This is a genomic window from Paraburkholderia sp. BR13444 (assembly GCF_040948755.1).
Lineage (GTDB): Bacteria > Pseudomonadota > Gammaproteobacteria > Burkholderiales > Burkholderiaceae > Paraburkholderia > Paraburkholderia youngii.
Genome location: NZ_JBFPKM010000002.1, coordinates 343,993 through 401,181, shown reverse-complemented (window position 1 = coordinate 401,181; position 57,189 = coordinate 343,993). Strand labels below are relative to the sequence as shown.

Annotated in this window: 52 protein-coding genes and 4 tRNA genes (2 of these 56 cut by a window edge); 41 read left to right on the top strand and 15 right to left on the bottom strand. The window is 63.7% G+C overall.

Going from position 1 to position 57,189, the window contains the following annotated elements:
- Together AB3X95_RS06160 and AB3X95_RS06155 are read right to left on the bottom strand one after the other, a co-directional pair.
- On the bottom strand, positions 1–349 hold the 5' portion of the coding sequence (locus AB3X95_RS06160; protein WP_368621100.1) for an SAM-dependent methyltransferase. The gene continues 371 nt to the left of window position 1, outside the view; 349 of the gene's 720 nt are visible here — the first part of the coding sequence; it begins with the start codon at positions 347–349; the stop codon falls past the left edge of the window.
- Entirely contained in the window at positions 349–963 is a 615-nt protein-coding gene (locus tag AB3X95_RS06155) for a Maf-like protein (protein WP_368620897.1), read from the bottom strand. Before AB3X95_RS06155 ends, AB3X95_RS06160 begins: the two co-directional genes overlap by 1 nt.
- A 309-nt stretch (positions 964–1,272) precedes the next feature.
- Here AB3X95_RS06155 and AB3X95_RS06150 point away from each other — a divergent pair, with 309 nt between their 5' ends.
- The 22 genes from AB3X95_RS06150 (at position 1,273) to nagZ (ending at position 21,667) form a co-directional block, all read left to right on the top strand.
- A complete protein-coding gene (locus AB3X95_RS06150; protein WP_176124175.1) occupies positions 1,273–1,929 on the top strand; it encodes a DUF177 domain-containing protein in 657 nt (218 codons plus the stop codon).
- A 102-nt stretch (positions 1,930–2,031) separates the two neighbouring features.
- A complete protein-coding gene (gene rpmF / locus AB3X95_RS06145) occupies positions 2,032–2,211 on the top strand; it encodes a 50S ribosomal protein L32 (RefSeq protein WP_006401275.1) in 180 nt (59 codons plus the stop codon).
- A 123-nt stretch (positions 2,212–2,334) separates the two neighbouring features.
- The gene (plsX, locus tag AB3X95_RS06140; protein ID WP_013090058.1) at positions 2,335–3,441 is read left to right on the top strand and encodes a phosphate acyltransferase PlsX; all 1,107 of its coding nucleotides are present in this window, start codon (positions 2,335–2,337) and stop codon (positions 3,439–3,441) included.
- The gene (locus tag AB3X95_RS06135; RefSeq protein WP_176124174.1) at positions 3,441–4,430 is read left to right on the top strand and encodes a beta-ketoacyl-ACP synthase III; all 990 of its coding nucleotides are present in this window, start codon (positions 3,441–3,443) and stop codon (positions 4,428–4,430) included. Before plsX ends, AB3X95_RS06135 begins: the two co-directional genes overlap by 1 nt.
- 121 nt (positions 4,431–4,551) lie before the next feature.
- Positions 4,552–5,487, top strand: coding sequence for an ACP S-malonyltransferase (fabD, locus tag AB3X95_RS06130; RefSeq protein ID WP_176124173.1), 936 nt, complete (start codon positions 4,552–4,554; stop codon positions 5,485–5,487).
- A gap of 112 nt (positions 5,488–5,599) precedes the next feature.
- Entirely contained in the window at positions 5,600–6,349 is a 750-nt protein-coding gene (gene fabG, locus AB3X95_RS06125) for a 3-oxoacyl-ACP reductase FabG (RefSeq protein WP_176105456.1), read from the top strand.
- A 151-nt stretch (positions 6,350–6,500) separates the two neighbouring features.
- Positions 6,501–6,740, top strand: coding sequence for an acyl carrier protein (acpP, locus tag AB3X95_RS06120; RefSeq protein WP_004197638.1), 240 nt, complete (start codon positions 6,501–6,503; stop codon positions 6,738–6,740).
- 255 nt (positions 6,741–6,995) lie between these two features.
- Positions 6,996–8,234, top strand: a complete 1,239-nt coding sequence (fabF, locus tag AB3X95_RS06115) for a beta-ketoacyl-ACP synthase II (protein WP_176105457.1) — start codon at positions 6,996–6,998, stop codon at positions 8,232–8,234.
- Positions 8,235–8,342: 108 nt separating this feature from the next.
- A complete protein-coding gene (locus AB3X95_RS06110; protein ID WP_368620896.1) occupies positions 8,343–8,759 on the top strand; it encodes a hypothetical protein in 417 nt (138 codons plus the stop codon).
- Between the two features lie 101 nt (positions 8,760–8,860).
- Complete coding sequence (rpoE, locus tag AB3X95_RS06105) at positions 8,861–9,460, top strand: RNA polymerase sigma factor RpoE (protein ID WP_006051939.1); 600 nt, start codon at positions 8,861–8,863, stop codon at positions 9,458–9,460.
- A gap of 93 nt (positions 9,461–9,553) precedes the next feature.
- Positions 9,554–10,168, top strand: a complete 615-nt coding sequence (locus AB3X95_RS06100) for a sigma-E factor negative regulatory protein (protein ID WP_184226551.1) — start codon at positions 9,554–9,556, stop codon at positions 10,166–10,168.
- A 4-nt stretch (positions 10,169–10,172) separates the two neighbouring features.
- Complete coding sequence (locus AB3X95_RS06095) at positions 10,173–11,213, top strand: MucB/RseB C-terminal domain-containing protein (RefSeq protein WP_368620895.1); 1,041 nt, start codon at positions 10,173–10,175, stop codon at positions 11,211–11,213.
- Positions 11,214–11,250: 37 nt separating this feature from the next.
- Positions 11,251–12,771 (top strand): DegQ family serine endoprotease, encoded by a 1,521-nt coding sequence (locus AB3X95_RS06090; RefSeq protein ID WP_368620894.1) that lies wholly within the window; start codon positions 11,251–11,253, stop codon positions 12,769–12,771.
- Entirely contained in the window at positions 12,768–13,040 is a 273-nt protein-coding gene (locus AB3X95_RS06085; RefSeq protein WP_368620893.1) for a glutaredoxin family protein, read from the top strand. Before AB3X95_RS06090 ends, AB3X95_RS06085 begins: the two co-directional genes overlap by 4 nt.
- A gap of 230 nt (positions 13,041–13,270) precedes the next feature.
- Entirely contained in the window at positions 13,271–15,064 is a 1,794-nt protein-coding gene (gene lepA, locus AB3X95_RS06080) for a translation elongation factor 4 (protein WP_013090048.1), read from the top strand.
- Positions 15,065–15,082: 18 nt separating this feature from the next.
- On the top strand, positions 15,083–15,976 hold the full coding sequence (lepB, locus tag AB3X95_RS06075) for a signal peptidase I (protein WP_013090047.1): 894 nt from the start codon (positions 15,083–15,085) through the stop codon (positions 15,974–15,976).
- A gap of 194 nt (positions 15,977–16,170) precedes the next feature.
- On the top strand, positions 16,171–17,454 hold the full coding sequence (rnc, locus tag AB3X95_RS06070; RefSeq protein WP_176366095.1) for a ribonuclease III: 1,284 nt from the start codon (positions 16,171–16,173) through the stop codon (positions 17,452–17,454).
- A 54-nt stretch (positions 17,455–17,508) separates the two neighbouring features.
- Positions 17,509–18,408 carry a GTPase Era gene (era, locus tag AB3X95_RS06065; protein ID WP_050783920.1) on the top strand — a complete coding sequence of 300 codons (900 nt, stop codon included), beginning with the start codon at positions 17,509–17,511 and terminating at the stop codon, positions 18,406–18,408.
- Positions 18,395–19,318 (top strand): DNA repair protein RecO, encoded by a 924-nt coding sequence (gene recO, locus AB3X95_RS06060; protein WP_176366094.1) that lies wholly within the window; start codon positions 18,395–18,397, stop codon positions 19,316–19,318. Before era ends, recO begins: the two co-directional genes overlap by 14 nt.
- Positions 19,315–20,079, top strand: coding sequence for a pyridoxine 5'-phosphate synthase (gene pdxJ, locus AB3X95_RS06055; RefSeq protein WP_368620892.1), 765 nt, complete (start codon positions 19,315–19,317; stop codon positions 20,077–20,079). The genes recO and pdxJ overlap by 4 nt, the downstream gene beginning before the upstream one ends.
- 24 nt (positions 20,080–20,103) lie before the next feature.
- Positions 20,104–20,571 carry a holo-ACP synthase gene (acpS, locus tag AB3X95_RS06050; RefSeq protein WP_368620891.1) on the top strand — a complete coding sequence of 156 codons (468 nt, stop codon included), beginning with the start codon at positions 20,104–20,106 and terminating at the stop codon, positions 20,569–20,571.
- Between the two features lie 67 nt (positions 20,572–20,638).
- Entirely contained in the window at positions 20,639–21,667 is a 1,029-nt protein-coding gene (gene nagZ / locus AB3X95_RS06045; protein ID WP_176366093.1) for a beta-N-acetylhexosaminidase, read from the top strand.
- A gap of 81 nt (positions 21,668–21,748) precedes the next feature.
- Here the strand turns inward: nagZ and AB3X95_RS06040 are convergent, their stop codons facing one another.
- From AB3X95_RS06040 to earP, 4 genes are all read right to left on the bottom strand, one after another.
- Positions 21,749–23,131 carry a sigma-54 dependent transcriptional regulator gene (locus AB3X95_RS06040; RefSeq protein ID WP_176110284.1) on the bottom strand — a complete coding sequence of 461 codons (1,383 nt, stop codon included), beginning with the start codon at positions 23,129–23,131 and terminating at the stop codon, positions 21,749–21,751.
- Positions 23,132–23,320: 189 nt separating this feature from the next.
- The gene (locus AB3X95_RS06035) at positions 23,321–23,527 is read right to left on the bottom strand and encodes a CsbD family protein (protein WP_176105468.1); all 207 of its coding nucleotides are present in this window, start codon (positions 23,525–23,527) and stop codon (positions 23,321–23,323) included.
- A 273-nt stretch (positions 23,528–23,800) separates the two neighbouring features.
- Positions 23,801–24,358: an elongation factor P gene (gene efp / locus AB3X95_RS06030; RefSeq protein WP_176105469.1), complete on the bottom strand. Its 558-nt coding sequence runs from the start codon at positions 24,356–24,358 to the stop codon at positions 23,801–23,803.
- 392 nt (positions 24,359–24,750) lie between these two features.
- Positions 24,751–25,944 (bottom strand): elongation factor P maturation arginine rhamnosyltransferase EarP, encoded by a 1,194-nt coding sequence (earP, locus tag AB3X95_RS06025; RefSeq protein WP_368620890.1) that lies wholly within the window; start codon positions 25,942–25,944, stop codon positions 24,751–24,753.
- A gap of 255 nt (positions 25,945–26,199) precedes the next feature.
- Here earP and uvrC point away from each other — a divergent pair, with 255 nt between their 5' ends.
- The 8 genes from uvrC to AB3X95_RS05985 all read left to right on the top strand — a co-directional run bounded on the left by uvrC (position 26,200) and on the right by AB3X95_RS05985 (position 32,721).
- Complete coding sequence (gene uvrC / locus AB3X95_RS06020; protein ID WP_368620889.1) at positions 26,200–28,431, top strand: excinuclease ABC subunit UvrC; 2,232 nt, start codon at positions 26,200–26,202, stop codon at positions 28,429–28,431.
- Between the two features lie 212 nt (positions 28,432–28,643).
- The gene (gene pgsA, locus AB3X95_RS06015; RefSeq protein WP_176105472.1) at positions 28,644–29,237 is read left to right on the top strand and encodes a CDP-diacylglycerol--glycerol-3-phosphate 3-phosphatidyltransferase; all 594 of its coding nucleotides are present in this window, start codon (positions 28,644–28,646) and stop codon (positions 29,235–29,237) included.
- Between the two features lie 199 nt (positions 29,238–29,436).
- Positions 29,437–29,512: transfer RNA gene (locus AB3X95_RS06010), tRNA-Gly, on the top strand.
- 63 nt (positions 29,513–29,575) lie between these two features.
- A tRNA-Gly gene (locus AB3X95_RS06005) sits at positions 29,576–29,651 on the top strand.
- Between the two features lie 129 nt (positions 29,652–29,780).
- Positions 29,781–29,854: transfer RNA gene (locus tag AB3X95_RS06000), tRNA-Cys, on the top strand.
- Positions 29,855–30,231: 377 nt separating this feature from the next.
- Positions 30,232–30,981: a TraB/GumN family protein gene (locus AB3X95_RS05995; protein WP_176124159.1), complete on the top strand. Its 750-nt coding sequence runs from the start codon at positions 30,232–30,234 to the stop codon at positions 30,979–30,981.
- Positions 30,982–31,122: 141 nt separating this feature from the next.
- Positions 31,123–32,103 (top strand): sensor domain-containing diguanylate cyclase, encoded by a 981-nt coding sequence (locus AB3X95_RS05990; RefSeq protein ID WP_176366089.1) that lies wholly within the window; start codon positions 31,123–31,125, stop codon positions 32,101–32,103.
- Positions 32,104–32,220: 117 nt separating this feature from the next.
- Positions 32,221–32,721: a GNAT family N-acetyltransferase gene (locus tag AB3X95_RS05985; RefSeq protein ID WP_176124157.1), complete on the top strand. Its 501-nt coding sequence runs from the start codon at positions 32,221–32,223 to the stop codon at positions 32,719–32,721.
- An 11-nt stretch (positions 32,722–32,732) separates the two neighbouring features.
- Here AB3X95_RS05985 and AB3X95_RS05980 read toward each other — a convergent pair whose 3' ends face one another.
- The 3 genes from AB3X95_RS05980 to AB3X95_RS05970 are packed head-to-tail and all read right to left on the bottom strand — an operon-like array spanning position 32,733 to position 34,773.
- On the bottom strand, positions 32,733–33,617 hold the full coding sequence (locus AB3X95_RS05980) for a cytochrome c oxidase assembly protein (RefSeq protein WP_176366088.1): 885 nt from the start codon (positions 33,615–33,617) through the stop codon (positions 32,733–32,735).
- A gap of 39 nt (positions 33,618–33,656) precedes the next feature.
- Complete coding sequence (locus AB3X95_RS05975; protein WP_368620888.1) at positions 33,657–34,118, bottom strand: copper chaperone PCu(A)C; 462 nt, start codon at positions 34,116–34,118, stop codon at positions 33,657–33,659.
- A 28-nt stretch (positions 34,119–34,146) separates the two neighbouring features.
- The gene (locus AB3X95_RS05970) at positions 34,147–34,773 is read right to left on the bottom strand and encodes an SCO family protein (RefSeq protein ID WP_368620887.1); all 627 of its coding nucleotides are present in this window, start codon (positions 34,771–34,773) and stop codon (positions 34,147–34,149) included.
- A 473-nt stretch (positions 34,774–35,246) separates the two neighbouring features.
- Between AB3X95_RS05970 and otsB the strand changes: the two genes are divergently transcribed.
- Together otsB and otsA are read left to right on the top strand one after the other, a co-directional pair.
- Complete coding sequence (otsB, locus tag AB3X95_RS05965) at positions 35,247–35,996, top strand: trehalose-phosphatase (RefSeq protein WP_176124153.1); 750 nt, start codon at positions 35,247–35,249, stop codon at positions 35,994–35,996.
- A gap of 52 nt (positions 35,997–36,048) precedes the next feature.
- On the top strand, positions 36,049–37,527 hold the full coding sequence (gene otsA, locus AB3X95_RS05960) for an alpha,alpha-trehalose-phosphate synthase (UDP-forming) (RefSeq protein ID WP_368620886.1): 1,479 nt from the start codon (positions 36,049–36,051) through the stop codon (positions 37,525–37,527).
- 85 nt (positions 37,528–37,612) lie between these two features.
- On the opposite strand, the gene AB3X95_RS05955 is transcribed toward otsA, so the two are convergent.
- Entirely contained in the window at positions 37,613–39,448 is a 1,836-nt protein-coding gene (locus tag AB3X95_RS05955) for an ABC transporter ATP-binding protein (RefSeq protein ID WP_176105481.1), read from the bottom strand.
- 695 nt (positions 39,449–40,143) lie between these two features.
- Here AB3X95_RS05955 and AB3X95_RS05950 point away from each other — a divergent pair.
- The 3 genes from AB3X95_RS05950 (at position 40,144) to AB3X95_RS05940 (ending at position 42,932) form a co-directional block, all read left to right on the top strand.
- Positions 40,144–41,208, top strand: coding sequence for a glycosyltransferase family 4 protein (locus AB3X95_RS05950; protein WP_176105482.1), 1,065 nt, complete (start codon positions 40,144–40,146; stop codon positions 41,206–41,208).
- Between the two features lie 254 nt (positions 41,209–41,462).
- On the top strand, positions 41,463–42,317 hold the full coding sequence (locus AB3X95_RS05945; protein WP_176366084.1) for a hypothetical protein: 855 nt from the start codon (positions 41,463–41,465) through the stop codon (positions 42,315–42,317).
- 150 nt (positions 42,318–42,467) lie between these two features.
- Positions 42,468–42,932, top strand: a complete 465-nt coding sequence (locus AB3X95_RS05940; RefSeq protein ID WP_176366083.1) for a DUF2214 family protein — start codon at positions 42,468–42,470, stop codon at positions 42,930–42,932.
- A gap of 77 nt (positions 42,933–43,009) precedes the next feature.
- Here AB3X95_RS05940 and AB3X95_RS05935 read toward each other — a convergent pair whose 3' ends face one another.
- From AB3X95_RS05935 to AB3X95_RS05915, 5 genes are all read right to left on the bottom strand, one after another.
- Positions 43,010–44,884: an ABC transporter ATP-binding protein gene (locus AB3X95_RS05935; RefSeq protein WP_368620885.1), complete on the bottom strand. Its 1,875-nt coding sequence runs from the start codon at positions 44,882–44,884 to the stop codon at positions 43,010–43,012.
- Between the two features lie 520 nt (positions 44,885–45,404).
- Positions 45,405–45,479: transfer RNA gene (locus AB3X95_RS05930), tRNA-Val, on the bottom strand.
- 48 nt (positions 45,480–45,527) lie between these two features.
- Positions 45,528–46,262, bottom strand: coding sequence for a DNA polymerase III subunit epsilon (dnaQ, locus tag AB3X95_RS05925; protein WP_176124147.1), 735 nt, complete (start codon positions 46,260–46,262; stop codon positions 45,528–45,530).
- Positions 46,263–46,343: 81 nt separating this feature from the next.
- Positions 46,344–46,790, bottom strand: a complete 447-nt coding sequence (gene rnhA / locus AB3X95_RS05920; protein ID WP_176105530.1) for a ribonuclease HI — start codon at positions 46,788–46,790, stop codon at positions 46,344–46,346.
- Complete coding sequence (locus AB3X95_RS05915; protein ID WP_176124146.1) at positions 46,787–47,668, bottom strand: class I SAM-dependent methyltransferase; 882 nt, start codon at positions 47,666–47,668, stop codon at positions 46,787–46,789. Before AB3X95_RS05915 ends, rnhA begins: the two co-directional genes overlap by 4 nt.
- An 18-nt stretch (positions 47,669–47,686) precedes the next feature.
- Between AB3X95_RS05915 and gloB the strand changes: the two genes are divergently transcribed.
- From gloB to greA, 6 genes are all read left to right on the top strand, one after another.
- Positions 47,687–48,478 carry a hydroxyacylglutathione hydrolase gene (gene gloB, locus AB3X95_RS05910; RefSeq protein WP_176105532.1) on the top strand — a complete coding sequence of 264 codons (792 nt, stop codon included), beginning with the start codon at positions 47,687–47,689 and terminating at the stop codon, positions 48,476–48,478.
- A 157-nt stretch (positions 48,479–48,635) separates the two neighbouring features.
- Positions 48,636–50,321 (top strand): transglycosylase SLT domain-containing protein, encoded by a 1,686-nt coding sequence (locus tag AB3X95_RS05905; protein ID WP_176124145.1) that lies wholly within the window; start codon positions 48,636–48,638, stop codon positions 50,319–50,321.
- 264 nt (positions 50,322–50,585) lie between these two features.
- Complete coding sequence (locus AB3X95_RS05900; protein WP_176124144.1) at positions 50,586–51,827, top strand: nitrate/nitrite transporter; 1,242 nt, start codon at positions 50,586–50,588, stop codon at positions 51,825–51,827.
- A gap of 327 nt (positions 51,828–52,154) precedes the next feature.
- Positions 52,155–53,309 (top strand): glutamine-hydrolyzing carbamoyl-phosphate synthase small subunit, encoded by a 1,155-nt coding sequence (gene carA / locus AB3X95_RS05895; protein WP_368620884.1) that lies wholly within the window; start codon positions 52,155–52,157, stop codon positions 53,307–53,309.
- A gap of 169 nt (positions 53,310–53,478) precedes the next feature.
- Positions 53,479–56,745, top strand: coding sequence for a carbamoyl-phosphate synthase large subunit (gene carB / locus AB3X95_RS05890; protein ID WP_368620883.1), 3,267 nt, complete (start codon positions 53,479–53,481; stop codon positions 56,743–56,745).
- A gap of 152 nt (positions 56,746–56,897) precedes the next feature.
- A protein-coding gene (greA, locus tag AB3X95_RS05885; RefSeq protein ID WP_176105537.1) for a transcription elongation factor GreA crosses the window boundary here: on the top strand, positions 56,898–57,189 show its 5' portion. It continues 185 nt past the right edge of the window; the window shows 292 of its 477 coding nt (coding positions 1–292); its start codon is at positions 56,898–56,900; its stop codon lies beyond the right edge, outside the window.

Here is a 57,189-nt window from a genome sequence, read left to right as displayed (position 1 = left end):
TCACGCCGCGCTCGTGCGCGCGTCGCACGAGTATTGCGCCTGGGTCCGCGACTGCCGGGCAGCCAGCCTCGGAGACGAGGCCTGCGTCGGTGCCCGAGAGCAGAGGCGCGAGCAGCTTGTCGATTTCCCCGCCCGGCGTATTGACGTTCAGTTCGTGAATCTCGATCTCCTGAATGGGCCGTTTGGTGCCGACTTTTTTCAGGAACGCGCGCGTGGTTTTCGCGTTTTCGCCAATGTAATAGTGCAGCGACGCCGCACGGGCGCGCACGGGCGCGGGCAGCACCAGCTCGAGTGCGCTTGCGTCGCCTTCGCCGAGTGTGTTCGGAATCAGATAGAGCGTACCGGTCATCATGCCCCCAGAAGCGGATAGTCGGCCGCGAGCAGCATGTGCGACAACGCGATGAGCGGCAGGCCGACGAGCGCGGTCGGGTCGTCGGAATGGATCGCCTCCAGCAGCGCGATGCCGAGTCCTTCGGATTTGGCGCTGCCGGCCACGTCGTACGGCGTTTCGGCGCGCAGATAGGCGTCGAGCGCCGCGTCCGGCAGGTTGCGAAAGCGCACGCGGGTGATCACATCGACGGTCTGCGCGCTGTCCGTCGCGCTGTCGAACAGACACAGTGCGCTATGGAACAGTACCTCGCGACCACGCATCGCCTGCAACTGCGCGAGCGCCCTGTCGTGCGTGCCGGGTTTGCCGATCTGCAGGCCGTCATAGGTGGCGACCTGGTCGGAGCCGATCACGAGCGCGCGTTCGGCTGCGGCGAGGCCTTTGGCGACCGCGCGCGCTTTGGCTTCGGCAAGGCGCAGCGCAGTGGTATCGGGTGTTTCACCGGTGAGTGGGGTTTCGTCGATCGCGGGCACGACGATGTCGAACGGCACGCGCAGGCGTTCGAGCAACTCGCGGCGATACTGCGAACTCGACGCCAGAATCAGGCGTGGCGGGCGTTTGGAGGAATCAGACATGGTTTGCGGGCAACGGAAGAGGCAGGTCGTACGGGGTCGCGCGAGGCTCGTGTGCGTACGGGCTTAAGTGTTTGACTCGAAAAGACAAAACGGATATGATTTTGGGCTTTTCACGGTATGCTTGCGCCTGAAGGGTCTCGGCGCGTTCAGCGGCTTTCGGCAGCCGGAAGGTCGAAGAAAGCTCAGCAGGTTGAACGCAATGGCCACTGGCCCCCACAGGCTGCCTCGCACACCGGATTATCTTCGCGGCGGATCTGATCGTCCTTCGCGAATCACCCCGGCAACTTGCTTGCCGATGCAGGAGCGCACATGACTCAACATCCTGGCAAACCTGCAGGTCCGTCCGACCCGCATGAACTCGATCTGTTCGAATTTGCGCGAAGTGGGCGTCAGGCTGCGGGCGTCGTGCGCGTCTCGCAACTGCCGCGCATGTTAAACGAAGTACCGGCGGAAGCGCCAGATCGCGACACCGCGTTCACATGGCAGGCCGAAGGGACGACGCAGCCGGAATTGCAGGACGACGGCACCGAAGGTCCCCAGCCGTATCTGCGGCTGGCGATTCATGGTGCCGCGTGGCTCGAATGCCAGCGGTGCTTGACGCCGTATTCGCAGGCGTTCAACGTCGATGCAACTTACCGGATCGTCAGTACGGAGGCGGAAGCCGAAGAGTTTCCGCTCGACGAGGATGAAGTCGAGGTGATCGTGGGCTCGCGCCAGTTCGATCTCATCGACTTGATCGAAGAAGAGTTGCTGCTTTCCTTGCCGCTCGTGCCGAAACACGAGGTCTGTCCTGAAGTGCACGAGAGCCTTGTCTCGGGTGCGGACGGCAGCGAAGGGGAGGGTGACGAAGCCGCGCAGCACGAAGCTGGCGATGTCGGCGAGCCGGATCAATCCGGCGAGCGGCGCAATCCGTTCGCGGCGCTCGAGAGTCTGAAACGCGACGAACCGGGCGGCAAGAAGCACTGAATAGTTGCAGGGGGCGCGATGCTGGCGCATTGGCCATTCGGCCAGTGGTTAAGTCCGTATCGGGCTGTGTTAGAATTCGGAAAATTTTTTGGAGTTTTAGTCATGGCAGTTCAACAAAACAAGAAGTCGCCGTCGAAGCGCGGCATGCACCGTTCGCACGATTTCCTGACGGCAGCGCCGCTGGCCGTCGAGCCGAGCACGGGCGAAGTGCATCTGCGTCACCACATTAGCCCGAACGGCTACTATCGCGGCAAGAAAGTCGTCAAGACGAAGAACGACTAATCGTCGACTGCGATGCGCCCTGTGGCGTTTCGCGTAGCGATCGGCTCGCTTGACATTTTCCCGGTTCGGCAAAAAGGCGGCATTCAACTGCCGCTTTTTTGTGTCTGAAATTCGTCGCACTCCATGACAGTAAAGCTCACGATAGATTGCATGGGAGGCGACCACGGCCCGTCCGTGACCGTTCCCGCTGCCGTCAACTTCGTTCGTTCGCATCCCGATGCGCAGTTGCTGCTCGTCGGCATTGAAAGTGCGATTCGTGCGCAGCTGAAGAAGCTCAAGGCTCAGGATCTGCCGGCGCTGACCGTCGTGCCTGCTACCGAGGTCGTCGCGATGGACGATCCGGTCGAGGTCGCGCTGCGCAAGAAAAAAGATTCGTCGATGCGCGTGGCGCTGAACCGCGTCAAGGAAGGCGAGGCGCAAGCCTGCATTTCCGCCGGTAACACCGGCGCACTGATGGCGGTCTCGCGTTATGTGCTGAAAACGCTGTCGGGTATCGAACGCCCGGCCATCGCGTTCGCCCTGCCCAATCCCACCGGCTATACGATGATGCTCGACCTGGGCGCCAACGTCGACTGCGAGCCGCAGCACCTGCTGCAGTTCGCCGAGATGGGACACGCGCTCGTGTCCGCGCTCGAAGGCAAAGAGCGGCCCACCATCGGCCTGCTCAACATCGGCGAAGAAGTCATCAAGGGCAACGACATCATCAAGCGCGCCGGCGAACTGCTGCGTGCGAGTACACTGAACTTTCATGGCAATGTCGAAGGCGACGACATCTACAAGGGCACCGTCGACGTAATCGTCTGCGATGGCTTTGTCGGCAATGTCGCGCTGAAGACGTCGGAAGGTCTCGCGCAGATGCTGTCCAACATCATCAAGGAAGAGTTTGGCCGTTCGTGGCTGACCAAGGTGATGGCGGTGCTTGCGCTGCCGGTATTGATGCGCTTCAAGAAACGCGTCGACCATCGGCAATACAATGGCGCCGCGCTGCTCGGCTTGCGCGGTCTCGTGATCAAAAGCCACGGTTCCGCCGATGCCTACGCGTTTGAGTGGGCTATCAAACGCGGGTATGATGCCGTCAAAAACGGCGTGCTGGAGCGCCTTGCGCGAGCGATGGAAGAGAACGCAGGTTCTCTCGAACAGGCGGCGCGCGACGCAAGCGGTGCGGGTCACGCAAGCCCGATCGCAGGCCAGCCGGCCGAGCCCTACGCTGCGCAATCCTCGAAGGCATAATGGCTCAATCCACAATCTACTCCCGCGTGCTGGGCACCGGCAGCTACCTGCCGTCCAACCGCGTCACCAATCAGGATCTCGCTGAGCGTCTCGCCAAGCAAGGTGTCGAAACGAGCGACGAATGGATCGTCGCGCGCACGGGCATCCATGCCCGCCACTTCGCCGATCCCGACGTCACTACCAGCGACCTCGCGTTGATCGCCTCGCAGCGCGCGATCGAAGCGGCGGACATCGATCCCCAGTCCATCGATCTGATCGTCGTCGCCACTTCCACGCCGGACTTTGTGTTCCCGAGCACCGCCTGCCTGCTGCAGAACAAGCTCGGCATCAAGAATCAGGGCGCCGCGTTCGACGTGCAGGCGGTCTGCTCAGGCTTCGCTTACGCGGTCGCGACAGTGGACAGTCTGATTCGCACCGGTCAGCATCGCACGGCCCTCGTGGTCGGCGCGGAAACCTTCTCGCGCATCCTCGATTTCAACGACCGCACCACCTGCGTGCTGTTCGGCGACGGCGCCGGCGCGGTGATCCTGCAGGCCTCCGACGAACCGGGCGTGCTCTCGAGCGCGCTGCACGCGGACGGCAGCCATTCGAACATTCTGTGCACGCCGGGCAACGTGAACGGCGGCGTGGTCGCTGGCAGCGCGTTCCTGCACATGGACGGTCAGGCGGTGTTCAAGCTTGCCGTCAACGTGCTGGAGAAGGTCGCAATCGAAGCATTGGAAAAAGCCGATCTGAAGCCCGAGCAGATCGACTGGCTGATTCCGCATCAGGCCAATATCCGCATCATGCAAAGCACCTGCCGCAAGCTCGGCCTGCCGCAGGAGCGCATGGTCGTCACGGTGGGCGAGCACGGCAATACGTCGGCGGCGTCCATTCCGCTTGCACTCGACGTCGCGGTGCGCGACGGCCGCATCAAGCGCGGCCAGAACGTGCTGATCGAGGGCGTCGGCGGCGGCTTCACGTGGGGCGCGTCGGTCATTCGCTACTGAGCGCGACGACGCATCGTAGGGCGTAGCTGGCGGCGCCTGCGCGGCCGGAGTAATACCGTGCGCCATCGGGCAGCCGCGGCCGGCAGCCACATCATCCGATTAAACAGATTTTGGGGACGATATGAAATTCGCGTTCGTTTTTCCTGGGCAGGGCTCGCAGGCGGTCGGCATGCTCAATGCATTCGCCGGTCACTCAGTCGTGCGTGAGACGGTTCAGGAAGCCTCCGACGCACTCAACCAGGACCTCGGCAAGCTGATCGCCGAAGGCCCCGCCGAAGATCTCAATCTCACCACCAACACCCAGCCGGTCATGCTGACCGCGGCCTACGCTACCTATCGCGCGTGGCAGCAGGCGGGCGGCCCGGCGCCGGCGATCGTCGCCGGCCATAGCCTCGGCGAATACACGGCGCTCGTCGCGGCCGGCGCGCTAGCTTTCCGCGACGCGGTGCCGCTCGTGCGTTTCCGCGCGCAGGCGATGCAAACCGCGGTGCCGGTGGGCGAAGGCGGCATGGCCGCGATTCTCGGCCTCGACGACGACACGGTGCGCGCGGTCTGCGCGGAAGCGTCGGTCGCGGGCGTCGTCGAAGCGGTCAATTTCAATGCGCCGGCGCAAGTCGTGATCGCGGGCCACAAGGCCGCGGTCGAGAAAGCCTGCGAATTCGCGAAGGCGAAAGGTGCGAAGCGCGCGCTGCCGCTGCCGGTGTCGGCGCCGTTCCACTCGTCGCTGCTCAAGCCGGCGTCGGATCAATTGCGCGAATACCTCGCGAGCATCGACGTGCAGGTGCCGTCGATTCCCGTCATCAACAACGTCGACGTCGCCGTGGTCAACGAGCCGGCCAAAATCAAGGACGCGCTGGTGCGCCAGGCGGCTGGTGCGGTGCGCTGGGTCGAATGCGTGCAGGCAATGGCCGCGCAGGGCGTCACGCACGTGATCGAATGCGGCCCGGGCAAGGTCCTTGCGGGTTTGACCAAGCGCATCGACGGCAATCTCGCCGGCGCATCGGTGTTCGATCCGGCATCGCTCGAAGAAACGCTGAAGCTCGTGACGGCAGGCTGAGCGCTTTCGCGAGCGGGTATCGGCAGAGCCGTGCCGCGCTGGCGCGGCATCCCTCGACAGACGAATCAACAAGAATCAATGGGCCCTATTTGAAGGGCATCCGGACTGACAGATGGAAAAGACTCTCGACAAGCAGATCGCAATCGTAACGGGCGCATCGCGCGGCATCGGCCGTGCGATCGCGATGGAACTCGCGCGTCAGGGCGCGACGGTCATCGGCACCGCGACCAGCGAAAGCGGCGCGACGGCGATCACCGAGGCGTTCAAGGCGGCCGGGGTGAGCGGCCGCGGCGCGGTGCTCGACGTCAACGACGCGGCCGCGGCCGAAGCGCTGATCGACGGCACGGTCAAGGAATTCGGCGCGCTGAACGTGCTGGTGAACAACGCCGGCATCACGCAGGATCAACTGGCGATGCGCATGAAGGACGACGACTGGGACGCGGTGGTCGACACCAACCTGAAGTCGGTGTTCCGTCTGTCGCGTGCGGTGCTGCGCCCGATGATGAAAGCGAAGGGCGGCCGGATCATCAATATCACGTCGGTGGTCGGCTCGGCCGGCAACCCTGGCCAGATCAACTACGCGGCCGCGAAGGCGGGCGTCGCGGGCATGACGCGCGCGCTCGCGCGCGAGATCGGCAGCCGTGGCATCACGGTCAACTGCGTGGCACCTGGCTTCATCGATACCGACATGACCAAGGCGCTGCCCGAAGAGCAGCAGACCGTGCTGAAAACGCAGATTCCGCTCGGCCGTCTCGGCAGCCCGGAAGACATCGCGCACGCGGTCGCTTTCCTCGCGTCGCCGCAAGCGGGCTACATCACCGGCACGACGCTGCACGTGAACGGCGGCATGTACATGCAGTAACCAAATTCGGTTACTATCCGCGCCTTGATGCGTTCGCAGAAGCACGAGGCGCATGCGTTGACAGGAACCCGAAGCGCCGCTTTTTTGCCGGGTCAAACCTGATAAAATGCGCGCACCTGTATTTTTGAACTTCTTTTCCCTTGGAGGGGTAATGGACAATATCGAACAGCGCGTCAAGAAGATCGTCGCGGAACAACTGGGCGTTGCGGAAGCGGAAATCAAGAACGAAGCGTCGTTCGTGAACGATCTGGGCGCCGACTCGCTGGACACCGTTGAACTCGTGATGGCCCTCGAAGACGAATTCGGCATGGAAATTCCGGATGAAGAAGCCGAGAAGATCACCACCGTTCAGCAAGCGATCGACTACGCTCGCGCGAACGTCAAGGCCTAAGGTCATTCGCGCCTGCGTTTCTGCACGGGTCGCGCATGACGCCCTGCCGTGCCGCTTGCCGGCGCCAGCAGGGTCGGCGCCATGGGGTGTGTCCATTGACACGCCATACGCCACGCCGCTTGCCACGCAGGAGCCAGCGATGTTGACAGCGCAACTTTCCGCGCGATTGCCGACTTAAACAGCCACAGGGCACACAGGGCGATTCCTGTGGGCGCTGTGGCTTTTGCTTTTGTCATCTATGAAAAAGGGGTTACCGTGAGCCGCCGTCGTGTTGTTGTTACAGGCCTGGGGCTGATTTCGCCTGTTGGCAATAATGTTGCCGATGGCTGGGCCAATCTGGTCGCCGGCAAGTCTGGGATTGCCAATATCACGAAGTTCGATGCGTCGAACTTCTCGACTCGTTTCGCCGGCGAGGTGAAGGGCTTCAATATCGAGGACTACATCCCCGGTAAGGAAGCGCGCCACATGGATACGTTCATCCACTACGGCGTGGCCGCGGGCATCCAGGCGATGCAGGACAGCGGGCTCGAAGTCACCGACGAGAATTCGGAGCGCATTGGCGTGGTGGTCGGTTCGGGCATCGGCGGTCTGCCGATGATCGAAATCACCCAAACCGAATTGCTCAATCGCGGCCCGCGCCGCATTTCGCCGTTCTTCGTGCCGGCTTCGATCATCAACATGATCTCCGGCCACCTGTCGATCAAGTTCGGCATCAAGGGTCCGAATCTGTCGATCGTCACCGCGTGCACGACCGGTCTGCACTGCATCGGCGAGGCTTCGCGCCTGATCGAATACGGCGACGCCGACGTGATGATTGCCGGCGGCGCGGAATCGACCGTGTCCCCGCTCGGTATCGGCGGCTTTGCGGCGGCGCGCGCGCTGTCGCAACGCAATGACGACCCGGCAACCGCTAGCCGTCCGTGGGACAAGGACCGCGACGGCTTCGTGCTCGGCGAAGGCGCGGGCGTGATGGTGCTCGAAGAATACGAGCACGCGAAGGCGCGTGGCGCGAAGATCTACGCGGAAATCGGCGGCTACGGCATGAGCGGCGATGCGTACCACATGACAGCGCCGCTCGAAGACGGCGACGGCGCACGCCGCTGCATGCTCGCAGCGCTGAAGAACGCGGGCATCAACGGCGATCAGGTGAACTACCTGAACGCGCACGGCACGTCCACGCCGCTCGGCGATCTGGCGGAAACGACCGGCATCAAGCGGGCGTTCGGCGACCACTCGAAGGACATGGTCGTCAATTCGACCAAGTCGATGACGGGTCACCTGCTGGGCGGCGCCGGCGGTCTGGAGTCGGTGTTCACGGTGCTCGCCGTGCATCACCAGGTCTCGCCTCCGACCATCAACATCTTCAACCAGGACCCGGCCTGCGATCTCGATTACTGCGCAAATACCGCGCGGGACATGAAGATCGACGTCGCGCTGAAGAACTCGTTTGGGTTCGGCGGCACGAACGGCACGCTGGTGTTCAAGCGCGCCTGATCACGGGTGACGCGTCAGTTCGCGACGCCGGCTTCGCCGGCGCTTTCCCCCGCACCGGCAACGTTGAGCAGGACAACGCAGCGGATTGCGTTGCGTCGCTCTGTCGCAATGCGTGCCGCGGCGGGGGCGTTCGTGCTGATTGCGACGTTAGCCGTTTATACCTGCCTCGCGCCGCGCTTGAGCGCGTGGCAGGCCGCTGCGTTGACGCTCGCGGTCGCAGCCTTCCTTGCACTGTGCGCGGCTAGGCATGACGCGGCGCAGCCCGTTGCGCTGCATATCGCGATGGGCGAGATTTCCGCCTGGAACCGCGCCGGTGAATTGCTCGCGCGAGGTCGCGTCGTCGGTTGCGCGCAGTGGAGCAGCCGTTTGTTGGTGCTCGCGCTCGCGCCCGAGAGAGGTCGAAGGCGTGGCCTCATGCGTGCGTCGCTGGGCCGTACGCGCTCCCTGCTGCTCGCCGCCGACGCGCTGCCGCCCAATGTTTTCCGCGAACTTTCCGTGCTGGGCCGGCGTGCGGCCGGCGCCTGACTGTAACGACTGTAACCGCTGTTACCGTAGTAACGTGCCCTCACGAGGGGGGCGCTACAATGGTCCCCCGCCATGCGCCCTATAGTTAACGGATTTATCAGGTGAGCGAAAAAGAAATTGATCAGGTGCTGGTCGAACGCGTCCAGAAGGGCGACAAGGCCGCGTTCGAGCTTCTGGTCTCCAAATACCACCGCAAGATTCTCCGGCTGATCTCGCGTCTCGTGCGGGATCCCGCCGAAGTCGAAGACGTCGCACAGGACGCATTTATCAAGGCGTATCGCGCGTTGCCGCAGTTTCGCGGCGAGTCGGCGTTTTATACGTGGTTGTACCGGATTGCGGTAAATACCGCGAAGAACTACCTTGCCACCCAAGGCCGGCGTGCGCCGACCTCGACCGAAGCGGATGCTGAAGAAGCTGAAACTTTCTCCGACGCTGACCAACTAAGGGATATCAACACGCCTGAGTCGATGTTGATGAGCAAGCAGATCGCCGAGACGGTCAATGCTGCGATGGCGGTTTTACCGGAAGAATTGCGCACCGCCATTACTCTTCGAGAAATTGAGGGTTTGAGCTACGAGGAAATCGCTGAGATGATGGGTTGCCCAATTGGCACAGTCAGATCACGAATTTTCCGCGCTCGCGAAGCCATTGCGGCAAAATTGCGACCATTGCTTGACACACCCGAAGGCAAGCGCTGGTAGAGGCTTTTGAACGTCCAGCAGGCTTGGCGGGGCAGCGGCGCAATATCTGGATTAGTGGTGTCACTACGGGGTATTTGGAAGATGGGGAGCATCATGGGGTCGGTCTCGATGCAATCGCAAGCGGGCTCGCGCGGCGAGCGTCTGTCCGCTTTCGTCGACGGTGAATTGTTTGGCGAAGAGCATCTGAATCTGGACAAGTTTCTTGCGGAACTGGACGGCGATGATCGCGCCGCCTGGTCGAGCTACCACCTGATCGGCGACGCGCTACGTTCCGACGATCTGGCAGTCAGCCCCGCACGGAGCAGCGCCTTTCTCAGCGGTTTTGCCGCGCGCCTCGAAAGCGAGCCGCATGTGCTGGCGCCAGCCGCCGCGTCCGCGTCGGTCACGCGCCGCCTGCTCGGGCTGCGCCGGCGAGTCGTGCCGGCTTTTGCCGTCGCTGCCGCGGCCGCTACCTTGACCTGGATCGTCGTGCCGCAGCTGCAGGGCGTGCCGGGTGGTCCGGGTGCCCAGCTTGCTTCGCTCCAATCGCACGCCGACCCGGTGCAGCGTGTCGCCATGGCCTCGGTGCCCGCGCAAGACTCCAACATCATTCGCGACGCGAGCCTCGATCAATACCTCGAAGCTCATCAGCAATTCGCGCAGCAACCGGCGATGGCTGGCTCGATGCCGGTGATTCGCGCTGCCTCAGTCTCCACGCAGGGCCAATAGTTTGATGCAGATTCCGCGGTTCAATAAAACGACTATCTGGGGGCGGTTGCCAGCATTTCTGTTCTGTGCAGCCGTGTTGTTGTCCGCTACACCGCGGGTCTTCGCTCAAGACGATCCGGTCGTCGCCCGTCGCACGGCCGCGGAACTGCTCGACCGCATCCATCAGGCCGCCCAGCAGCAGAACTACGAGGGCGCCTTCGTCTATCAGCGCGGCAATTTCGTGCAGACGTCGCGCATCGCGCATTACTCCACGCATACGGACGGCGAGTTCGAGCAGCTCGAAAGCCTCGACGGCAAGCCGCGCAAAATGCTGCGCCACAACGACGACATGTACACGTTCCTGCCGGAACGGCGTATCGTGGTCTTCGAAAAACGGCAGAACAAGGATTCATTCCCCGCGCTGCTGTCGGTGAACGGCGAGCAGGTACTGTCCGTCTACGAGCCGAAGATGCTGGCCGATGACCGCGTCGCGGGCGTCGACAGTCTCGTGATGGAACTCGATCCGAAAGACGCGTACCGGTTCGCGTACAAGCTGTGGGCCGACAAAAAGACCGGTCTGCTGCTGCGCGCGCAGACGCTCGACCCGAGCGGCCAGGTGCTCGAGCAACTGTCGTTTTCGCAGGTCCGCATCGGCGTGCCGGTCGACAAGGCGGGCATCGTCAACGGCATCCGCAATCTCACGGGCTGGACGGTCGTGCGTCCGCCAGTCGAGCCGGTCGACATGGCCGCGCAGGGTTGGCTAATCAATCCGTCGGTGCGGGGGTTCCATATCATCCGTCAGTTGCGCCGTCCGATGGCATCGCGCGAGGCGGGGCAGCCGCCGATCCCGGTCGACCAGGCCGTGTTTTCCGACGGCCTCGCGGCGATTTCGGTTTTCGTCGAGCCGGTCGAGAACAACACGCGCAAAGAGGGCACGGGCGATAGCGGCGCGACGCACGTCCTGGTCAAGCGTCAGGGTGACTTCTGGATTACCCTGCTTGGTGAGGTGCCCCAAACCACATTGCAGCAATTCGCGTCTGCCATAGAATACAAAGCTCCGAAGTAACCCTTCCGAATCCTGAAATCCCTCGGCTTGCTACGATATGACGACTTTCTCGGTGCGCAAATTCCTCGCGGCCGTAGTGGTGGCGGCGTGTTTGCCGCTTGTGCCGCATATGGCATCAGCGGCTCCCGCTGCCAATCTGCCCGACTTCACTGACCTCGTCGACAAGGTCGGCCCGGCGGTCGTCAACATTCGCACGACAACGCGCGTGTCGAACGGTAGTTCCCGCGGCGGCCTGCCGCCGGGTATGGACGACGGCGATATGTCGGAGTTCTTCCGGCGCTTCTTCGGGATTCCGTTGCCGCAGTCACCGCAATCACCGCGCGGTGGTGATAACGGCGGTGGCGGTGGAGGGGGGGGCGGCAGCGGCGGCAGCCCGGATTCACAGGACAACACCGACCCCGAACAGAACAGCGGGGTGGGCTCGGGCTTCATCCTGTCGGCGGACGGCTACGTGATGACCAACGCTCACGTCGTCGACGACGCGGACACGATCTACGTGACGCTGACCGACAAGCGCGAATTCAAGGCGAAGCTGATCGGGGTCGACGACCGTACCGACGTCGCGGTCGTGAAGATCAACGCGTCGAACCTGCCGACCATCACGATCGGCGATTCGAACAAGGTGCGCGTCGGCGAATGGGTCGTCGCGATCGGGTCGCCGTTCGGTCTCGAAAACACGGTGACGGCCGGTATCGTCAGCGCGAAGGGACGCGACACCGGCGACTACCTGCCGTTCATCCAGACCGACGTAGCCGTCAATCCGGGCAACTCGGGCGGTCCGCTAATCAACATGCAAGGCGAAGTGATCGGCATCAATTCGCAGATTTACAGCCGCACCGGCGGTTTCATGGGCATTTCGTTCGCGATTCCGATCGACGAAGCGATGCGGGTGGCCGATCAGCTGAAGAGTTCGGGCAAGGTGGTGCGCGGCCGCATCGCGGTGGCGATCGGTGAAGTGACGAAAGACGTCGCCGATTCGCTCGGCTTGCCGAAGGCGCAGGGCGCGCTCGTCAGCAGCGTCGAGCCGGGCGGCCCGGCCGACAAGGCCGGCGTGCAGCCGGGCGACATCATCCTGAAGTTCAACGGTCATTCGGTCGACACCGCCACGGACCTGCCGCGCATGGTCGGCGATACGAAGCCGGGCACGAAGACGTCGATCTCGATCTGGCGCAAGGGTCAGACGCGTGAACTGCCGATCACGATCGCAGAAATGCAGGCGGACAAGGTCGCGAAAGCAGATCAGAAGAAGCCGCAGGCGCCGAAGCAGCGCGCGACCAACGCGCTTGGCATCGCGGTCAGCGACATTCCCGCCGATCAGCAGAAAGCGCTGAAGATCCAGAACGGCGTGCAGATCGACGCGGTCGACGGTCCAGCAGCCCGTGTCGGGCTCCAAAAGGGCGACATCATCCTGCGGGTTGGCGACATGGATGTGACGAGCGCGAAACAGTTCGACGAACTGACCTCACACCTCGATTCGCAGAAGATGGTCGCGTTGCTGGTGCGTCGCGGCGACAACACGCAGTTTGTGCCGGTCCGTCCGCGCAGCGCGCAGAAATGACGATGACGGCATCGCTCACGCTCTATGGGCGCGCGTGGTGCCATCTGTGCGAGGACATGCGCGCCGCGCTCGAGCCGTTGCTGGCCGAGTTCGGAGCGCAACTGGCGGTGATCGACGTCGACCGCGATCCGTTGCTCGAAGCGCGTTACAACGAGTTGGTGCCGGTGCTGGTATGCGATGGCGTCGAGTTGTGCCACTACCATCTCGACGAAGTACGCGTGCGGGCGGCATTGGCCGCGCATGCGTCGCGTGTGGCGGCGGCACCCTGATATGCATCCGCGCGGCATAGTGATTCGCGCGATCCATGCGCATGTTTTTGTCGTGACTCGCTGCGATGCGCACGGTAAATTCCTCGCCTCCTCTACGTAGTCTTGAGGCCCGCGCTATGCAAGATGCGCCGGCCGAGGGGCTTTTCGGCTAAAATAGACAGGTTTTTCACCTACTTACAAGGCGTGCTCCGCTATTGTCCGGGCGCGCCTTTTCGCTTGATCGGCACTGAATGGATCATATTCGTAACTTCTCGATCATTGCGCACATCGACCATGGCAAGTCGACGCTCGCCGATCGCATCATCCAGATTTGTGGTGGTCTGTCCGACCGCGAGATGGAAGCTCAGGTGCTCGACTCGATGGATCTCGAGCGCGAGCGCGGCATTACCATCAAGGCGCAAACCGCCGCGTTGTCGTATCGCGCGCGCGACGGCCGAGTCTATAACCTGAACATGATCGACACCCCCGGGCACGTCGACTTCTCGTACGAAGTCAGCCGCTCGCTGTCCGCGTGCGAAGGTGCGCTGCTCGTCGTCGACGCGAGCCAGGGCGTGGAGGCGCAAACCGTCGCCAACTGCTACACGGCCATCGAACTTGGCGTCGAAGTGGTGCCGGTGTTGAACAAGATCGATCTGCCGGCGGCGAACCCCGAAAACGCGATCGCCGAGATCGAGGACGTGATCGGCATCGACGCGACCGACGCCACACATTGCAGCGCGAAGACCGGCCTCGGCGTCGAAGACGTGCTCGAAGCGCTGATCGCGAAAGTACCGCCGCCGAAGGGCGATCCGGAAGCGCCGCTGCAGGCGCTCATCATCGACTCGTGGTTCGACAACTACGTCGGTGTCGTGATGCTCGTGCGCATCGTCAACGGCACGCTGCGTCCGAAGGACAAGATCCGCCTGATGGCAACCGGTGCGCAGTATCCGGTGGAACATATCGGCGTGTTCACGCCGAAGTCGAAGAATCTCGAATCGCTGTCGGCGGGGCAGGTGGGCTTCATCATCGCCGGCATCAAGGAACTCGCGGCGGCGAAGGTCGGCGACACGGTTACGCTGGTGAACCAGCCAGCGGCCGAGCCGCTGCCGGGCTTCAAGGAGGTGAAGCCGCAGGTGTTCGCGGGTCTCTATCCGGTCGAAGCGAACCAGTACGACGCGCTGCGCGACTCGCTCGAAAAGCTGAAGCTGAACGATGCGTCGCTGCAGTACGAGCCGGAAGTGTCGCAAGCGCTTGGTTTCGGGTTCCGCTGCGGCTTCCTCGGTCTGTTGCACATGGAAATCGTGCAGGAACGTCTCGAGCGCGAGTTCGACATGGACCTGATCACGACGGCGCCGACCGTGGTCTACGAAGTCCTGCAGCGCGACGGCACGACCCTGATGGTCGAGAATCCGGCCAAGATGCCAGAGCCATCGAAGATCGAGGAAGTGCGCGAGCCGATCGTCACCGTGAACCTGTACATGCCGCAAGACTACGTCGGCGCGGTGATCACGTTGTGTACGCAGAAGCGCGGCAACCAGATCAACATGCAGTATCACGGTCGTCAGGTCCAACTGACGTACGAAATCCCGATGGGCGAAGTCGTGCTCGATTTCTTCGATCGTCTGAAGTCGATTTCGCGCGGTTACGCGTCGATGGATTACGAGTTCAAGGAATACCGCGCGTCGGACGTCGTGAAGGTCGACATGCTGATCAACGGCGACAAGGTCGATGCGCTGTCGGTGATCGTGCATCGCTCGCAAAGCCAGTATCGCGGCCGCGAAGTGGCAGCGAAAATGCGCGAGCTGATTCCGCGTCAGATGTACGACGTAGCGGTTCAAGCCACGATCGGTTCGAACATTATCGCGCGCGAAAACATTAAAGCGTTGCGTAAGAACGTGCTGGCAAAATGCTACGGCGGTGATATCACGCGTAAGAAGAAGCTGCTTGAAAAGCAGAAGGCAGGCAAGAAGCGAATGAAGCAGGTGGGCTCGGTTGAAATCCCGCAAGAGGCTTTCCTCGCTATTCTGCGTGTCGAAGACAAATAAGTTGAATAACGGAACCCTATGAATTTCGCGCTGATTCTTTTTGTGCTCGTCGTTTTGACGGGTGTCGCATGGGTCGCGGACAAACTGGTTTTCCTGCCGAAACGGCGCCGCGAGGCAGAAGCAGCAGTCGCCGAATTCGATCGTCAGCAGGCGCGCATCGGCGAGCGTTTCGCCGATGAAAACGCCGCGCAAACCCGCGCGCGTTTGCGTGACGACAAGCTGCGTCAGCCGTGGTGGCTCGAATATACGGCGAGCTTTTTTCCGGTGATTCTGGTGGTGTTCGTCGTGCGCTCGTTCGTGGTCGAGCCGTTCAAGATCCCATCCGGCTCCATGGTGCCGACGCTGCTGGTGGGCGACTTCATCCTCGTCAATAAATTCGAATACGGTCTTCGTTTGCCGATCACCAATACGAGGATCACGCAGGGCCGTCCGGTCCAGCGCGGCGACGTGGTGGTGTTCCGTTATCCGAAAGACGAATCGGTCGACTACATCAAGCGTGTGATTGGCCTGCCGGGCGATGTGGTCGAGTATCAGGACAAGAAGTTGACCGTCAACGGCAAGCCGGTGCCAGAAACGCCGCTGCCCGATTATCTCGACGAAGAGCGGCTCGGCTATGCGAAGCAGTTCCAGGAAGATATCGACGGCCGCAAGAACGCGATCCTAAATAATCCGGCGGTGCCGCCGTTCATCGTTGGTGCGGAAGACTTCCCCTATCGCGACAACTGCCAATACAACGCACGTGGCGTGATCTGCAAAGTGCCGCCGGGCAACTTCTTCATGATGGGCGATAACCGAGACAACAGCGCGGATAGCCGGTACTGGGGTTTTGCGCCTGAACGCAATATCGTCGGCCGCGCATTTTTCATCTGGATGAACTTCAGCGATCTGCGACGCATCGGCTCCTTCCAGTGAGTCGAGTGCATTGATCGCTTCGTGATCACTTCTCATGAGCGATCACACGCCGCGCGAATAACCGGCACCGGTTATCTCGGTCGCGGCGTGTTGTCATGCTACTTTAAGAACTCGCGGTAACGTCGCTTCACCACGCTTTTTCCTCTGGCGCCCCGCCTTTCCGCCGGGTCAGGCGCCCGCGTTATACTCTGCCCATGCCTCTATCTCCGTTGGAAAGCCGTTTGCGCTATGAATTTCGCAATGCGGAATTGCTGCGCCAGGCTTTAACACACCGCAGTCACAGCTCCACGCACAACGAACGGCTCGAATTTCTCGGCGACTCCGTTCTGAATTGCGCGGTGGCTGCGCTTTTGTTCCAACGTTTCGGCAAACTCGACGAAGGCGATCTGTCGCGCGTGCGTGCCAATCTGGTCAAGCAGCAGTCCCTTTACGAGATTGCTCAGGCACTCAATATCTCCGAGGGCCTGCGCCTCGGCGAGGGTGAATTGCGCAGCGGCGGCTTCCGCCGGCCGTCCATCCTCGCGGATACGCTGGAGGCGGTGCTCGGTGCGATATTTCTCGACGGCGGCTTCGACGCTGCGCAGACGGTCATCAAACGCCTCTACGTGCCAATCCTCGACCATATCGACCCGCGTACGCTCGGCAAGGACGCTAAGACGCTGCTGCAGGAGTATCTGCAGGGCCACAAGATTGCGTTGCCTACCTATACGGTCGTCGCCACCCATGGTGCGGCGCACAATCAACAATTCGAAGTCGAATGCACGGTGCCAAAGCTCGACGTCAAGGTGTCCGGCTCGGGCGCGAGCCGTCGCGCGGCGGAGCAGGCGGCCGCAAAGAAAGCGCTCGACGAAGTAATGGCCGCGGCGCCTGCCGTAGTTGCGAAGCCGAAGCGTTCGAAAAGCGCGCGCGCCGCGAAAAACGCCGAGCAGGAAATCGTGCCGGGCGTGACCGGCGTGCAGGCCGCACTGGATTTACGCACACCGGATCGCAAGAGCGCGCGCGGCGAAGGGCGCGCGCCTGCTGCGGTTGAAGCCCACGCCGACAAGTCTGCCGTGGAAAAATCAGCGGTTGAAAGGCCTGCAGCCGAGCGTGCAGCGCCGGGCGCCGCCGGTGCGCCGTTGGCCGTCATCCGTGCCGCGCATGTGGAGTACAGCGGACATGACAAGCCGGAGCGCGCCGAGAAATCCGAAAAGGCGGAGAGAGCCGACAAGGTTTCGGTGCACTCAGGCGAGAAACCTGTCGACAAGCCGGCCGAAAAACACTCAGCGGACAAAACCCCCGACCTCAAAGCCGACGCGCCGTCACACGCGCGCAGCGCAGAGCGTCAGCGTAACCGCGAAGCCGTGCCGGGCACTCCCTCATCGAGCGTTTCCGCCGCGCCCGCGTCGGTTGTCTCGGCGGTCCCGGCGGCACCTGCCGAACACGAACCCGGCGTCGCCGGCGCGGTGCAAACGCGCGTCGCCGATGCGGGCCATTGATTGCCATCGGCGTGCGCGTCGCGCGCGCCGACCTGAACCTGCCGTAGTCCGAATATGAACGCTCCCACTCCCACTGGTTTTCGCTGCGGCATGGTCGCGATCGTCGGCCGCCCGAACGTCGGTAAGTCCACGCTGATGAACGCGCTGGTCGGCCAGAAAGTCAGCATCACGTCGCGCAAGGCGCAGACCACGCGCCATCGCATCACCGGCATCAACACGCTCGAAGACGCCCAGTACATCTTCGTCGACACGCCCGGTTTCCAGACCAAGCACAGCGGCGCGCTGAACCGCTCGCTGAATCGCGCCGTCACGTCGACGCTGACCTCAGTCGATGCGATCCTGTTCGTCATCGAAGCAGGCCGCTTCGGCCCCGACGACCAGAAGGTACTCGACCTCATCCCGGCGAAGGTGCCGACGTTGCTGATCGCGAACAAGCTCGATCGCGTGTCGGATAAAGACTCGCTGTTCCCGTTCATGCAGCAGATGAGCACGCTGCGCGAGTTCAACGAGATCGTGCCGCTGTCGGCGAAAAATACCGACGACATCAAGCGTCTGATGGCGACCATCAAGCCGTTCCTGCCGGAAGGCGAGCCGATCTACGGCGAGGACGACCTGACCGATCGCAGCGAGCGCTTCCTTGCGGCCGAAATCCTGCGCGAGAAAGTCTTCCGCTGGACCGGCGACGAACTGCCGTACACCAGCACCGTGCTGATCGACAAGTTCGAAACCGAAGGGCGACTGCGCCGTATCTTCGCGACGATTCTCGTCGATCGCGACACGCACAAGGCGATGATCATCGGCCAGAAGGGCGCGAAGCTGAAGCAGATCAGCACCGAGGCGCGCCTCGACATGGCGAAGCTGTTCGACGGGCCGGTGTATCTCGAGACCTTCGTCAAGGTGAAGAGCGGCTGGGCCGACAACGAAGCCGGGCTTCGTGCGTATGGGTACGAATGACGCGTGGATGACGCTCAATTCAGACGAGGCTCCGGACCAACCGGAGCACGAGCCGTCGCGGCCCGCGCGTAGCGCGAGGAAGTCGTCGGCTCAGGCAAAAGGCGCGAATAGCGCGAATAGCGCGAATAGCGCGCCCGCCGACGATGGCGAGCCGCGCAAAGCGCCAACGCGTCGCGCGCCGCGCACCTCCACATCCGAATACCGGATCACCGAGCAGCCCGCGTTCGTGCTGCATAGCTACCCGTATCGCGAGACCAGCCTGATCATCGACGTGCTGTCGCGCGATCACGGTCGTCTCGCGCTCGTCGCGAAGGGCGCAAAGCGCCCGCACTCCGCGTTGCGCGGCGTGCTGCAAACGTTCCAGCCTTTGTCGCTCGCATGGTCGGGCAAATCCGAAATGCGCACGCTGACCGGCGCCGAGTGGGTCGGCGGCATGCTGCCGCTGACCGGGGACGCGCTGCTGTGCGGTTTCTATGTCAACGAACTGCTGGTGCGCTTCTGTGCGCGCGAAGACCCGCATCCGCAGTTGTTCCATCACTACGTCGTCACGCTGACGCGTCTTGCGCACGATGAGCCACCCGTGCAGGTGCTGCGCTCGTTCGAACGCGTGCTGCTGCGCGAGACCGGCTACGCGATGGCGCTCGACCGCACGGTCGCGCGCAAGGCCGTGCTCGCCGACGGCCGCTACGTGTTCGATCCCGAGCGCGGCGTGCGCGAGGCATCGGACGAATGGCCCGCGCAGTGGCCGGTGGTATCGGGACAAACCTTGCTCGATATGGAAAAGGACGATTACCATCGAGCGCAGACCGTCGCGCAAAGCAAAACGCTGATGCGCTTCCTGCTCAACACCTATCTCGGCGGCGCGCCGCTTGCCACCCGCCAGATCCTGATCGACCTGCAGAACTTATGAGCTTCTTCCTGACTTCGCCGACCGTGATCGACCTCGGCGTGAATATCGACCACATTGCCACGCTGCGCAACGCGCGTGGCACGTCCTATCCCGATCCGATCCGCGCCGCGCTGATGGCCGAAGAAGCCGGCGCCGATGCGATCACGCTGCACTTGCGCGAAGATCGCCGGCATATCGTCGACGCCGACGTGCACAAGCTGCGTCCGCTGCTGAGAACGCGTATGAATCTCGAATGCGCGGTCACGGCCGAAATGCTCGACATCGCGTGCGAAGTGCAGCCGCACGACGTGTGCCTCGTGCCGGAAAAGCGCGCGGAGCTGACGACCGAAGGCGGTCTCGACGTCGCCGGCCAGTTCGAGGCGGTGCGCGCCGCATGCACGCAACTTGCGGATGCCAACTCGCGCGTGTCGCTGTTCATCGATCCCGACGAAACGCAGATTCGCGCCGCGCACGAAGCCGGCGCACCGGTGATCGAGCTGCACACCGGCCGCTACGCCGAAGCGCATGATCCCGCCGAACAGCAGCGCGAATACGAGCGCATCGTGCGGGCGGTCGAATTCGGCACGACGCTCGGCCTCAAGGTGAACGCGGGCCACGGCCTGCACTACACGAACGTGCAGCAGATTGCGGCTATCGACGGCATCGTCGAACTCAACATCGGCCATGCGATCGTCGCGCACGCGATCTTCGCGGGCTGGGACAACGCGGTGCGCGAGATGAAGGCGATCATGGTCGCCGCGCGTCTCGGCGCGCGCGCGTAACCCAATCTCGCGACGGACGCACGCATGGCAATCTACGGAATCGGCACCGACATCGTTCAGGTCAGCCGTGTCGCAGCGGTGATGACTCGCACCAATGGCCGTTTCGCCGAGAAGGTGCTCGGTCCCGACGAACTTCGCGTCTATCACGCGCGTCAGGCCCGTTCGGCGGCGCGCGGTCTCGCGTTTCTCGCGACACGTTTTTCGGCGAAAGAGGCGTTCTCGAAGGCAATCGGCCTCGGCATGCATTGGCCGATGAGCTGGCGCGCGTTGCAGACGCTGAACCGGCCGAGCGGCGAGCCGATGGTGCTCGCCTCCGGCGAGCTGGCCGATTGGCTCGACGCGCGCGGCATCACGGCGCGCGTGACGATCAGCGACGAGCGTGATTACGCGGTGTCGTTCGTGATCGCCGAGACGCAGCGGCCGGACGAGACGGAAAGTTCGTTTGCCGCGCCGGCGTCGCGGGCTTCGTCCGCGCACTCCGCCACCGAATAAAAACGTTGAACGCGGCCGCTGACGGTCGCGTTTGTCTTTGCGTCAGACTCTTTTCCAGCGGAATTCGATGAAAACCACACCCGGACCGGTGATGCTCGACGTGGTCGGCAAAACGCTGAACCGCGATGACAAAAGGCGTCTCGCTCACCCGATGACCGGCGGCGTGATCCTGTTCGCGCGCCACTATGAGAGCCGCGCGCAACTGGTCGCGCTGACCGATGCGATCCGCGCGATTCGCCCGGATCTGCTGATCGCGGTCGATCACGAAGGCGGCCGCGTGCAGCGCTTTCGTACCGACGGCTTCACGGTGCTGCCGTCGATGGGCAAGCTCGGCGCGTTGTGGGACGAGGACGTGCTGCACGCGACGAAGGTGACGACCGCGGTCGGCTACATCCTCGCCGCGGAATTGCGCGCATGCGGTATCGACATGAGCTTCACGCCGGTGCTCGACCTCGACTATGGGCACTCGCAGGTGATCGGCGATCGCGCGTTCCATCGCGATCCGCGCGTGGTCGCGCTGCTCGCGAAGAGCCTCAATCACGGTCTCGCGCTCGCCGGCATGAGCAACTGCGGCAAGCATTTTCCAGGGCACGGATTCGCGCAGGCAGATTCGCACGTTGCGATGCCCGTCGACGAACGCCCGCTCGACGAGATCCTCGGCAACGACGTCGCGCCGTACGACTGGCTCGGTCTGTCGCTTGGCGCGGTGCTGCCCGCGCACGTCGTCTATCCGGCGGTCGATGCGAAACCGGCCGGCTTCTCGCGCATCTGGTTGCAGGACATCCTGCGCGGCAAGCTCGGCTTCGAAGGCGCGATCTTCAGCGACGATCTATCAATGGAAGCCGCGCGCCAGGGCGGCACGCTGACCGAAGGCGCGCAAGCCGCGCTGGAGGCCGGCTGCGACATGGTGCTGATCTGCAACCAGCCGGACGAAGCGGAGAAGGTGCTCGACGCACTGCGCGTCACGCCGTCGAAGGAATCGCTGCGGCGGCTGAAGCGCATGCGGCCGCGCGGCAAGGCGCTCACGTGGAGCAAGCTGATGGCCGAGCCACGGTACGCCGAAGCGCAGAAGCTGGTTCGCAGTACCTTTGCATAAATGGCAATGGCGCCTTGAAGCAATTCAAGGCGCCATTTTTTTATCAGCTCCGACTCGCTCGAACCGCCGTCGAGCAATCGCTCAGTTCAAGCGCATGCGCTGCAGCTTGTTGTAGAGCGTCTTCGGGCTGATTCCCAGCAACGACGCGGCGCGATGCCGCGTGCCGCCGACCGCATCGAGCGTCGCTCGAATCAGCATTTCTTCGACATCCGCGAGCGGCGTGCCGACCGTCACCTGAACGCGGCTGCCGTTCAGCTCGCGGCCGTTGGCCGTGCCAGCTTCGTCGGCGCGCAACGATTCGATCACGTCGCCGGATGCCTGATAGGCGCGCCGCACGCGTTCCTGCAGCTCGCGCACGTTGCCCGGCCAGTCGTACGCGAGGCATTCGCGCAGGAAGTTCGGCCCGGCCTGCTTCGCGACCTCGGGCGTGCCGCGCGCGGTCGCTTCCACATTCAGTTCGTCGACGACTGCCTGCGCGATCAGCACCGGATCTTCGCCGCGCTCGCGCAGCGGCGGCAGGTTGACCGCGGCGGCTTCGAGACGCAGCGCGAGGTCCTGATGCAGCGAGCCGTCCGCGACCGCCGCGCGCGGCGGTTTGCGCGTCGACGCGATCAGTCGGAAGTCGGTCACGATCTGGTTGCTACCGCCCACGCGCATAAAGGTCTGCGAATCGAGCGCGCGCAACAGCGCTTCCTGCTGCGCGCGCGGCAGCTCGGTGATTTCGTTGATGAACAGCGTGCCGCCGCTCGCCTGTTCGAAGAGGCCTGGCTCGCGCTGCTCGGCGCCGCCGAATGCGCCGCGTTCGTGGCCGAACAGCATGCTGTCGAGCGAGCGATTGAGGCCGCCGGCGGCCGCGCCGCGGCAATCGAAGGTGACGAATGGGCCTTTGCGACGGCGGCTCATGTCGTGCAGCGTGTGCGCGGCGATCTCCTTGCCGGTGCCGGCTTCGCCGGAGATCAGCACCGCCGCTTCGGTCGGCGCAAGCCGCTCGATCGTGTCGTACACGTGCTGAATCGTGCTGCTGCGGCCGAGCATCGAACCGAAGCGTCCCAGTTGACGCAGCGATGCACGCAGCGCCTGGACTTCCTCGGTCAGTTCATAAGGCCGCGGAATGCGCGCGAGCAGGCTGCGCAGACGCGGGATGTTGACCGGCTTCAGCAGATAGTCCCAGATACCGTGCCGCAAGCCCTCGATCGCACTCTCGACGGTCGCATTGCCGGTCATCACGATCACCGGAAGCGCGCCGCCTGGCGGATGCGCGGGCAGATGCTGCAACAGATCGAGTCCGCTGCCATCCGGCAGATTCAGGTCGACGAGCACGACGTCCGGAATGAAGCGCGTCAATGCGCCGCGCGCCTCGGCGAGCGTGGTCGCGGTGTCGACTGAAAAGCCGTCGGCGGCGAGGATTGCCGACAGCCCGGACAGGCTATTGGGATCGTCTTCAACAATCAGGGCGTGTGGCATGGCGAGCGCAATTTTATGAATGGGTTGAATGCCCGGCGCGCCGCCAACACTGATGGCGCGCACCGCGGGCTCCTGGGGGCTCGATGACAGGGCTAAACGAACGGTCCTTGTACGGTGAAAAAACGACAGCCGCCGGCAATGCGTCTTGAGCGGCGCGGGCCGGCGCCTGTAGTTCCTTCACTGCTCCTGTCAGAAATCCCGGTTGCTATCGAAAAACCGGCGCACTTCGAGTTCCGCCTGTTCGCGGGTTTTGCCATAGCGTTCCTGAATCAGACCGGCGAGCTTGTCGGCCCGGCCTTCGGCCTTGGTCAGTTCGTCGTCGGTCAGTTCGCCCCATGCGGCCTTCGCCTTGCCGACCATCTGTTTCCATTTACCTTCAGCAATGTCGTTGTTCATGGTGGCTCTCCCAAGGTGGAAATTGAGCGGTACTCGCGTAACTCTCTCCACCTAGCAGGGATCGTGCCAAAAAGCTTGGATGAAATGGATCAAGGGCCTGCCGCGCGCGCGACGCGAATTCAGGATGTCGCGATGGCAATTTTGAGAAATTTGCCGGTAAAGTTTTCCTAAACCATACACGGCGCGACAGAAAAGAAAAAGCGCCCAAAAATTGAGCGCTCTGGGTGCAGGCCGGCAGGGCGCCGGCGCTGGCGGGGTGACGCAGGCCGCCGTTTAGGCGCGGCTGCGGTACTCGTGCGTACGGGTGTCGATTTCGATCTTGTCGCCGATGTTGCAGAAGAGCGGCACTTGCAGTTCGAAGCCGGTGTTCAGCTTGGCGTTCTTCAGGACCTTGCCCGACGACGTGTCGCCCTTGACTGCCGGTTCCGTGTAGATGATTTCGCGAACCAGCGTGGTCGGCAGTTCGACCGAGATGGCCTTCTCGTTGTAGAACACGACTTCGCAAGCCATGCCGTCTTCGAGGTAGTTCATCGCGTCGCCCATCATTTCGGCTTCGACTTCGTACTGGTTGTAGTCGGCGTCCATGAACACGTACATCGGGTCAGCGAAGTACGAGTACGTCACTTCCTTGCGCTCGAGCACGACGACGTCGAACTTGTCGTCCGCCTTGTACACGGTTTCCATTCCTGCGCCGGTCAGCAGGTTCTTGAACTTCATTTTGACGACGGCGGAGTTACGGCCCGATTTGTTGTATTCGGCCTTTTGCACGACCATTGCGTCTGCGCCGATCATCACGACGTTGCCGGTGCGGAGTTCCTGTGCGGTCTTCATAAAACTGTCCTGTACGAGATAAATAGCTTAACTGTTGCTCAACGGCATAGGTGCCAAGCGGCTTCGGCGTTTCGCCACCGCCTGCCGCGCGCCGCTCGAAGCGACCGCAGCCCGGATGCGTGAAACGGGACCGGCTCACGGCGAAAATCGCGGCGTGATGCCCCGGCGTTTCCACCTGTCCGTTACCTGAGTTTTTACCCTGTTCGGGCGTGTACACGAGTGGCGCCGATCTGCAACACGCCCAAACATACGTCCCTTTTTTGACATTCGCGTGCCCGACCAGGAGATCGGGACACGTGCTGTGTTTTTCGAGGGGACCGGTCAGACGGGCTGACCATGGGGTTATTGCTCGAATCGGGCCGCGCTTGCGTCGTCGGCCGTTGGATAACCGCTTATTTTAACTGAGTTTTTGCGAACGAGGTCAGATTTCCGGCGAGATCGCCGACTTGCGCGAGTTCGACCGCCCAGGCGGCGGCGCGCCGCTTAAGCGCCGGATAGTGGCGCTGGAATTCCGCCCAGTCCGGCTGACCCGCGCCGTTCCACGCGTGCCAGAAACGCCCGAGCGCGGCGCGGGCGTCCCTGGACAGCGTGCGCGTGTAGTGCGCGAGCGCGGCGTCGAGCTTTGGCAGATGGGCGTCGTCGGCCTGCGGATAGATGTGCCAGACGAACGGCCTGGCGGCCCACTGCGCGCGCACGAACGAGTCCTCGCCGCGCACGAAATTGATGTCGCTCGCCCATAGGAGTGCGTCGTAGCCCGGCTGTTCGGTGAAGGCGAGTGCGTGCGCGCTGAGGTTGCCGCGCGTCGCATGGGTGCCCGCCGCAAACGACGGTAGGCCGAAAAAACGCGCGAGCGCGCCGGAAATGCGACCTTCGGGCACCAGCAGCACGATCGGGCTTGCGCTGTCGTGCCATTGTTCGAGCAGACTGTCGACGGCCGGGTTTTCGTATGCGAACAACGACACGACGGTCGCGTCGGCGGGCGGCGGCGCGTGGCCCGTGACGTTGCGCCACCAGTCGGTGCGCGCGGCCGGCGAGCCTTCGAACGCGGCGCGCGCCGCGTCGAGATCGCGCTCCTTCAAGACGCCACCGGTGCCGGGGCCGAGGCCGGGAAAAAAGAAGATCTTGCTGAGCGCGTAGCGCGGATGCGGCGACGGCCGCAAATGAAAATCGGCGATCCAGTCCTCCGCGCTCAAATATTCGAGGTTGAACCACAGCGGCGCGCGCGCACGCTCGGCCATCGCCGTGATATAGACGGGAGGCAGTTCGCAGCCGAACGCCTCGATCACGACGTCGGCGACTTCGAGCGTGTCGCCCGCATGGGACGGCTCGTGCCAATGCTCGATGACAATGCCGTCGAGCGTTTGCCGCGCACGCTCGAGCACGAGCGACGGGCACAGCCTCTTGAACGCATGCAGATCGTCGACGAACACGCGCACCTGCCAGCCATGCTCGTGCGCGAGTTGGCGCGCGAGGCGCCAGCACACGCCGATGTCGCCGAAGTTGTCGATGACCGCGCAGAAGATATCGCAGGCGATCGGGTTGGCAGGGGCGGCGGGTGATCCGGAAGCGGGTGCGACGGAGGACATGGCGGCTCGGCTGGCTCGGTGACTCCGGCGACGCGGAGCGGGTTCGAACGAACGCGGAATGTTCTAAACTGGCGATTCTAAAGCCTCGCTCGCGATCGCGCGCGCCGTTGGTCCGCCACGCGGACCGCATGGCGCGACGCGCGACACGACCCCCGGTGCATGGTGCCGGGCACCCGCCGGCGCAATCGGCGCAATCGGCGCAATCGGTGCAAGCGGCGAGGCAGCGCGAGACAGTCCCACCCCAATCGATCCCGCATGACCGAACCCGAAGCAACCGACGCCCCCGACACCTTCGAGCCGAAAAAAGTGCTCGGCCAACTGCCGCATCTGCCCGGCGTGTACCGCTATTACGACATGAGCGGCGTGGTTCTCTATGTTGGCAAGGCGCGCGATCTGAAGAAGCGCGTATCGAGCTATTTCACCAAGACGCAGCTGTCGCCGCGTATCGCGATGATGGTCACGCGCATCGCGCGCATCGAGACAACTGTCACGCGTTCCGAGGCCGAGGCGCTGCTGCTCGAAAACAACCTGATCAAGGCTCTCACGCCGCGGTACAACATCCTGTTTCGCGACGACAAGTCGTATCCGTATCTGAAGCTGACCGGCCACAAGTTTCCGCGCATGGCCTATTACCGCGGCTCGGTCGATCGAAAGAACCAGTACTTCGGTCCGTTCCCGAGCGCGTGGGCGGTGCGCGAGAGCATCCAGATCCTGCAGCGCGTGTTCCAGTTGCGCACCTGCGAGGACTCGGTGTTCAACAACCGGACGCGGCCGTGTCTGCTGCATCAGATCGGCCGCTGCACGGCGCCGTGCGTGGCGAATATCAGCGAAGAGGACTACGCGCGCGACGTCGCCAACGCGTCGCGCTTTCTGCTCGGCCGCCAGGGCGAGGTGATGAAAGAGCTCGAGCAGAAGATGCACGCGTTCGCGAGCGAGCTGAAGTTCGAACAGGCCGCGGCGGTGCGCAACCAGATGAGCTCGCTGTCGACGGTGCTGCATCAACAGGCGATCGAAGTCGGCAGCGATAGCGACGTCGACATTCTCGCGGTGGTCGCGCTGGGCGGCCGCGTGTGCGTGAATCTCGCGATGGTGCGCGGCGGGCGGCATCTCGGCGACAAGGCGTACTTTCCCGCGCACGTGGAGAGCGCGTTGACGGCGGAAGAAGGCGGGCTGGAAGAAGACGGCGATCAGGACGATGCATCGGCGGGTGGGCAAGCAGTCGCGCCGTCGGCCGCAGCGGCGAGCGCCACGGCCGATGCGCTCGCGATCGCGCAGGACATGCCATCGGAAGACGAAGACACCGATGGTAGTGACGAAGAAGCGCTCGACGAGGCTACCGAAGCGACCGCGGACGCCATCAGCGACGAAGGCACGGACGAAGGCGCCGACGGGAACCCACAATCCGGCCCGGCGGCGAAGGGGCGCAAAGGCCGCGCGCCCGGCGGCGTCGAATCCGAAGTGCTCGAAGCGTTCATCGCGCAGCATTACCTCGGCAATCGCGTGCCGCCGGTGCTGGTGGTTAGCCACGCGCCGGCGCGCGAGCTCGTCGACGTGCTGATCGAGCAGGCGGGTCACAAGGTGAGCGTGCTGCGTCAACCGCAAGGTCAGCGACGCGCGTGGCTCGCGATGGCCGAGCAGAACGCGCGGCTCGCGCTCGCGCGGCTGCTCTCCGAGCAGGGCTCGCAGCAGGCGCGCACGCGCGCGCTGACCGACACGCTCGGCATGGAGTGCGACGACCTCGCGCATCTGCGCATCGAATGCTTCGACATCAGTCACACGATGGGCGAGGCGACGCAGGCGTCGTGCGTCGTCTATCACCACCACAAGATGCAGTCGTCCGAGTATCGCCGCTACAACATCACCGGTATCACGCCCGGCGACGATTACGCGGCGATGCGCCAGGTGCTCACGCGCCGCTACGAGAAGATGGTCGCGCAAGCCGCCGCGAACGCGAGCGACGAAGCCGCCGAATCGCAAAGCGACGCGGCCGCCGATCCGTCGCTCGCCGCCGATGCCGCCGAGCCGGCCGCGGCCGGCGGCGTGCTGCCGACCATCGTGCTGATCGACGGCGGCAAGGGGCAGGTGGAAATCGCGCGGCAGGTGTTCACCGAGTTGGGGCTCGATACCGGCATGCTGGTGGGCGTCGCGAAGGGCGAGGGGCGCAAGGTCGGTCTCGAGACGCTGATTTTCGCCGACGGCCGTGCGCCGCTCGAACTCGGCAAGGAAAGCGCCGCGCTGATGCTGGTCGCGCAGATCCGCGACGAAGCGCACCGCTTCGCGATCACCGGCATGCGCGCCAAACGCGGCAAGACGCGCCAGACCTCGCGGCTCGAAGAACTCGAAGGCGTGGGGGCCAAGCGGCGTCAGCGCCTGCTCGCGCGGTTTGGCGGCTTGCGCGGTGTGGTGGCGGCGAGCGTCGACGATCTCGCGAGCGTTGAAGGTATTTCGCAGGCGCTCGCCGAGCAGATCTACCGGCAACTGCATTGAATCGACGAGCCGCGCCGCGCTGTTATCGGCACGACGGCTCGCTGGAACTGACGCATCGCGCTGCGCAAGCGCCGGCTGGCGCCGGGTCCGCACCCTTGCCGGCCCCGGGCCGCTTGCCGCTTCCGCGCGGCCATGCCCGGGCCGCTTGCTTGTGGCAGGCCTTGTGACACGGCACAATTGCAACTCACTTGTCAGACGCTGCGCCTGCCCCCATGCCGTTTAATTTCCCGATATTCCTGACCTGGCTGCGGATCGTGCTGATTCCGCTCGTCGTCGGTGTGTACTATTTACCTGACATGATGATGAGCCCCGCGCACCGCAATCTCGCGGCCGCGACGATCTTCATTCTGGCGGCGCTCACCGACTGGTTCGACGGCTTTCTGGCCCGCAAATGGAATCAGACCTCGGCATTCGGCGCGTTTCTCGATCCGGTCGCCGACAAGCTGATGGTCACTGCGGCTCTGCTCGTGCTCGTGCAACTCGCGCGGATCGATTCGGCGATCGCGCTCGTGATCGTCGGACGCGAAATTGCGATCTCGGCGCTGCGCGAATGGATGGCGCAGATCGGCGCTTCGAAGAGCGTTGCTGTGAACTCGCTCGGCAAGTTCAAGACCGCGTGCCAGATGGTCGCGATTCCGATGCTGCTGTTCTATGGTCCACTGCCGCTCGGCGGCGGCGTGACGGTCGACACACGGGTGTGGGGCCTGTGGCTGATCTATCTGGCCGCGTTCCTGACGATCTGGTCGATGCTGTACTACATGAAGCTCGCGTGGCCGCAGATTCGCGAGCGCGGTGGTGTCGCGTGATGGCGTGAACAAAAGGAGCGCGCGGACGCAAAAGTGTGTTCGAACCCTTCGCTACTACGAGCGAAATATTTCTTTAAAACAGATGGGCCAAAAGGGGTTGACACGTTTCAGTCGTTTCTCCATAATCTCGTTTCTCCGATGCACGCAACGAGAAACACCGGAGACGCGGTAAGGCAGTAGCAAGTAAATGCAGTACAACGCGGGAATAGCTCAGTTGGTAGAGCGCAACCTTGCCAAGGTTGAGGTCGCGAGTTCGAGCCTCGTTTCCCGCTCCAGTTTTCGAAGCATCGCGTTGTTTGGCGAAGTAAAAAACGCAGCGCGGTGTGAAGCAGTTCAATGCGGGAGTAGCTCAGTTGGTAGAGCGCAACCTTGCCAAGGTTGAGGTCGCGAGTTCGAGCCTCGTCTCCCGCTCCATACATCAGGGGAAGCAACGCTTCCCTTTTTGTTTGGAAGGCCGGTCGTTCTGAAATTTCCAGAGCTTCGGTTCTTCTGGTGACCACCAGATAAATCTGCGAACCCGTGTCTAGGTTCCAGTCCGCTTGCGGCGCGATAGCAAAGCGGTTATGCAGCGGCCTGCAAAGCCGTTTAGGCCGGTTCGACTCCGGCTCGCGCCTCCAGTCTTTGATGTAAAACAAAAGCCCCGACTTGTCGGGGCTTTTGCTTTTCTATTCCTCTTTCGCCAGCATTTGCCGACCGTCGTCAGCGATGTGAGCGGACCGGTCGATTCCATCGCGCGCTGTAGACGTCGCTTCGAATCAATCAGAAACGGAGAGTGGATTTGATCGACGGCAGGGCAGCGTTGTTCTGGACGTAACACGACCGCATTTTTCGGTGTATCGCTATTACCGCGTTTGACTCCGACTCACACATGAGCAGCGCATTCCGATTGGCGGCGTGTCCGGCTCGCGGAGAAGGACAAAACACGTCGGCGCGCCGCATCCGGAACGGACGATAGAATCACAGCATCGTCATCGCCCGCTCTCATTGAAGCCGCATGTATTTCCAACTCACCGGCACGCAGGTCCGCTTGCTCGGCTCGATGCATCTGTTTCCCGTGACGAGCCGTCGAACGCCGCCATGGATCGCCGAGGCCTATGACTGGGCTGACGCGCTCGTATTCGAGTCCGATCCAGCGACGATCCTGCCGTTTCTCAAAGCCGACGCACACCCCGCTGCCGCACAACTGCGGCCCTTGATGCGCGATGAAGCCTGGACGCAACTGCAGGCGCTATGGCCAACCGATGATCTGCTCGCGCCGCTTGAAACACTGCGCCCGTGGGCCGCGCTGATCGTCGCGCCGACGCTGCTGCAGCAGGTCGTCGAGGGTGTCGAGCCGCGCATGTTGCGCTCGGCGCTCGCGCAGGCGAAGCCGTATCGCTATCTCGAGTACGCACAGGACGTCGCTGTCACGCTCGAATCGATTCCGCTCGAAGCGATTGCCGCCGCGCTTGAGATGCTGATGGCCGATCGCGGCGAGCCGCAGCGCACGCTCGAGCGGATGCACGCGGCGTGGCTGGACGGCGATCTGCAAGCGATACAGCAAATCGCCGTCGAATCACCGATGTTCAATCTGCCCGGCATCCGTCAGGCGATCCTCGACGTTCGCAATCGCGCATGGGCCGCGCGGCTGAACGAATTGCTGGACGTGCGCGAGCGCACGCTGGTGGTCGTCGGCGCGCTGCATCTGTGTGGTCCCGACAATCTGCTCGACTGTCTCGCGCGACCCGTGCAAGCAGTGTTCTGAACGCTTGCGCGGATTTCGCGACTGCACACCGCCGTGTCGACCGCCCGGACGGCCGGCCGTTTCGTCAATTCCACGCGCCGGAATGCCGCTATACACTAATCCTTACCCCTTAGAACATCCGACACCCGCAGACCTCACTCCATGCTCGTTCCTCCGATCCCCAGCAATGAAAGCGCCCGTCTCGACGGATTGCACGCACTGCATATTCTCGACACGGCGCCGGAAGAGCGCTTTGATCGCCTGACCCGCCTCGCGCGGCGGCTATTCGGTGTACCGATCGCCGTCGTCAGTCTCGTCGATGCGAACCGGCAGTGGTTCAAATCGTGCATCGGCCTGGAGGTGAGCGAGACCTCGCGCGACGTGTCGTTTTGCGCGCACGCCATTCTCGGCGACGATATTTTCATGGTGCCCGACACGCTCGCCGATCCGCGCTTCAACGACAATCCGTTTGTCACCGACGAACCGCACATCCGCTTCTACGCAGGCTGCCCGCTGCAGGTTGCGAACGGCGGCAAGGTCGGCACGCTGTGCCTGCTCGACACGAAGCCGCGCATGCTCGATGACGAAGATCGCGCGTTGCTGCGCGACCTCGCGCGCATGGCCGAACAGGAACTCGCCGCGATCCAGCTGGCCACGCTCGACGACCTCACGCTGCTGTCGAACCGACGCGGTTTCGAAGTGCTCGCACAACACGCGCTGAACGTTTGTCGGCGCATGGATAAGCCGGCGTCGCTGCTGTTCTTCGATCTGAACGACTTCAAGCAGATCAACGACACGCTCGGACACGCCGAGGGCGACCGCGCGCTGCAAGCGTTCGCCGAGGTGCTACGCGCTGCGCTGCGCGAAAGCGACGTGATCGGGCGGCTCGGCGGCGACGAGTTCGTCGCGCTGCTGACCGGCGCCAGCAACGCGGAGACGCATGAAGTGACGCAGCGTCTCGAGCACCTGCTCGACCGGCGCAATGCCGAGTTGCTGCGCGGCTATCAGATCCACTTCAGCGTCGGCCAGGTCACGTACGAGCCGACGCGCCACGGCACGGTCGCCGAACTGCTCGCCGCGGCCGATGCAGCGATGTATAGCCACAAGCAGGCGTCAAAGGCGCGCTCGGCGCAACGGCACTGACGGGCGGCCGACTCGCGGCCAATCTCAAGCCGACCCGCGCGATGGCCCAACACAGGCACGCGCGGCATAATTGCGGATCGTTGCCCGCGCTGTCGCGCATTGACCTGAAAGCTACCGATGACTGATTTGCAGCACACCGCCGCCGCGCGGCTCGCCCAACTCGAATGGCGCTGGAAGCCGTTCGCGGACCTCACGAGCGTCGAAGTCTATGAGATGCTGGCCGCCCGCAGCGCGGTGTTCGTCGTCGAACAGAACTGCGTGTATGGCGATATCGATGGGCTCGATGTCGAAGCCTGGCATCTGCTCGCGTATGGCACCGGCGGCGACGCGGCGCTGCCGCCATTGGCGGGCTATTTGCGCGTGTTGTTGCCCGATGCGACGGATGCCGACATACGGATCGGCCGGGTGTTGACCACCGCGTCGTTTCGCGGCATCGGTCTCGGCAATACGATGCTCGAACGCTCGCTCGCGCATATTCGTGCGCAGTGGCCCGATACGCCGATCCGTCTGCACGCGCAGGCGCATCTGCAAGGCTTTTACGGTGCGTTCGGCTTCGAGCCGGTCTCGGAGATTCACGACGAAGACGGCATCCCGCATGTGTGGATGCGTTCGCCCTGAACGCGAGCGGGTCAGCGAGGCCCGTTCGCGGTCGTCGACGCCGCATGCGTGAGCCCGCGCGCCGCTTTCGCACGCCGCTCGGCGCGCAGTCGTCCGCGCGCCGACAGCCGCATCCAGTGACGCAGCGCGATCAGCGCGCCGACCACGCTCATCATCGAACCCGGAATCCATAGCAGGAGCCCGCCGATCTGCTGATCGCGGATCGGGCTCAGCCATGTGAACGCGCGGCCGCAGATCGAATAGATCGGATACAGCTCGTGCGGCGTAAAGAAGATGAACGCGCCGAGAATGATCTGCGGCGGAATCGCCGCAATGACGACGAGCACGCGCTTGCCCGGCGACAGACGCGCGGGCGGCGCCGGACGCGGATCGAGCACGAGCCACCAGAACAGCAGGCCGTCGATCGCCATGCTCCAGTTCATCACGCGATAGATCCGCCAGTCGAGCATCGCGATGAAATGGATCGGCGACAGCAGCCAGAAATAGATCAGCCCGACGAACAGCGTGACTGCCACGACCGGGTGCATGACCACGTCGAGCGCCCCGCGCACGAGCGGAGTTTGCAGCGCGGGCCGCACGAAGCGCTGTCGCCAGCGCAATGGAATGCCCGCGCGCAACGCCGCGCCTGGATACGACAGCGCAATGAAGAACGGCCCGAGATGATGCAGCACCAGATGCTGCAATCGATGCATGAAGAACTCATGCTCAAAGAAATAATCGAGCCGTGTATGCAGCACGACATACAGCGCGACCAGCCCGAACCAGAAAGACAGACGCCGCGCGAACGACAGCCGCGCCTTGCGCGCGCCGCGCACGAACAGGATCGCGGCAATCAGCAACGCGATCACGACGGTCGGCGAAAACTCCCAGGGATCGAGCCAGTAGAGCAGGTTCATGGCGATGGCGTGTGCGGTGGCGGCGGCCCGTGTTGCCGCTTACTTGGTTTCGCCCGGCCCTTTGACCGCGAACGGCGCGCTCAACGTTTCGCCATCGGAAAACTTCAGCGTCAGATGCACGGTGTCGCCCGGCGCGACCTTGTGCTTAGCGTCCTCGAGCATCAGGTGATAGCCGCCCGGGGTGATCGCGACCTGGCCATGCGCGGGCACCGTCAGCTTGTCGACCATCACCATCTTCTGGGTCGAACCGTTCGATACGGTTTGATGCAGCATCGCGTCGCCGTAGTCGTCGCTCGATACGTCAACGAGGTCGATCGGCTTGTCGCTCGCGTTGACGAGCGTCGCATAGCCGGCCGCGGGCAGGTTGTTCGGCAGCCAGCGGACCCACGCGTCCTTGATGCTGATCGCGTGAGCATCGGCCGCGTGCGCGGCGGACGCGACGCCGAAAGACAGCACGAGCGTGCTGGCGAGGGAAGCGAATGGTCTGAGCTTGATCGTCATGATGGAATGGAGTGGGATCAAAGAAGAATCAGGATTGGTCATCGATGATGCGGCGCAAGTCCTGCGCAATCGCATCGGGTGTGTCGTGATCGGTGGCGAGCAGGCGCGCGCGGCCCTGGCTGTCGAACACATAGACGGCGGAGCTGTGCGTGACCTCGTAGTTGCCGTTCGGGGCGCGCTTTTCCATCTGATACGCAACACGATAGCGCTGCGCCAGCGACTCGATCTGCCAGTCGGTGCCGGTCAGCCCTTCGGCGTGCTGCGCGTCGAACGCGCCGACATAGTCGTGCAAGGCCTGCGGCGTGTCGCGCGCGGGATCGACGGTGATGAACAGGATGCGCACTTTCTGCGCCTCGGGGCCGAGCTTGCCCAGCACCTGCATCAGACGGCCCATCGTTTCGGGGCAGACGTCCGGGCAATGCGTGTAGCCGAAGTAGACCAGAGAGGTGCGGCCCTTGAACGAAGCGGCGCTGACGGGCCGGCCGGTGTCGTCGGTCAACGAAAAGTCCAGATCCGGCAGGTGCCCGGTCACGTTGGTCAACCGCCACGGCTCGGCGCGCTGCGTGCAACCGTTCAGTGTGGCTAGCGCGACCAGCGTGCCCAGCGCCGCTGCCGCCGCAAACCGGCGTGCCACCCCGTGCGTCAACCGGTGCATGGACCGGTTGGATCGTGAGCGGGACGGCTTTGGCTGCGGGCGCTGGGGCGGAAAGATCGGGAACAAAGCGGGGTTCAATGACTCGATTGGGGAGCAGGCCACACGAATCGATGGAGCGGGGAGGCGCACCGTCGCCCGATCATGCCGTGCAAGATTCGCGCGCGGCACGCAATTGAGCGGCAGGTGCAACGATGCGCATTACGCCGACGGTCTGTGTGGCAGCGACTGTAGCGCAAAATTGGCGCCAGCGTCGCGCGGCGCGCCGGGCGTACGATTTGCGGGTCAATATGACGCACCAGGCTAAAAGTCGGGCGAAGCCCGATGGTTGCGCTTTTGAATGCAATCGCCGCAAGCGGGCGGACAAACGGCGCGCCGGGCTTGAGCCCCGGCTTACTTTCTCGAAAAATTGACCGATGCGCGGTAAGATGCGCACACTTTTCCGGCCCCAAATGGCTGAAAGGCGAACTCAGGCAATGCAAGCACTTCCGGCTGTTCTGTCTCCGAGCGAGACGGCATTTTTCTTCGACTTCGATGGCACGCTCGTCGAACTCGCCCCCACGCCGGACGGCGTGCTCGTGCAGCCGCGCGTGATCGACCTGCTGCGCGAACTGCGCAGCCTGACGAATGGCGCGGTTGCGGTGGTGTCCGGGCGCGGCATCGACAGCATCGACAGTTTTCTCGGCATGCCCGATCTGCCGGTCGCTGGTCTGCACGGCGCCGAGCGGCGCGATGCGAACGGCGACACGCAGCGCATCGGCTTTCACGACCAGCGCCTGTTGCGCATGGAGCAGGTGCTCGCGCAAGTCGTCAACGAGCACCCGGGCATGTTGCTCGAGATCAAGGGCGCGGCGCTCGCGCTGCACTACCGCAATGCGCCGGACCGCGAGCCGGTCGCGCGCGAGGCAACCGAGCGGCTCGTCGCCGATTACCCCGCGTCGTACGTGCTGCAGCCCGGCAAGATGGTCTACGAGATCAAGCCGAAGGACGTCGACAAGGGCCGCGCGACGCGCGCGTTCCTGGAGGAGCTACCGTTCACCGGCCGCACGCCCGTGTTCGCCGGCGACGATCTGACCGACGAGAAGGGCTTCGCGGTCGTCAACGAACGTGGCGGTCTGTCGATCAAGGTTGGCGCGGGCGAAACGATGGCGCGCACGCGCGTCGAGTCGGTGTCGTCACTGCTCGACTGGCTCGAAACGATTGTCGCGGCGGCGCGCGGCGCATGACGCCGGCGCGACGTTCAACGAAAACAACATACTGCATCGGGAATCGCGCTTCATGAGCCGACTGATCATTGTTTCGAACCGGGTGGCGCCCATTTCGGAGGGCGGCCCGGCGGCGGGCGGTCTGGCGGTCGGCGTGTACGACGCGCTGAAAGAGACCGGCGGCATGTGGTTCGGCTGGAGCGGCGACGTGCTCAGCTCCGGCCAGCCGCAGATCAAGCTCGAGGAGCGCGGTCCGGTGACCTTCGCGACCGTCCCGTTGATGCGCCGCGACTACGACCAGTACTACCGCGGTTTCTCGAACGCGACGCTGTGGCCCGCGTTCCACTATCGATCCGACCTGCTGCACTACGACCGGCACGACTTCGAAGGCTACTGCCGCGTCAACGCGTGGCTCGCGCAGCAACTCGTGCCGCTCTTGCGCGAAGACGACGTGATCTGGGTGCACGACTATCACCTGATCCCGTTCGCGCAGGCGCTGCGCTCGGCAGGGGTGAAGAACCGCATCGGCTTTTTCCTGCACATTCCGTTTCCGGCCGCGCAGGTGCTGCTGACGGTGCCGCCGCATCGCGAGCTCGTCGAGGCGCTGTGTTCGTTCGACCTGCTCGGCTTCCAGACCGGCCCTGATCTGCGCGCGTTCTGCGACTACGTCATTAACGAGGCGGGCGGCTCGATCGACGCGTCGCCGAAAGGTCCGCTCACCGTGCATGCGTTCGGCCGCACGCTGTGCGCGTCGGCGTATCCGATCGGCGTCTATCCGGACGAGATCGCCGAGCTCGCCAAGGCGGGCGAGCGCGGCAAGCCGGTGCGCACGATGAAGGCGACGCTGCATTCGCGCAAGCTGATCATGAGCGTCGACCGGCTCGATTATTCGAAGGGGCTGGTCGAGCGGTTCCGCGCGTTCGAGCGCCTGCTCGAGCATACGGCCGCGCAGCGCAACAAGGTGTCGTTCCTGCAGATCGCGCCGCCGACGCGCGCCGACCTGCACGCGTATCAGGACATCCGGCTGCAGCTCGAAGGCGAGTCGGGACGGATCAACGGGCGTTTCGCCGAGCTGGACTGGACGCCGATCCTGTACATCCACAAGCAATACGAGCGCTCGGTGCTGGCGGCGCTGTTCCGCACCGCGCACGTCGGCTATGTGACGCCTTTGCGAGACGGCATGAACCTCGTCGCGAAGGAATACGTATCGGCGCAGGATCCGGAGAATCCCGGCGTGCTGGTGCTGTCGCGCTTCGCGGGCGCGGCGCAGGAGCTCGACGGCGCGCTGATCGTCAATCCGGTCGATATCGACGGCATGGCGGAGGCGCTGGCTCAGGCGCTCGACATGCCGCTCGCCGAGCGCCAGGCGCGCTATCGCGACATGATGGCGCAGCTGCGCGAGAACAACGTGTCGGTGTGGCGCGATAACTTCATGCGCGATCTGCAGAGCGTCGATGGCGCGAAGCGCGCTAGAAGCGGGAAGGCGCGCGCGGCCGCGGGTGCGGGTCACGCCGGGCGGAAGAGGGCGGCGCGCGAGCGCGTGACCGGCTAAGCTAGCCGCGAAGCCAGACAGGAAAAAGCCGCTCCCTGGAGCGGCTTTTTGCATGCGGCGCGCAGCGCCTGGACCCTGCGTGGCGTCAGGCCACGTGCTGTTCGTCGACTTTCTTGCCGCCGATATGCAGCGTCTGGCCCTTGCCATACTGCTTGGCGAGCAGGTCGCGATAGAGGCCCGGACGCTGACGCAGTTCTTCCGGCGAGCCGTCGTCGATGACCTTTCCGGCGCTCATCACGATGATCCGGTCGAAGTTGTTCAGCGTCGATAGACGGTGTGCGATCGCGATCACGGTACGACCGACCATCAGGCGGTCGAGCGCCTTCTGGATCGCTTCCTCGGACGCGCTGTCGAGCGCTGACGTGGCTTCGTCGAGCAGCAGGATCGGCGCGTTTTTCAGAATCGCGCGCGCAATCGCGATGCGCTGGCGCTGGCCGCCCGACAGCTTCACGCCGCGGTCGCCGACGATCGTGTCGTAGCCTTCGGGCATCGCTTCGATAAAGTCCGCGCAACGCGCCTCGCGCGCTGCGGCGAGCACTTCCTCGCGGCTCGCTTCCGGGCGGCCGTAGGCGATGTTCTCGTACACCGTGCGATGGAACAGCGAGATGTCCTGGGGCACCAGCGCGATCGCGTGACGCAGGCTGTCCTGAGTGATCGACGCGATGTCCTGGCCGTCGATCTTGATCGCGCCACCCTGGGTTTCGTAGAAGCGCTGCAACAGCGCGAGCACCGTCGATTTGCCAGCGCCCGACTTGCCGATCAGGCCGACGCGCTGGCCCGGCTCGATATTGAGGTCGAAGTGATCGAGGATCGGCCGGCGGCGCGGATAGGCGAACGTGACGCCGTCGAACGTGACGCGGCCGCCCTGGGGCACGAGTTCGGTCGAGTCGTCGCGATCGGGCATGCCGTGCGGTTCGAGCAGCGTGCGCACCGCCTCCGCGAGTCGCGCGACGTGCTGGGTGACGTCGACGAGCGCGACCGCGAGATCGCGCGTGCCGTGCAGGATCGTGAAACCGAGCGAGCTGACGAGCACGATGTCGCCCGAAGTCGCGCGGCCCTGGTCCCACAGCCACAGCGCCCAACCGAGCAGGCCGGCCGACAGCAGCGCGGTGATCACGGCGTGCAGCAGACGCAGCTTTTCCAGGTACAGCAGGCTTTGCTGGCGCGCGTCCATTTCCGACTTGACCGTTGACGCAAAACGTTGCTGTTCGCGGAACGTCATGCCAAACGCGCGCACCAGGCCCATGTTGCTGATCACGTCGACGAGCTCGCCGTCGACCGATGCCGCCTTGGTCGCAAAATTATGGTGACGCGCGGAGCCGCGGCCCGCGAGCTTGTACAGCACGACCGCCAGGATCGCCGAGCACAACATCAGGCCGGCGGCCATCAGCGGGTTCACCGAGATGATCATCACGATCGCGCCGAGCACAGCTATACAGGGCGGCAGCACGTTCCACGCGGTGGTGTTTTCGGCGGTGTAGACGGCGTTCGAGGTCGCGGTGATGCGGCTTGCCAGCATGCCGGGCTGCTTTTCGGCGTAGTAGGTCGGTGAATGGCCGCTCAGGTACTGGAACAGGTCGCGCCGCAAATCGCCCGTCACGGCGACGAACGTGTGCGCGGCGAACCAGCCGCCGAGCCGCCATAACAGGTTATCGGCGGCGATCAGGCCGACAAGGATCGCGAACGCGCCCCACAACGGCCCCGGATGATGGCGGCCACCGCCGAGCACGTCGATCAGATGTTTGATCGCGTATTGCGAAGCGAGTGCACAGCCCACGGCCGCAAACACGCTGCACAGCACGATCGCGTGCGCGACCGGATGACGGCGGATAAAGCGGAAGAGAAACGCAAGCGGCCGGTGCGCATAGCTCGCGAGCTTTGCGTTCTGGGCGTTTCGCTGGGCGATGGTCAAGTGTTCCAATTGAGCTGAGATCGATGTGTTGCGGGTTGTGCATGCAATGCGCGGACCACACGGACAAGATGGCTCTCCGTGAAGCCGATGCTTCGCATTGTAAACATGCAAAGACGATTGCGCCCTGTGTATCCGGGCTTTGACGCGATTGATTTCGCGATAGACCTCCGCGATCTGCGTCGTCTCGACACGCCAGCCGACGGGCCCTTCAGGCAGATTGCGGAAAATTTCGAGATATAATTACAGTTTGCATTCAACCGGGCCGTGGCAATTTTGCAATTCCTACCGGCAACGTTTGATGCGCGAGAGTTCACCGCTCGGTACGTCGTGCCTCGCCGAACCTCCTGGACACTGTAGAACTGTCTTTGAAAACAAGGGTTTGCAAAGTGTTTCGCGTTTGTAACAACGTAAAGACTTTGAAATGTTGTGGTGCGGCGACAATTCGGGCATCGATAATGCCTGCTCGTTAGCCCCGGCAAATTTTCTGACAGTTTGTCAACGTAGGTGCCCCATGCGCGTTTACTCGCACATGCGCAGACGCTGATCCACTTGTCTGGGCTCTTGACCCAAGCGATCCATCGCAGGATTTCTCAAAAGAATCAGGCCCGCGCCGGTATCTCCGGCCAGACTGCCCTGGCGAGCAAGCGAGTCGCTTTTTCCAAATGCAGTACCTTTGCCTGATTTTTTACTAGGAGTTCGTCAATATGCGAATCGCTCAAATCGCTCCGCTGCACGAGGCGGTTCCTCCCAAGCTGTACGGTGGTACGGAACGCGTGGTGTCCAATCTGACCGAGGCGCTGGTCGAGCAGGGCCACGACGTCACGCTGTTTGCAAGCGGTGATTCGCAAACCTCGGCGAAGCTCGAAGCATTCTGGCCGCAGGCGCTGCGCCTCGACCCGACGATCCGCGACGTGATGGCGCCGCATATGCTGCTGCTCGAAGAAGTGCGCCGCCGCGCGGACGAATTCGACGTGCTGCACTTCCACATCGACTACTACCCGTTCTCGCTGTTCGCGCGTCAGCCGGTGCCGTTCCTGACTACGATGCACGGCCGTCTCGATCTGCCAGAACTGCAGCCCATCTTCAATACGTTCAAGGACGTGCCGGTCGTGTCGATTTCCGACAACCAGCGCATCCCGCTGCAACAGGCGAACTGGCTGCAAACCGTCTACCACGGTCTGCCGGAAAACGTGCTCACGCCGATCCCCGACGTCGAACCAGGCTACCTCGCATTCCTCGGCCGCGTTTCGCCGGAGAAGGGTCTCGACCGCGCGATCCGCATCGCCGGCCAGGCAGGCATGAAGCTCAAGGTCGCCGCGAAGATCGACAAGGCCGACCGTGCCTATTACGAAGAAGTGATCAAGCCGCTGATGGCGCTCCCGCATGTCGAGTACATCGGCGAAATCGGCGAAGCCGAAAAGCGTGAGTTCCTCGGCAACGCGCATGCGCTGGTGTTCCCGATCGACTGGCCGGAACCGTTCGGCCTGGTGATGATCGAGGCGATGGCTTGCGGTACGCCGGTGATCGCGTTCAATCGCGGTTCGGTGCCGGAGGTGATCGAAAACGGCGTGTCGGGTTTCGTCGTCGAAGACGAAATCAGCGCGGTCGCTGCGCTCAAGCGTCTGCACACGCTGCCCCGCGCTGGCGTGCGCAAGGCGTTCGAAGCACGCTTCACGTCGAAGGTGATGGCGAAGAACTACGTCGCCGTCTACGAAGACCTGCTGCGCAGCAAGCATCGCACGGTGCTGCGCGAAGTCAACGCGGGCTGATTGGCGGTTGATTCGCCGCGGTTGTTTCGCGGCAGATGAGACGCCGGCAGCAGGAATCACGCTTCCTTCGCTGCTCTGAACGCCCCGCCGGCATGTTGCCGGCGGGGCGTTGTTGCATGCGCGCCGCGTTTTTCGTCGGTGTACCGATGAAAATACCGGTTTCCGCGCGGCGCGAACGAGCCAGGCTCGGTAATATCCCTATAATTGCCGTGCCGCAAATTGAGCTGCGGTGCCGCCGACGACAGGAGGATGCCTTGGCGAGAACGAAAGAGACGCGCGCGAACGCCGCGCCCGGCGCCGGAACGATTTTTACGTTGCGCGCCATCGGTCTCGTGCTCGCCGTCCGCTGGCTTTTCTCGATGTCCGAGATGAGGCTGACCACCGCGCTGACCGCGATGGCGTCTTCACCGTGGGCATGTATCAACCTCGTCTTTCTGTTCCTACTGATCTTCCTGCCGGGCGCGCGCGCCGTCGCCGAGCGTCCGTTCCATCCGTTGCCGCAATGGCTGCGTCAGGCGCTGCGGCTGTTCGCGTTCCTCGGGTTTCTGTTTGCGCTGTGGTCGGTCGGCGCGTTCGTCGCGAGCGCGGGCTGGCGTCGCGCGATGCAGGCGGTCGCGGCCACCAACGGTTGGCTTGTCGCGGCGCCGGTGCTGTATGCGATCGTCTTGTGGATCTGCCGGCCGCTGCCGTTGTGGCGCACCAATGTGGCGGCGCGGCGCTTTGCGATCGGCCGCTACGCGGTGTCGCTCGATCCGGTGACGCGCACCGTCGTCGTGTGGGCCGAGCGGCGCAAGGTGGGGCAATACGATGCGCGCGAATTGTCGGTGCGCTGGGCGAGCGGTTCCGATGCGCGCGCGACGCCGGCGCCCGCGCCCGCAGTTGCGTTCGGCGCGGTGGGCAAGGCCGGTGCGTCGGCGGCGCCGATGCCGTCGGTCGCGGCGCCCTCGCTGGCGCGCAGCACGTTCGGCGTACGTCCGAAGGTCGAGTTGCTGTGGGATTCGCCTGCCGCCGCGGGGCACAACCGGCAGACCGTTTTCAGCGCCGCGCTGACGACCGAAGGCGATCGCGTCGCCGCCCGCGCGCTCGACACGACGCTGCGCCAGGTCTGACGCTGCACGTTTTGTGCTATCGGTCACATCGCGTGGCCGTCGCACGCATCCCGAAGCGAAGCTTCGTCGATAATGAAATCAAGGCGCCCGGCCTGCTGGCGGGCGAGTAGGACACTCATCGATCGTATCGCGTCTTTCGCAGGAGTCGCTATGCTGGTTCGCTGGTTGCTTGCCGCCCTTCATCTGCTCGCTTATGGCTTTGCGCTCGCGTCGATTCTCCGACGCACGTGGTCGCTGCGTCGCGCGTCGGTGCCCGCCGCGCTGCGTTCGGTGTTCCGCGCCGATTCACGCTGGGGCATCGCCGCGCTGGTGCTGATCGTGACCGGCCTGATGCGCGTGTTCGGCGGCTATGAGAAGGGCGCCGACTACTACCTGCACGAGCCGCTCTTTCACGTGAAGATGACGTTGCTGGTGCTGATCCTGATCCTCGAAGTGCCCACGATGCTCGGCCTGATGCGCTGGCGGGCGTCGATCCGCAGCGGCGCGGCGCCGAATCTGAAGAAGGCGCGTTCCTACGCGCATTTCAGCGTAATCCAGACCGTGCTGCTGGTTCTGATGGTGTTTGCGGCCGCAGGAATGGCGCGCGGCATCGGGCTGCCGGCCGGCGCGGTGTAGCGCGGCAGGCCTTCTTTCCATTGCGACGGGCTGGTGGCGCGCGCCAAGCGTTGCGCCTCGTGCACGCCTGTGTCGCGCTAGCCGACCAGCAAGCCCGAATCGTCGACCCGGTCGGCCTTGACCTCCGCCGACTCGCGCACGAGTTCCGGCTCGCCGAGACCCTTGATCAACTCCAGCGCCTGACGCTCGAACAAGCGACGGTACAAGCCGTTGTCGCGCTTGATCAGCGCGTCGTGGCTGCCTTCCTCGATCACCTTGCCCTTGTCCAGCACGAGCAGCCGGTCGAGCGCGCGCACCGTCGACAACCGGTGCGCGACCACCAGCGTGGTGCGCCCCTGCATGAGCCGCTCCATCGCGCGCTGGATCAGCACTTCGCTTTCGCTGTCGAGGCTCGAGGTGGCTTCGTCGAGAATCAGGATCGGCGCGTCGGCGAGAAACGCCCGCGCGATCGCGACGCGTTGACGCTCGCCGCCCGATAGCTTGATGCCGCGTTCGCCGACCAGCGTGTCGTAGCCGTTCGGCAGCGCGGCGATGAAGTCATGCGCGCTGGCGAGCCGCGCGGCGCGCTCGATGTCGGCGCGGCTCGCGCCGGGTCGTCCATACGCGATGTTCTCGGCAAGCGAGCGGTGAAACAGCACCGGCTCCTGCTGGACGATCGCGATCTGGCTGCGCAGCGACGCTTGCTGGACCTGCGCTATGTCCTGGCCGTCGATCGTGATCCGCCCGCCCGAAATGTCGTGAAGGCGCTGGATCAGCTTGATGAAGGTCGTCTTGCCCGAGCCTGAATGACCGACCAGCCCGACGCGCTCGCCCGGCGCGATGCGGATGGAGAAGTCGTCGTAGAGCGGCCGGCTGTGCGCGCCATAGTGAAACGACACATGCTCGAAGCGGATTTCGCCGTTGCGGATCGCGATCGGACCGGCACCGGGACGATCCTCGATGCCGAGCGGCTGGCTTTCGAGCGACACCAGTTCCTCCATGTCGTTGACCGAGCGCTGCAGGTTGCGGATGTGCATGCCGATGTCGCGGAGGTAGCCTTGCAGCATGAAGAACATCGTCAACGCGAACGTGATGTCGCCGACGCTCGCTTCGCCGCGTGCCCACAGCAGCAACGCAACGCCGAGAATCGCGGCCTGAATCGCGGCCAGCATGCCGCCCTGCAGGCCGCCGTTGAGCGTGCCGCGCACCCACGTGCGGCGCGTGCGCTGCCGCCATTTGCCGATCACGTACCCGAGGCGCGCTTCTTCGCGCGCTTCCGCGCCGAATGCCTTGACGACGCCGTTGCAGCTGACCGCATCGGCGAGCGCGCCGCCCATGCGCGTGTCCCACGCGTTCGCGAGACGCGCGGATGGCGCGACGAAGCCCAGCGACACCGTCACGGTCACGCCGATGTACAGCAGCGAGCCGATGCCGACGACGACGCCCATCATCGGCCAGCGCGAACCGAGCAGCAGCGTCGCGCCGACCAGCATCACCAACGACGGCAGCAACGCGATCAGCAGCGTGTCGTTCAGCAGGTCGAGCGCCCACATGCCGCGCGTGATCTTGCGCACGGTCGAGCCGGCGAAGCTGTTCGCGTGCCAGTCGGTCGAAAAGCGCTGCACGCGATGAAACGCGCGCGCGGCGATCTCGCTCATCATCTTCAGCGTGAAGCGGATGATGTTGAAGTACACGCCCTGACGCAGCAGCGTCGCGGTCAGGCCGAGCGCGGCGAGCACGCCGAAGGCCTCGAGCGCGTGATGCCAGATGGGCGCCGACGACGCCGGACCGGCCGCGATCGCGTCCACCAGACGTCCGGCGAAGACCGGCGTGAGGATGTCCGCGCCCGCCGTGAACAGCGCGAGGGCCGCCATCACGATGATGCGCCACGGCTGTTGGGCCCAGTGACGGAAGGTGAAGCCGAGGACATCCTTGAAGGCTTGTCCGCGAAAATCGAGTTTTTTGTTGGCCATTTGCTTTCGACCCGGCGACGCACGAGCGCGCCGAGGTTCCAGTCATAAGCGAAAAAGGGTAGACAGCCAGCGGATGCCGGAATGCGCGCGGGAACACGCAAAAAAGTACCGCGGCAAACAACGGCAACGGAACTACGGACTGTCTGGAGTGAACGCGGCGCGCCTGTCGAGGCGGCTGCGCATCTGCTGCGACGCTGCGGCGTTTAAGGTCGCAGCGGTCGTGGCGGACGGGCTGACGGTCGTGGGACCATGCGAGGGAGCGCGCGATGCACTGCGAACATGTGGCGCCTCCCTGAGATGGTTCAAGTTGGAGAAACCGGACAGAGCCGGACCGGGCGAATGCCCGTCTGCCGAATATAGCAACAGTGCGGGGCGCTCGCCAACCTACGGAACGACGTGGTTCTACACAGCCGACGCTACCTCGTGCGGTGCACGCGACGTTTTTGCCGGCAAATAGAAAAAGGGCTTACGCATTGCTGCGTAAGCCCTTTTGTCTTCGGTGATCGACACACCAAGAATCTGGTGGGTAGTACTGGGATCGAACCAGTGACCCCTGCCGTGTGAAGGCAGTGCTCTACCGCTGAGCTAACCACCCGAAGAGATTGAGATTATGTCAGGGAATTTGGGGTTCGTCTAGTCTTTTTTAAGCAGTTTGCTCATCAGTTGCTGGCGCGGGTTCAAGGCGCCATACGCTCGCGCCCTTGATCGCCTTGTCGAGATCGTCGAGCACGGCTTCGTGCGCGGCGCGTTCGTCGTCGCTCGCGGTGATCACGACCAGTTCCAGCGATTCGAGCGCTACACGCGGCGTATCTGTAGCGCCGCCGGTCTGCGCTTCGCCGAGCATGTCGATGACGAGGCTTTCCTGGCCACGCGTCATCGCCAGATAGACCTCGGCGAGCAATTCCGAGTCGAGCAGCGCGCCGTGCAGCGTACGGTGCGCATTGCTGATGCCGAAGCGGTCGCACAGCGCATCGAGCGAATTACGCTTGCCGGGGAACATCTGCTTGGCTTGCGCGAGCGTGTCGATGATCTCGCCGCAGTGCGTGCTCACCGGCGGCAGACCGAGCAGCGCGAACTCGGCGTCGAGAAAGCCGATGTCGAATGGCGCGTTGTGGATGATCAGGTCAGCACCCTGGATGAAGTCGCGGAACTGGTCGATGATCTCCGCGAACTTCGGCTTGTCCCTCAGAAATTCCGTCGTGAGGCCGTGCACCGCGAGCGCGCCCGGATCGCTGTCGCGCTCCGGGTTGATATAGAAGTGCAGGTTGTTGCCGGTCAGTCGGCGGTTCACTAGCTCGACGCAACCGAGTTCGAGAATCCGGTCGCCGCCGCGGGCGTTCAGGCCGGTAGTTTCGGTGTCGAGGATCAGTTGACGCATGTCGGATTAGCCTGCTTCGAAAAAAGTGCAGTAAAAAGCGAAGAGGGCGGCGCGCGTCGTTGGCCGATGCGCGCACGCTCCTTACATCTCGGCGAGCGACGCCACGCCGCGATTGGCCAACTGATCGGCGCGCTCGTTCTCCGGGTGGCCGTTGTGGCCGCGCACCCAGCGCCATTCGACTTCGTGCTGCGCGACGAGCGCATCGAGTCGCTTCCATAGATCGGCGTTCTTGACCGGCTGCTTCGCTGCGGTGACCCAGCCTTTCTTCTTCCAGCCGTGAATCCACTCGCTGATGCCTTTCTGCACGTACTGCGAATCGGTGTGCACGATCGCCTTGCACGGGCGCTTCAACGCCTCGAGCGCGGAAATCACGCCCATCAGCTCCATGCGATTGTTGGTCGTGTTGGCCTCGCCGCCGAACAGTTCTTTTTCCTGGTTGCCGAAGCGCAGCAACGCGCCCCAGCCGCCAGGGCCGGGATTGCCCTTGCAGGCGCCGTCGGTATAGATGTCGATGTGGTCCGGTGTCATTCGGTGTGGTTACGTGTGTTCGGGGTGGCGGCGGGCGCGAGGCCTGCCGCGAGCACGGGCTTTTTCACTTTGAGCGGCCCGACGAGACGCATGCCGCGCACGCGCTTGATCGCCTTGATCATGTAGGTTGCGCCGAAAATCGGCCACCAGCGGTCGCCAGCGGCTTCCATGAAGCCGTAGCGCGCGAGCCATTGATCACTCGCGAGCGGCGGACGATAGCAGCCGAAGCGCCCGCGTTCAAGATCGAAGCCGAGCAGCTTGATCCAGTCCTTCAGACGCGTGAACGCGATCAGGTCGACGGCCGAAGGCACGAACGGGCGGCCTGTCATCTTACCGATCGATTGCCGTACGCCCCACAGCGACAACGAGTTGAAGCCGAGGATGATCAGTTGGCCTTCGGGCACCAACACGCGTTCGGCTTCGCGCAGCAGCCGATGCGGGTCGCTGGTGAATTCGAGCGTGTGCGGCATCACGAGCAGGTCGACGCTTTGCGCTTCGAAGGGCAGATCGAGCAGGTCGCACCAGACCGCGCTGCGGCCGGCCGGCGCGTGCAGCCCCGGCGCGCCTGGCGCTGCGTTGACGGGATTGTCGCCGCCAGGGTTGCCCGCGCCGCCGATGCCGCCGGCGCTGCTACGACGTGCCGCCGGCGGATACGTGTACGGCGCGCTCGCGCCGCTCGCCGCGTCGAGCACGAGGCCGCGGCACGGCATCCGGTTTTCGCGCAGCGCGTCGAGCTGCGGCAGGCCGAGTTGCAGCGCATGATAGCCGAACACGTCCGACACCACGCGATCGAGCTGGGATTGCTCCCAGTCGAGCACGTAGCGGCCTGGCGGCGAATCGGTCCAGGCGGGCCAGTCTATAATCGCTCGGTCAGTCATATTAAAAATGCGTCGCCTATGAATGCGCTCGAGTACGTGCCGGTCCCGGCGTTTGAAGACAATTACATCTGGGTCATTGCCGACGGACACCATGCGGTCGTCGTCGATCCGGGTGAAGCCGCCCCTGTGCGCGCCTGTCTGGCCCAACGAGGCTGGCGGCTGAGCGCTATTTTACTCACGCACCATCATCAAGACCACGTCGGCGGGGTGGCCGACCTGCTGAACGGCCAGGACGTGCCTGTCTACGGCCCCGCCGGCGAAGCGATCGCGCACCTTACGCATCGTCTCAAAAGCGGTGATCACGTGACGATCGCGGCACCCGCACTCGAATTCAGCGTGCTCGACGTGCCCGGTCACACCAGCGGACACATTGCCTATTTCCAGGCGGCCGATACGCGCGGCACCCCGCACGTGTTTTGCGGCGACACACTGTTCGCGTGCGGTTGCGGGCGCCTTTTTGAAGGCACGCCGCAGCAGATGCTGAATTCGCTCGATGCGCTCGCCGCGCTGCCCGGCGCAACCGAAGTGCATTGCGCGCACGAATATACGCTGTCGAACATCCGCTTCGCGCTCGCTTGCGAGCCGCACAACGCGGAACTGCAGGCGTGGCGCGACAAGGCGAACGAACTGCGCTCCCGCCACCAGCCGACGCTGCCGACCACGATCGCGCACGAGCGCGCGGTCAATCCGTTCCTGCGCGCAGACGAGCCGGCGATCCAGTCGAACCTCGAAGCACAATTGCATGAAACGGTCTCTGACAGGCTGAAGGCCTTCACCTTGATGCGCGAATGGAAGAACCGCTTCCGTTGATCCGGAGCGCATTCGGCAGTTCTTCACGCGATGAATCGGAAAAATTCGCCAAGCCCCAGATTTGGTTGATTTTTTTCTTGATTTTCCAATTGACGGAAACGTTGACGTTTCGTACTATCGGCTGCAAATTCCAGCCCTTGTGGAAACCGAGACGTTCATGCGATTTATCTTAAGCGCGTTATTGGTCCTGACACTCGCCGCGTGCGCGAGTCAGGGACCGACGACGAATACCGCCAATAACCCCGCCAGCCAGCAAGCCGTAGCCGACGCACTTCGCAAGAACGCCACCGCTAAAGAAACCATCAATGTCGACCAGGGCTCGGTCAATCAGTTGACGAGCGAGGACGCCGATCTGTGGGGCCGCATTCGCCGTGGCTTCCAGATGCCGGATCTGCAGAGCGACCTCGTCGACATGCAGCTCAACTGGTATCTGCAACGCCCCGATTACGTGCAGCGCATGACCGAGCGCTCGCAGAAATATCTCTATCACATCGTCGAGGAACTCGAGTCGCGCCATATGCCGACCGAGCTCGCACTGCTGCCATTCATCGAGTCCGCGTATAGCCCGCAGGCTTTGTCGGTCGCCAAGGCGGCGGGCATGTGGCAATTCATGCCGGGCACGGGCCGTACCTACAACCTGAAGCAGAACATGTGGCAGGACGAGCGCCGCGACGTGCTCGCGTCGACCAGTGCCGCGCTCGACTACCTGTCGAAGCTGCACGATATGTTCGGCGACTGGCAGCTCGCGCTCGCCGCGTACAACTGGGGTGAGGGCAACGTGCAGCGCGCAATCGCGCGCAACGAGGCGGCGGGTCTGCCGACCGACTACCTGAGCCTGCGTATGCCGAACGAAACGCGCAACTACGTGCCGAAGCTGCAGGCGGTCAAGAACCTCGTGATGAACCCGCAGGTGTACGGGCTCGCGCTGCCGGCGATTCCGAACCACCCGTACTTCGTGACGGTCACGACCTCGCACGATATCGACGTCGACGTCGCCGCGCGGCTTGCCAACATGTCGACCGACGAGTTCCGCTCGCTGAACCCGTCGTTCAGGAAGCCGGTGATTCTCGGCGCGACGCAGCCGCAGATTCTGTTGCCTTTCGACAACGCGTCCGCGTTCGAGCGCAATCTGAAAACGTACTCGGGCTCGCTGTCGTCCTGGACCACCTACACCGTCGACGCACGGGCGACACCCGCGGCGATCGCACAGAAGATCGGCGTCGACGCAGACACGCTGATGGAAGTGAACAAGATTCCGGTCGGCATGCGCCTGAAGCCAGGCTCGACGATCGTCGTGCCGCGCGGCTCGGACGACGACGAGGACATCAGCGCCGACATCGCCGAAAGCGCGGTGCTCGCGATGGAACCCGACGTGCCAGACACGCGCAAGATGCTGATCCGCGTGCGCCGCAATCAGTCGATGGCCGCCATCGCGCTGCGCTACGGCGTGTCGGTCGGTCAGCTGAAGGCATGGAACAAGACACATCGCGATCAGGTCTCGCGCGGCCAGGTGGTCGTGCTGCACGTGCCGGTCGGCAAGCCGGTACCGAGCGAGCCGGGACCGGAAAAGATCGCCGCCGATGTGCAAGGCGGCAGTGTGCAGAAGATTGGCGTCCATGCCGCAGACGCCCGCGGCGATTCGCGCTACGATAAGAAGAAAGGGCGCGGCCACTCTGCCATCGTCAAGGTCTCCCAGCCGGGCGGCAAGGGTGACAAACCGGCGGCGCCCGCCAGCAAGGGCAAGGTCGAGAAGGTGTCGGCCTCGGTGTCCGGCAATGCGTCGAAGGCCGCGGCTGAGAGCCGCCCGAAGACCGTGGCCAACGCGAAGAAGAAGGGTAAATAGACCAATAGCGGCTCTCACGGTAGTGACCACATGCGTTGCGGGGGCAGCGCATGGATTGCGCTCCGATCACGCACCGTGTTCATCCAACGCCGTCACCTCAGGGTGACGGCGTTTTTCATTGCGCGGACGGTTCCTGCGGGTTTGCCGTATTTACTTTATTGTTCGTGCTTCGGCCGCGTTGGCCGCGGGACGCCGTTCTGTCCTGATCCGTCGGGACCTCGGGCAAGGTTCTTGAGGTCCATTTCCGGGTTTTCTTCCTGATTTATGTCGTCGACCCAACTGCGCGTCTTTCTGCTTTTTTCCGCCGGCTACTTCGTCTCTTACGTGTTTCGCGGCGTCAATCTTGGTTTCGCGCCGTTCATCACGCGCGATCTCGGTCTGTCAGCCGCCGATCTGGGTGTGCTGACGAGTCTGTATTTCCTCGGCTTCGCGGGCGCGCAGACCCCCGCTGGCGTGCTGCTCGACCACTTCGGCGCGCGTCGCGTGACGGCCGTCACGCTGCTCTTCGCCGCGCTCGGCATCTGGGTGTTCGGCGCGGCGCACAGTCTCGGCATGATGATGGTCGGGCGGCTGCTGATCGGCGTCGGCGTCTCGGTATGCCTCGGCGCCGCGTTCAAGGCGCTCGCGCAGCATTTTCCGGTCTCGCGATTGCCATTGATGAATGGGCTCGTGATGGCGATCGGCGGTTTCGGCGGCGTGATGGTCGGTTCGCCGCTCACGTGGGTGCTCGGCTTCTCCAGTTGGCGCTCGGTCTGCGTCGGGCTCGGGGTGCTGACGGTGGTGGTCGCGCTCGCGCAATGGACGCTCGCGCCGGACGCGCGCGACTCGCATCGCCAGACGAGCCTCGTTGCGCAGTTCAAGGGCACGTGGCATATCCTGCGCAGCGCGGCATTCTGGAAAATCGCGTCGTTCTCGGTGGTTACGCAGGGCGTTTTCTACGCGATGCAGTCGTTGTGGGTCGGAGCATGGCTGCGCGACGTACAAGGCTTCGAACCGCACGAGGCGGCGGCGCTCGTGTCGATTCTCGGCTTCGCGATGATGGCGGGGTGCGTCGGTTTCGGCGCGGCGGCGCGTAGTCTCGAGCGGCGCGGTCTCTCGTTGTACGCGTTCTGCGGCATCGGCATGGCGTTGTACGTGCTGACGCAGATGCTGATCATGTTCAATGCGCCATTGCCGGCGAGCCTGTTGTGGGCCGCGTACGGAATCTTCGGTGGCACTGGCATTCTGAGCTACGCGGTGATGGCGCGACATTTCCCGCCGCAGATGATCGGCCGGGTCAACACGACGCTGACGCTGATTATTTTTCTGCTGATCTTCGGTTTTCAGATCGGCGTTGGCGCGGTGCTTTCTCACTGGCCGGCGAGCGGCGGGCACTATCCGGCGGTCGCGCATCTGAGCGCGTGGGCAATCCTTGTCGCGCTGCAGGTGCTGAGCGCAATCTGGTACGCATTGCCGGGACGGCAGCTTGCCGGGTCCGGCGAAATGCGCGCGGAGCAGGAAGCCTGAACGGCCGCGCGGCACGCTGCTGCAAGTCTGCGTCCTATCTCAGATTTGGAAGGAAGGGCGGTTTCAGGCTATAATTTCAAGGTTTGAGCTTATCAACCCGCACCCTAGCGCCTACCTCCCCCATACCGTTCATCCGCCGCGCGCCATTGGCGTAGCAAGAAGGGCCCCGCACCCAGCCGAAGTCGTCCACACAATGGACTCATCGCGCCCCTTGCATCGTTACCGGCAGCTCGCGAGCGAGTCTGCGCGCGCATCCAGAATGTGTTCCGCTGCGGCTCGAAATCGGATAGACAGGTGGCAACAGGGTGTTCCCCCAAGGAGTCTCCCGTGTTGCCGTCATTTTCTCCCGCTCTTCTCGCGCTCGCCGACGGCACGGTCTTTCGTGGTTATTCGATCGGGGCCCCCGGGCACACCATCGGTGAAGTCGTGTTCAACACCGCCATCACCGGCTATCAGGAAATCCTGACTGACCCGAGCTACGCGCGCCAGATCGTGACCCTCACGTACCCGCATATCGGCAACGTCGGCGTGAACGCCGAAGACGTCGAAGCGACGAAAGTCCATGCCGCTGGCCTGATCATCCGTGATCTGCCGGTTCTCGCGTCGAACTTCCGCATGGAGCGTACGCTCCCGCAATATCTTCGGGACGAAGGCGTAGTCGCCATTGCCGGCATCGACACCCGCAAGCTGACCCGCCTGCTGCGCGACAAGGGCGCGCAAAACGGCGCGATCCTCGCTGGGTCCGACGACGAAGCCAAGGCCATCGAACTCGCGCGCTCGTTCCCGGGCCTCGCCGGCATGGACCTCGCGAAGGTCGTGTCGACCGGGCAAACCTACGAGTGGACCAAAACCGAATGGCGCTTGGGCACGGGCTACGGCGACCAGAAGGCGCCGAAGTACCGCGTGGTCGCATTCGATTACGGCGTCAAGCAGAACATCCTGCGTATGCTGGCCGAGCGCGGCTGCCATGTCACCGTGCTGCCGGCGCAAGCGAGCGCCGCCGACGCGCTCGCGCTCAACCCGGACGGCGTGTTCCTGTCGAACGGCCCCGGCGACCCGGAGCCGTGCGACTACGCGATCGCGGCGACGAAGGAGTTCATCGAGCGCGGCATTCCGACCTTTGGCATTTGCCTTGGCCACCAGATCATGGGCCTCGCGGTCGGCGCAAAGACGATGAAGATGAAGACCGGCCACCACGGCGCGAATCACCCAGTCAAGGATCTCGAAGACGGCCGCGTGGTGATTACGTCGCAGAACCACGGCTTCGCGGTCGATGCCGACACGCTGCCCGCCAACGCGCGCGTGACCCACGTATCGTTGTTCGACGGCACGCTGCAGGGCTTTGCGCTGACCGACAAGCCGGCGTTTTGCTTCCAGGGCCACCCGGAAGCGTCGCCTGGTCCGCACGACATCGCGTACCTGTTCGACCGCTTCACCGCGTTGATGGACGCGCAGAAGAGCGGCAAGAGCGCAGCGGCTTGAAGCAGTAAAGGCCGGCCGCACGAGCCAGCCCGAGACGGAAACGAAAGCGGCTCGCGGCGGCCGCGGCGCCCCGCAGCACGATGCGGCGGGCGCGCCGCAAACAGCGCGCGCAACGTGAAAACGGCGCGCGCCGACGGAAAGAATTCAGGAATACATTAGCGAGAGCGTTATGCCCAAGCGGACAGACATCAAGAGCATCCTCATCATCGGCGCGGGTCCGATCATCATCGGCCAGGCGTGCGAGTTCGATTACTCGGGCGCGCAGGCATGCAAGGCGCTGCGTGAGGAAGGCTACAAGGTCATTCTCGTCAACAGCAATCCGGCGACGATCATGACCGACCCGAACACGGCCGACGTGACCTACATCGAGCCGATCACGTGGGAAGTGGTCGAGCGCATCATCGCGAAGGAGCGCCCGGACGCGATCCTGCCGACGATGGGCGGCCAGACCGCGCTGAATTGCGCGCTCGATCTGCACGCGCATGGCGTGCTGGCGAAGTACGACGTCGAGCTGATCGGCGCGTCGCCCGAAGCGATCGACAAGGCGGAAGACCGCCAGAAGTTCAAGGACGCGATGACCAAGATCGGCCTCGGTTCGGCCAAGTCGGGCACCGCGCATTCGATGGAAGAAGCACTCGCGGTGCAGACGAAGATCGCCGCGGAAACCGGCAGCGGCGGCTACCCGGTCGTGATCCGTCCGTCGTTCACGCTGGGCGGTTCGGGCGGCGGCATCGCCTACAACCGCGACGAGTTCGAAGAGATCTGCAAGCGCGGTCTCGACCTGTCGCCGACGCGCGAGCTGCTGATCGAAGAGTCGCTGCTCGGCTGGAAAGAGTACGAGATGGAAGTGGTCCGCGACAAGGCGGATAACTGCATCATCGTCTGCTCGATCGAAAACCTCGACCCCATGGGCATCCATACCGGCGACTCGATCACGGTCGCGCCGGCGCAGACGCTCACCGACAAGGAATACCAGATCCTGCGTAACGCGTCGCTGGCGGTGCTGCGCGAGATCGGCGTCGACACGGGCGGCTCGAACGTGCAGTTCTCGATCAATCCGAAAGACGGTCGGATGATCGTGATCGAAATGAACCCGCGTGTGTCGCGTTCGTCGGCGCTGGCGTCGAAGGCAACAGGCTTCCCGATCGCGAAGGTCGCGGCCAAGCTCGCAGTCGGCTACACGCTCGATGAACTGAAGAACGAAATCACCGGCGGCCAGACCCCGGCGTCGTTCGAACCGACGATCGACTACGTCGTCACGAAGATCCCGCGTTTCGCGTTCGAAAAATTCCGCGAAGCCGATTCGCGCCTGACCACGCAGATGAAGTCGGTCGGCGAAGTGATGGCGATCGGCCGCACATTCCAGGAGTCGTTCCAGAAAGCGCTGCGCGGCCTCGAAGTCGGCGTCGACGGTCTTGACGAAAAGACCGCCGATCGCGACGAGATCATTCGCCAGATCGGCGAAGCCGGTCCGGATCGCATCTGGTATGTCGGCGATGCATTCCGCGTCGGCATGAGCGCGCAAGAGATCTTCGAAGAGACCGCGATCGATCCGTGGTTCCTCGCGCAGATCGAACAGATCGTGCTGAAGGAAAAGGCGCTGGCGGGCCGTACGCTCGCGAGCCTCACGAAGGAAGAGTTGAAGTATCTGAAGCAGAGCGGCTTCTCGGATCGACGTCTCGCCAAGCTGCTCGGCGCGAACCCGGCGGACGTGCGCGCCCGCCGTATCGAGCTGAACGTGCGTCCAGTGTACAAGCGCGTCGATACCTGCGCGGCCGAGTTCGCAACCAAGACCGCGTACATGTACTCGACCTACGAGGAAGAGTGCGAAGCGAATCCGACGAACAACAAGAAGATCATGGTGCTGGGCGGCGGCCCGAACCGGATCGGCCAGGGCATCGAGTTCGACTACTGCTGCGTGCATGCCGCGCTCGCGATGCGCGAGGACGGCTATGAAACGATCATGGTCAACTGCAACCCGGAAACCGTGTCGACCGACTACGACACCTCCGACCGTCTGTACTTCGAATCGCTGACGCTCGAAGACGTGCTCGAAATCGTCGACAAGGAAAAGCCGGTCGGCGTGATCGTGCAGTACGGCGGCCAGACGCCGTTGAAGCTCGCGCTCGATCTCGAGGCCAACGGCGTGCCGATCATCGGAACGTCTCCGGACATGATCGACGCGGCCGAAGACCGCGAGCGTTTCCAGAAGCTGCTGCAAGACCTCGGCCTGCGTCAGCCGCCGAACCGTACCGCGCGCACCGAAGACGAAGCGCTGAAACTCGCTGACGAAATCGGCTATCCGCTCGTGGTGCGTCCGTCGTACGTGCTGGGCGGCCGCGCGATGGAAATCGTCCACGAGCCGCGCGACCTCGAACGCTATATGCGTGAGGCCGTCAAGGTATCGAACGATTCGCCGGTGCTGCTCGACCGCTTCCTGAACGACGCGATTGAATGCGACGTGGATTGCATTTCCGATGGCGACGCCGTGTTCATCGGCGGCGTGATGGAGCACATCGAACAGGCGGGCGTGCACTCGGGCGACTCGGCCTGCTCGCTGCCGCCGTATTCGCTGTCGAAGGAGACGGTTGCCGAACTGAAGCGCCAGACGGCCGCGATGGCGAAGGCGCTGAATGTGGTCGGCCTGATGAACGTGCAGTTCGCGATCCAGCAGGTGCCGTCCAAAACAAACGCGGCTGATGGGTCGAAGGACGACATCATCTACGTGCTCGAAGTGAACCCGCGCGCGTCGCGCACGGTCCCGTACGTGTCGAAGGCGACCAGCCTGCCGCTCGCGAAGATCGCGGCGCGCGCGATGGTCGGCCAGAAGCTCGCCGCGCAAGGTGTGACGAAGGAAGTCGAGCCGCCGTACTTCAGCGTGAAGGAAGCGGTGTTCCCGTTTGTCAAGTTCCCGACGGTCGATCCGGTGCTCGGACCTGAAATGCGTTCGACCGGCGAAGTGATGGGTGTCGGTCAGACGTTCGGCGAGGCGCTGTTCAAGTCGCAACTCGCGGCGGGTTCGCGTCTGCCGGAGTCGGGCACGGTGCTGCTGACCGTGATGGACGCCGACAAGCCGAAGGCGGTCGAAGTCGCGCGCATGCTGCACGAGCTCGGCTACCCGATCGTCGCGACCAAGGGCACGGCTGCCGCGATCGAAGCGGCCGGCGTGCCGGTCAAGGTCGTCAACAAGGTAAAGGATGGCCGTCCGCACATCGTCGATATGATCAAGAACGGCGAGATCGCTCTCGTCTTCACGACCGTCGACGAAACGCGCGCGGCGATCGCCGATTCGCGTTCGATTCGCATGAGCGCGCAGGCGAACAAGGTCACCTACTACACGACGATGTCGGGCGCGCGCGCGGCGGTGGAGGGTCTTCGTTATCTGAAGAACCTGGAAGTCTATGATTTACAAGGACTCCACGCTCGCCTAAACTAAGGCTTCGATACCTGTCCAAGATGTAAGTGCCGCGGTTAAGCGGCGTTCCGCAGGTGCTGCGGCCCGGGTCTGTCCATGGGCGGCGGCTTTCGCGGAATGCACTTAACCGCGGTGATTTTTTTTATGGCCGTTTTTTGCCTCCAGAGTTGTTTATGAGCACTATTCCATTGACGAAGCGCGGAGCAGACATGCTGCGCGATGAATTGCAGCGCTTGAAATCGGTTGAGCGTCCGGCCGTGATCAACTCGATCGCGGAAGCGCGCGCCCAAGGCGATCTGTCGGAAAACGCGGAATACGACGCTGCGAAGGAAAAGCAGGGCTTCATCGAAGGCCGCATCGCCGAAATTGAGTCGAAGCTCGCGGGCGCGCAGGTGATCGATCCGGCGCAAGTAGAAGCGGACGGCCGCGTGGTGTTCGGCGCGACGCTCGAGCTCGAAGACCTCG

Coding starts and splice junctions, on each gene's coding strand:
- AB3X95_RS06155 (WP_368620897.1), bottom strand. CDS start 963: ATGTCTGATTCCTCCAAACGCCCGCCACGCCTGATTCTGGCGTCGAGT.
- AB3X95_RS06150 (WP_176124175.1), top strand. CDS start 1,273: ATGACTCAACATCCTGGCAAACCTGCAGGTCCGTCCGACCCGCATGAA.
- rpmF (WP_006401275.1), top strand. CDS start 2,032: ATGGCAGTTCAACAAAACAAGAAGTCGCCGTCGAAGCGCGGCATGCAC.
- plsX (WP_013090058.1), top strand. CDS start 2,335: ATGACAGTAAAGCTCACGATAGATTGCATGGGAGGCGACCACGGCCCG.
- AB3X95_RS06135 (WP_176124174.1), top strand. CDS start 3,441: ATGGCTCAATCCACAATCTACTCCCGCGTGCTGGGCACCGGCAGCTAC.
- fabD (WP_176124173.1), top strand. CDS start 4,552: ATGAAATTCGCGTTCGTTTTTCCTGGGCAGGGCTCGCAGGCGGTCGGC.
- fabG (WP_176105456.1), top strand. CDS start 5,600: ATGGAAAAGACTCTCGACAAGCAGATCGCAATCGTAACGGGCGCATCG.
- acpP (WP_004197638.1), top strand. CDS start 6,501: ATGGACAATATCGAACAGCGCGTCAAGAAGATCGTCGCGGAACAACTG.
- AB3X95_RS06110 (WP_368620896.1), top strand. CDS start 8,343: ATGCGTGCCGCGGCGGGGGCGTTCGTGCTGATTGCGACGTTAGCCGTT.
- AB3X95_RS06100 (WP_184226551.1), top strand. CDS start 9,554: ATGGGGTCGGTCTCGATGCAATCGCAAGCGGGCTCGCGCGGCGAGCGT.
- AB3X95_RS06095 (WP_368620895.1), top strand. CDS start 10,173: ATGCAGATTCCGCGGTTCAATAAAACGACTATCTGGGGGCGGTTGCCA.
- AB3X95_RS06090 (WP_368620894.1), top strand. CDS start 11,251: ATGACGACTTTCTCGGTGCGCAAATTCCTCGCGGCCGTAGTGGTGGCG.
- AB3X95_RS06085 (WP_368620893.1), top strand. CDS start 12,768: ATGACGATGACGGCATCGCTCACGCTCTATGGGCGCGCGTGGTGCCAT.
- lepA (WP_013090048.1), top strand. CDS start 13,271: ATGGATCATATTCGTAACTTCTCGATCATTGCGCACATCGACCATGGC.
- lepB (WP_013090047.1), top strand. CDS start 15,083: ATGAATTTCGCGCTGATTCTTTTTGTGCTCGTCGTTTTGACGGGTGTC.
- rnc (WP_176366095.1), top strand. CDS start 16,171: ATGCCTCTATCTCCGTTGGAAAGCCGTTTGCGCTATGAATTTCGCAAT.
- era (WP_050783920.1), top strand. CDS start 17,509: ATGAACGCTCCCACTCCCACTGGTTTTCGCTGCGGCATGGTCGCGATC.
- recO (WP_176366094.1), top strand. CDS start 18,395: ATGGGTACGAATGACGCGTGGATGACGCTCAATTCAGACGAGGCTCCG.
- pdxJ (WP_368620892.1), top strand. CDS start 19,315: ATGAGCTTCTTCCTGACTTCGCCGACCGTGATCGACCTCGGCGTGAAT.
- acpS (WP_368620891.1), top strand. CDS start 20,104: ATGGCAATCTACGGAATCGGCACCGACATCGTTCAGGTCAGCCGTGTC.
- nagZ (WP_176366093.1), top strand. CDS start 20,639: ATGAAAACCACACCCGGACCGGTGATGCTCGACGTGGTCGGCAAAACG.
- AB3X95_RS06040 (WP_176110284.1), bottom strand. CDS start 23,131: ATGCCACACGCCCTGATTGTTGAAGACGATCCCAATAGCCTGTCCGGG.
- AB3X95_RS06035 (WP_176105468.1), bottom strand. CDS start 23,527: ATGAACAACGACATTGCTGAAGGTAAATGGAAACAGATGGTCGGCAAG.
- efp (WP_176105469.1), bottom strand. CDS start 24,358: ATGAAGACCGCACAGGAACTCCGCACCGGCAACGTCGTGATGATCGGC.
- earP (WP_368620890.1), bottom strand. CDS start 25,944: ATGTCCTCCGTCGCACCCGCTTCCGGATCACCCGCCGCCCCTGCCAAC.
- uvrC (WP_368620889.1), top strand. CDS start 26,200: ATGACCGAACCCGAAGCAACCGACGCCCCCGACACCTTCGAGCCGAAA.
- pgsA (WP_176105472.1), top strand. CDS start 28,644: ATGCCGTTTAATTTCCCGATATTCCTGACCTGGCTGCGGATCGTGCTG.
- AB3X95_RS05995 (WP_176124159.1), top strand. CDS start 30,232: ATGTATTTCCAACTCACCGGCACGCAGGTCCGCTTGCTCGGCTCGATG.
- AB3X95_RS05990 (WP_176366089.1), top strand. CDS start 31,123: ATGCTCGTTCCTCCGATCCCCAGCAATGAAAGCGCCCGTCTCGACGGA.
- AB3X95_RS05985 (WP_176124157.1), top strand. CDS start 32,221: ATGACTGATTTGCAGCACACCGCCGCCGCGCGGCTCGCCCAACTCGAA.
- AB3X95_RS05980 (WP_176366088.1), bottom strand. CDS start 33,617: ATGAACCTGCTCTACTGGCTCGATCCCTGGGAGTTTTCGCCGACCGTC.
- AB3X95_RS05975 (WP_368620888.1), bottom strand. CDS start 34,118: ATGACGATCAAGCTCAGACCATTCGCTTCCCTCGCCAGCACGCTCGTG.
- AB3X95_RS05970 (WP_368620887.1), bottom strand. CDS start 34,773: ATGCACCGGTTGACGCACGGGGTGGCACGCCGGTTTGCGGCGGCAGCG.
- otsB (WP_176124153.1), top strand. CDS start 35,247: ATGCAAGCACTTCCGGCTGTTCTGTCTCCGAGCGAGACGGCATTTTTC.
- otsA (WP_368620886.1), top strand. CDS start 36,049: ATGAGCCGACTGATCATTGTTTCGAACCGGGTGGCGCCCATTTCGGAG.
- AB3X95_RS05950 (WP_176105482.1), top strand. CDS start 40,144: ATGCGAATCGCTCAAATCGCTCCGCTGCACGAGGCGGTTCCTCCCAAG.
- AB3X95_RS05940 (WP_176366083.1), top strand. CDS start 42,468: ATGCTGGTTCGCTGGTTGCTTGCCGCCCTTCATCTGCTCGCTTATGGC.
- AB3X95_RS05935 (WP_368620885.1), bottom strand. CDS start 44,884: ATGGCCAACAAAAAACTCGATTTTCGCGGACAAGCCTTCAAGGATGTC.
- dnaQ (WP_176124147.1), bottom strand. CDS start 46,262: ATGCGTCAACTGATCCTCGACACCGAAACTACCGGCCTGAACGCCCGC.
- rnhA (WP_176105530.1), bottom strand. CDS start 46,790: ATGACACCGGACCACATCGACATCTATACCGACGGCGCCTGCAAGGGC.
- AB3X95_RS05915 (WP_176124146.1), bottom strand. CDS start 47,668: ATGACTGACCGAGCGATTATAGACTGGCCCGCCTGGACCGATTCGCCG.
- gloB (WP_176105532.1), top strand. CDS start 47,687: ATGAATGCGCTCGAGTACGTGCCGGTCCCGGCGTTTGAAGACAATTAC.
- AB3X95_RS05905 (WP_176124145.1), top strand. CDS start 48,636: ATGCGATTTATCTTAAGCGCGTTATTGGTCCTGACACTCGCCGCGTGC.
- AB3X95_RS05900 (WP_176124144.1), top strand. CDS start 50,586: ATGTCGTCGACCCAACTGCGCGTCTTTCTGCTTTTTTCCGCCGGCTAC.
- carB (WP_368620883.1), top strand. CDS start 53,479: ATGCCCAAGCGGACAGACATCAAGAGCATCCTCATCATCGGCGCGGGT.